The organism is Algoriphagus vanfongensis DSM 17529, from assembly GCF_000429465.1.
In the GTDB taxonomy this organism is placed as follows: domain Bacteria; phylum Bacteroidota; class Bacteroidia; order Cytophagales; family Cyclobacteriaceae; genus Algoriphagus; species Algoriphagus vanfongensis.
The window spans coordinates 57,672-107,723 of the sequence record NZ_AUBX01000001.1; the positions used below are offsets into that span (position 1 = coordinate 57,672).

Annotated in this window: 42 protein-coding genes (1 of these 42 cut by a window edge); 24 read left to right on the top strand and 18 right to left on the bottom strand. The window is 37.5% G+C overall.

Annotation, left to right across the window (positions count from 1 at the left end):
- Positions 1-3,246, top strand: partial view of an NACHT domain-containing protein gene (locus G460_RS22480; protein WP_051315835.1) — the 3' portion only. The gene continues 1,035 nt to the left of window position 1, outside the view; only the last 3,246 of its 4,281 coding nucleotides appear in the window; the start codon falls outside the window, past its left edge; the stop codon is at positions 3,244-3,246.
- Positions 3,247-3,718: 472 nt separating this feature from the next.
- Here G460_RS22480 and G460_RS0100275 read toward each other — a convergent pair whose 3' ends face one another.
- The 3 genes from G460_RS0100275 to G460_RS0100285 form a co-directional block, all read right to left on the bottom strand.
- Positions 3,719-4,594, bottom strand: a complete 876-nt coding sequence (locus tag G460_RS0100275) for an S-4TM family putative pore-forming effector (RefSeq protein ID WP_026953507.1) — start codon at positions 4,592-4,594, stop codon at positions 3,719-3,721.
- Positions 4,595-4,596: 2 nt separating this feature from the next.
- Complete coding sequence (locus tag G460_RS0100280) at positions 4,597-5,601, bottom strand: hypothetical protein (RefSeq protein ID WP_026953508.1); 1,005 nt, start codon at positions 5,599-5,601, stop codon at positions 4,597-4,599.
- A gap of 194 nt (positions 5,602-5,795) precedes the next feature.
- A complete protein-coding gene (locus G460_RS0100285; protein WP_026953509.1) occupies positions 5,796-6,614 on the bottom strand; it encodes a macro domain-containing protein in 819 nt (272 codons plus the stop codon).
- Between the two features lie 672 nt (positions 6,615-7,286).
- Between G460_RS0100285 and G460_RS0100290 the strand changes: the two genes are divergently transcribed.
- Positions 7,287-7,580, top strand: a complete 294-nt coding sequence (locus G460_RS0100290; protein ID WP_157366821.1) for a hypothetical protein — start codon at positions 7,287-7,289, stop codon at positions 7,578-7,580.
- A 108-nt stretch (positions 7,581-7,688) separates the two neighbouring features.
- Here G460_RS0100290 and hxpB read toward each other — a convergent pair whose 3' ends face one another.
- From hxpB to G460_RS0100310, 4 genes are all read right to left on the bottom strand, one after another.
- Positions 7,689-8,330 (bottom strand): hexitol phosphatase HxpB, encoded by a 642-nt coding sequence (gene hxpB, locus G460_RS0100295; RefSeq protein WP_035463639.1) that lies wholly within the window; start codon positions 8,328-8,330, stop codon positions 7,689-7,691.
- Positions 8,331-8,525: 195 nt separating this feature from the next.
- The gene (locus G460_RS23125; RefSeq protein WP_157366822.1) at positions 8,526-8,933 is read right to left on the bottom strand and encodes a hypothetical protein; all 408 of its coding nucleotides are present in this window, start codon (positions 8,931-8,933) and stop codon (positions 8,526-8,528) included.
- 183 nt (positions 8,934-9,116) lie between these two features.
- A complete protein-coding gene (locus tag G460_RS22485; RefSeq protein ID WP_051315837.1) occupies positions 9,117-9,644 on the bottom strand; it encodes a hypothetical protein in 528 nt (175 codons plus the stop codon).
- 16 nt (positions 9,645-9,660) lie between these two features.
- Positions 9,661-10,152 (bottom strand): hypothetical protein, encoded by a 492-nt coding sequence (locus tag G460_RS0100310; protein WP_026953512.1) that lies wholly within the window; start codon positions 10,150-10,152, stop codon positions 9,661-9,663.
- 191 nt (positions 10,153-10,343) lie between these two features.
- Here G460_RS0100310 and G460_RS0100315 point away from each other — a divergent pair, with 191 nt between their 5' ends.
- From G460_RS0100315 to G460_RS0100355, 9 genes are all read left to right on the top strand, one after another.
- Positions 10,344-10,673, top strand: a complete 330-nt coding sequence (locus tag G460_RS0100315) for a carboxymuconolactone decarboxylase family protein (protein ID WP_026953513.1) — start codon at positions 10,344-10,346, stop codon at positions 10,671-10,673.
- A gap of 598 nt (positions 10,674-11,271) precedes the next feature.
- Positions 11,272-11,826: an RNA polymerase sigma factor gene (locus G460_RS23495; RefSeq protein ID WP_026953514.1), complete on the top strand. Its 555-nt coding sequence runs from the start codon at positions 11,272-11,274 to the stop codon at positions 11,824-11,826.
- A gap of 62 nt (positions 11,827-11,888) precedes the next feature.
- Entirely contained in the window at positions 11,889-12,890 is a 1,002-nt protein-coding gene (locus G460_RS22490; RefSeq protein WP_051315838.1) for a FecR family protein, read from the top strand.
- A 126-nt stretch (positions 12,891-13,016) separates the two neighbouring features.
- Positions 13,017-16,448, top strand: coding sequence for a TonB-dependent receptor (locus G460_RS0100330; RefSeq protein WP_026953515.1), 3,432 nt, complete (start codon positions 13,017-13,019; stop codon positions 16,446-16,448).
- A gap of 11 nt (positions 16,449-16,459) precedes the next feature.
- Positions 16,460-17,947 carry a RagB/SusD family nutrient uptake outer membrane protein gene (locus tag G460_RS0100335; RefSeq protein ID WP_026953516.1) on the top strand — a complete coding sequence of 496 codons (1,488 nt, stop codon included), beginning with the start codon at positions 16,460-16,462 and terminating at the stop codon, positions 17,945-17,947.
- Between the two features lie 48 nt (positions 17,948-17,995).
- On the top strand, positions 17,996-19,477 hold the full coding sequence (locus G460_RS21070; RefSeq protein ID WP_035463643.1) for a sulfatase: 1,482 nt from the start codon (positions 17,996-17,998) through the stop codon (positions 19,475-19,477).
- Positions 19,478-19,889: 412 nt separating this feature from the next.
- Complete coding sequence (locus G460_RS0100345) at positions 19,890-20,492, top strand: hypothetical protein (protein ID WP_026953517.1); 603 nt, start codon at positions 19,890-19,892, stop codon at positions 20,490-20,492.
- 170 nt (positions 20,493-20,662) lie between these two features.
- Positions 20,663-21,394 carry a helix-turn-helix domain-containing protein gene (locus tag G460_RS0100350; protein WP_211226723.1) on the top strand — a complete coding sequence of 244 codons (732 nt, stop codon included), beginning with the start codon at positions 20,663-20,665 and terminating at the stop codon, positions 21,392-21,394.
- Positions 21,395-21,466: 72 nt separating this feature from the next.
- Positions 21,467-22,012, top strand: coding sequence for a dihydrofolate reductase family protein (locus G460_RS0100355; protein WP_026953519.1), 546 nt, complete (start codon positions 21,467-21,469; stop codon positions 22,010-22,012).
- 185 nt (positions 22,013-22,197) lie between these two features.
- On the opposite strand, the gene G460_RS21075 is transcribed toward G460_RS0100355, so the two are convergent.
- From G460_RS21075 to G460_RS0100395, 7 genes are all read right to left on the bottom strand, one after another.
- Positions 22,198-22,863 (bottom strand): DUF4386 domain-containing protein, encoded by a 666-nt coding sequence (locus G460_RS21075; protein WP_051315840.1) that lies wholly within the window; start codon positions 22,861-22,863, stop codon positions 22,198-22,200.
- Between the two features lie 152 nt (positions 22,864-23,015).
- A complete protein-coding gene (locus tag G460_RS21080) occupies positions 23,016-23,948 on the bottom strand; it encodes a polysaccharide deacetylase family protein (RefSeq protein WP_051315841.1) in 933 nt (310 codons plus the stop codon).
- A 9-nt stretch (positions 23,949-23,957) separates the two neighbouring features.
- The gene (locus tag G460_RS0100370) at positions 23,958-24,932 is read right to left on the bottom strand and encodes a TolB-like translocation protein (protein WP_051315842.1); all 975 of its coding nucleotides are present in this window, start codon (positions 24,930-24,932) and stop codon (positions 23,958-23,960) included.
- A 69-nt stretch (positions 24,933-25,001) separates the two neighbouring features.
- Entirely contained in the window at positions 25,002-26,264 is a 1,263-nt protein-coding gene (locus tag G460_RS0100375; RefSeq protein ID WP_026953521.1) for a DUF418 domain-containing protein, read from the bottom strand.
- A 140-nt stretch (positions 26,265-26,404) separates the two neighbouring features.
- Positions 26,405-27,178: a helix-turn-helix domain-containing protein gene (locus G460_RS0100380; RefSeq protein ID WP_026953522.1), complete on the bottom strand. Its 774-nt coding sequence runs from the start codon at positions 27,176-27,178 to the stop codon at positions 26,405-26,407.
- Positions 27,179-27,980: 802 nt separating this feature from the next.
- Complete coding sequence (locus tag G460_RS0100390; RefSeq protein WP_026953523.1) at positions 27,981-28,232, bottom strand: hypothetical protein; 252 nt, start codon at positions 28,230-28,232, stop codon at positions 27,981-27,983.
- A 340-nt stretch (positions 28,233-28,572) separates the two neighbouring features.
- Positions 28,573-29,979 carry a hypothetical protein gene (locus tag G460_RS0100395; protein ID WP_026953524.1) on the bottom strand — a complete coding sequence of 469 codons (1,407 nt, stop codon included), beginning with the start codon at positions 29,977-29,979 and terminating at the stop codon, positions 28,573-28,575.
- 647 nt (positions 29,980-30,626) lie between these two features.
- On the opposite strand from G460_RS0100395, the gene G460_RS0100405 reads away from it, so the two are divergent.
- The 8 genes from G460_RS0100405 (at position 30,627) to G460_RS21085 (ending at position 40,570) form a co-directional block, all read left to right on the top strand.
- Complete coding sequence (locus G460_RS0100405) at positions 30,627-30,956, top strand: carboxymuconolactone decarboxylase family protein (RefSeq protein ID WP_026953525.1); 330 nt, start codon at positions 30,627-30,629, stop codon at positions 30,954-30,956.
- 154 nt (positions 30,957-31,110) lie between these two features.
- Complete coding sequence (locus tag G460_RS23375) at positions 31,111-31,683, top strand: hypothetical protein (RefSeq protein ID WP_026953526.1); 573 nt, start codon at positions 31,111-31,113, stop codon at positions 31,681-31,683.
- A gap of 214 nt (positions 31,684-31,897) precedes the next feature.
- Positions 31,898-32,575, top strand: coding sequence for a response regulator transcription factor (locus G460_RS0100415; protein WP_026953527.1), 678 nt, complete (start codon positions 31,898-31,900; stop codon positions 32,573-32,575).
- The gene (locus tag G460_RS0100420; RefSeq protein ID WP_026953528.1) at positions 32,572-33,951 is read left to right on the top strand and encodes a sensor histidine kinase; all 1,380 of its coding nucleotides are present in this window, start codon (positions 32,572-32,574) and stop codon (positions 33,949-33,951) included. Before G460_RS0100415 ends, G460_RS0100420 begins: the two co-directional genes overlap by 4 nt.
- A gap of 66 nt (positions 33,952-34,017) precedes the next feature.
- Positions 34,018-35,331 carry a TolC family protein gene (locus G460_RS0100425; RefSeq protein ID WP_035463645.1) on the top strand — a complete coding sequence of 438 codons (1,314 nt, stop codon included), beginning with the start codon at positions 34,018-34,020 and terminating at the stop codon, positions 35,329-35,331.
- Between the two features lies 1 nt (position 35,332).
- Positions 35,333-36,439, top strand: coding sequence for an efflux RND transporter periplasmic adaptor subunit (locus G460_RS0100430; protein WP_026953530.1), 1,107 nt, complete (start codon positions 35,333-35,335; stop codon positions 36,437-36,439).
- Positions 36,440-36,443: 4 nt separating this feature from the next.
- Positions 36,444-39,545: an efflux RND transporter permease subunit gene (locus G460_RS0100435; RefSeq protein WP_026953531.1), complete on the top strand. Its 3,102-nt coding sequence runs from the start codon at positions 36,444-36,446 to the stop codon at positions 39,543-39,545.
- A gap of 146 nt (positions 39,546-39,691) precedes the next feature.
- Positions 39,692-40,570, top strand: coding sequence for a bile acid:sodium symporter family protein (locus G460_RS21085; protein WP_245578679.1), 879 nt, complete (start codon positions 39,692-39,694; stop codon positions 40,568-40,570).
- Here G460_RS21085 and G460_RS0100445 read toward each other — a convergent pair.
- Both G460_RS0100445 and G460_RS0100450 read right to left on the bottom strand, forming a co-directional pair.
- Complete coding sequence (locus tag G460_RS0100445; RefSeq protein WP_157366824.1) at positions 40,551-41,033, bottom strand: hypothetical protein; 483 nt, start codon at positions 41,031-41,033, stop codon at positions 40,551-40,553. The genes G460_RS21085 and G460_RS0100445 overlap by 20 nt on opposite strands.
- A 328-nt stretch (positions 41,034-41,361) precedes the next feature.
- Entirely contained in the window at positions 41,362-42,066 is a 705-nt protein-coding gene (locus G460_RS0100450) for an outer membrane beta-barrel protein (protein ID WP_026953533.1), read from the bottom strand.
- A gap of 408 nt (positions 42,067-42,474) precedes the next feature.
- Between G460_RS0100450 and G460_RS0100455 the strand changes: the two genes are divergently transcribed.
- Complete coding sequence (locus G460_RS0100455; RefSeq protein ID WP_026953534.1) at positions 42,475-42,957, top strand: hypothetical protein; 483 nt, start codon at positions 42,475-42,477, stop codon at positions 42,955-42,957.
- A 202-nt stretch (positions 42,958-43,159) separates the two neighbouring features.
- Here the strand turns inward: G460_RS0100455 and G460_RS0100460 are convergent, their stop codons facing one another.
- Complete coding sequence (locus tag G460_RS0100460; RefSeq protein ID WP_084421116.1) at positions 43,160-45,292, bottom strand: IPT/TIG domain-containing protein; 2,133 nt, start codon at positions 45,290-45,292, stop codon at positions 43,160-43,162.
- A 743-nt stretch (positions 45,293-46,035) separates the two neighbouring features.
- On the opposite strand from G460_RS0100460, the gene G460_RS0100465 reads away from it, so the two are divergent.
- From G460_RS0100465 to G460_RS21090, 4 genes are all read left to right on the top strand, one after another.
- Complete coding sequence (locus G460_RS0100465) at positions 46,036-48,414, top strand: GAF domain-containing sensor histidine kinase (protein ID WP_026953536.1); 2,379 nt, start codon at positions 46,036-46,038, stop codon at positions 48,412-48,414.
- Positions 48,401-48,823 (top strand): response regulator, encoded by a 423-nt coding sequence (locus tag G460_RS0100470; protein ID WP_026953537.1) that lies wholly within the window; start codon positions 48,401-48,403, stop codon positions 48,821-48,823. Before G460_RS0100465 ends, G460_RS0100470 begins: the two co-directional genes overlap by 14 nt.
- A 269-nt stretch (positions 48,824-49,092) precedes the next feature.
- A complete protein-coding gene (locus tag G460_RS0100475; protein WP_026953538.1) occupies positions 49,093-49,281 on the top strand; it encodes a hypothetical protein in 189 nt (62 codons plus the stop codon).
- A 260-nt stretch (positions 49,282-49,541) separates the two neighbouring features.
- On the top strand, positions 49,542-49,835 hold the full coding sequence (locus tag G460_RS21090) for a hypothetical protein (RefSeq protein ID WP_035463648.1): 294 nt from the start codon (positions 49,542-49,544) through the stop codon (positions 49,833-49,835).
- A gap of 29 nt (positions 49,836-49,864) precedes the next feature.
- Here the strand turns inward: G460_RS21090 and G460_RS23380 are convergent.
- A partial coding sequence (locus G460_RS23380) for a hypothetical protein (protein WP_026953539.1) occupies positions 49,865-50,052 on the bottom strand: 188 nt, incomplete at its 5' end.

The window sequence follows — 50,052 nt, forward strand, 5'->3', positions numbered from 1 at the left end:
TTCGACCTTGAGTATGATGCCGATCTGAGAAAATTTAATAATACAAAAGTTATCAAGCAGATTGAGGTTGGTAAGTTGTCTGAGAAGGAAGTAACAGATATTTTAAAACTGCTTAAAATTGAAGCGAAAAGTAAATTGTTGATCGAACTGCTTACCATACCTTATAATCTTGAACTTTTCACTAAGATTCCAAATTTGGAGCAACTGTTGCAGAAACAGTCCAGAATCTCATTAACTAAACTCTATTCCGAATTGTGGGGTCAAGTGATGACACCGAGGGAACTTTTACTCACTGAATGCCTAAATACAATTGTGAAAAGGATGTACGAACAGCATCCAAATCTGATAGAGTTGACATATCTTGAAGAATTCAAAGCTGAAATAAGTTATCTAGTTTCTCATGAAATTTTGGTACAGAACGGAAATAAACTTTCTTTTTTTCATCAATCATTTTATGAGTATTATCTGGCTCGATGGTTCGTAATCTCCGAGAAAAATCTAGTCGATTATATTTTTGAGGAAGGCCAGAACTTGTATATTAGGTCTTTGATCAAGACCGTTATCGAGTACCTTAGGGAGGCTGACCATCATAAATATATAGAGCTCTATAAAAACATAATCGGTCAAAATCAGATAAGGTATCATATCAAATACCTATTTGTACTGGAACTTGGACTTGTAGAAATTCCATCCCAAAAGGAGAAAGAGTTCGTATGCGATATGCTAGCGAATGAATATGGAAAATTGTTTCTTGACTTATTTAATTCAAAAGGTTGGATCGAATTTTTTATTTCGAATGATCTGCTCAACGGCAATCACGATGATATTTACAGAATTCTTCACCGTAACATAAATCATAACCCAAACCTACTTATAGAATATCTGAAGAATAGCAATTTTGAGGAAAAAGAGAAGTTAATCTCATATATTATACCGAGTGTCAAAAACTGGGAAGTAAACCTTTTACCCTTTTTTGATAACTACTTTTCATACGATGAAAACACAGGACTTTGGTATTTCGAGACCCTAAAAAAAATAGCACCTTTTGATCTGGGATATGTATTTGGAAAGCTAAAGCCAGTAATATTGGAAACAAAAAGTCGTACTGAACGTTTTCGGTTCGACTATCGCTTTGAAAGAATTATTGATAAACTGTATCAACAAAACCCTCAAAGTACCGCTGAATTTTTATTGTCGGTGCAATTAGAAATTCTGGAAGAAACAAAACACGCCTATTATTCTGAGTATTTAGGAATTACCTCCGAATTGCTAGGTTCCTATCAACTTGATAATGGCCTGTTTTATAAAGACAGCGAAGATGAAAAATCGATAGATTTTTACCTGCTTAAGTATTATAGCACGTCCGAAAGAAGTGAACTTAAAGAGGTTTTCCAAAAATATTCTACGACGAACTACGTTCTTTTGCTCACTCTTATAGCAAAATTGATGAGGGATAGGGCTAGTGAATTTGTTGAGGAAATCTTCCAACTACTATTGATCATCGAATCAAAGAATGGTTTGATGGGGTTAGATGATTTTTTTCAGCTAAACATTCGTAGAATGATTGCAAAAGCCATATCCTTTTTTGATCCAGCACAATATCAAAGGGTTAAAAATCTACTACTCAATATCTCCCATCCATATGAGATATGGAAATATGAAGAAAAAGGCAAGAAGAAATTTAGTCTGAACATCGGCCGAAAAAAATACTTGTTTTTAAAAGCACTTCCGGAAAAAGTTCTGGAAAATGATCGTGAGTTGAAGCAATTATATCTTGTGTTGGAAAGGCGTTTTGGACAAATTGATCATAATAAAGCTTTGGATAAGAACAAAGGTAGGTTTGGGGGTGTAGGTTCCCCATTATCGAATGCGAATTTTAACAAATTCAGTTTCGATGCCTGGCTGAAAAGTATGCGGAAGATTAATGAAAGTTTTATTTCTGAAGATTTTTTCAAGGGAGGTTTACTTGAGCATTCGAGATCTTTTGAAAGTGTGGTGGAAAGGCGCCCCGAACATTTCCGTGGTTTTATTCGGCAGTTGTTTAATGAGGAAGGTATATCTTATAGTTACATCTCTCATGGTATATCTGCATTGATCAAGGCAAAATATGATCCTGAGAAGGTCGCAGATCTTGTTAGGAGGGAAATAAAGCTACCCTTAAACAAAGAATTTACTTTGTATACCACCTGGCACATCAAATACCTAATCGATACGAAGCAGGTCACTGAGGATATCAAAGATTTTTTGATTTCCATCGCTAGATCGGAAGGGTATAGAGATGATGTGCTGAACCCTAATGATCCAAAATTAGATTTTATCAATACACCAAGAGGGTCAGCTATTTACAATTTATTTTACCTTTTCGATTATCCAAAGTACAAGGAGGATGTTCTTTCCACGATTGAATTCGTCATTGATCCAAAAAACAGCCCATCAACTACGATTTTGGCAGGGGTAATGTCTCAGCTTGCATACTTGAACCACTTTGATATCGAACGTTCTTTTGCCATTTTCCAGCAACTTATCGCCCTGAAGGATTCACATATTCTAAAATACTCCATCAATCCTGCACAGTATTTTAACAATAAGTTCCATGATAGGATGGGTTTTTACTTTACGGAAATGTTGTTGCACGAAGAATTATTTGATAAATGCTACTTCTTTGTAACTAGTTGGATTTTTGAGCATATTGATGATTATAAAATGTATGACCATTTTATGGAACTTGGCCAAAAAGCAATAAAATGTGCAATTGATGTCGCTGAAAGTCTTTTGATAAGAGATGGCGTTGTCGATAAGAGATCAATGCAAGTTTTGGAAAGATGTTTGTCACATACCGAATTCGATCTTTCTCACGAATTTTCAGGGCTAGTACTTAGGGTGTTTAAAATTGAAAACTTTGGAGAGCTTTACAGCTTCATAGAAAAATACATTGCTACCGAACAGTTTAGTAAAGACCCTAGATATCTGCTAGAGTTTTTGACGGAGTGTTCATCTCTTTATCCAAAACAATGTTTGGATTTATTGGAGAAAATGAATATCCCGGAGAAGGTTGATATCAGTCAGAAAGCCTATCTTGGGGATGAACCATTAGTTCTTGTATTAGCAATATATTCCAGACTGAGGCTTGAACCTTTTAAATACCGCGGCGAGCAAAAGACCGCATTAGACTGTTTCGATAAACTTCTTGGCATTCCTTCAATAAGATTTAAAGCACTTGAAGCTATGGAAAATGTATTGAATTAAATGGGAGTGTTAGCTAAACTCTGTCCTTCCCTTCCCGAGGGATACCCCTCGGGAAGGGAACTGAATTATTAATTTTTATTCTACGTCCATGCTCAGCCTCCCTTTAAATCTAATTGCTAATTGTTGGACTGTCAAAATACAATAACTAAACATAGTTTTTCAAAGTCCTCCCACGATAATTTTTCTAATGGAAGCTCTTGAATTGTCGTATCAATAGGTGGGTCAACTATAATCTGTGAAGGCGTATGTAGATAACTTAAATTCATTCTATCGTTCTGTTTGTTGTTTGGGGTTTTACACTGACCGCTAACGGTACGGGTATTGCCGAAGGCGGGGATTTTTAGCACAAAAGTTCAATAGAATTACCGATGTTGAACCTTCTACAAATGTCCAAACGAAGCCATTCAGCCCCGATTTGGCAATACCTTGTTAGCGGTTCGGGCATTTTTACTCCTATCTAACACATTGTTTTTTATAGAGGATTTGCGACATTACTCTTCGTAGAATTTTCCAATTTTGACCTTCTGCATTGATAATAGTTTTCAGGAATCAAACTACTATCTTTTCTACTGCAATAGAGTTTGTCTTGCACTTGTCTCAGTTGTGTCATTGAGGGAATTCCACCGGAGTTACGAAGTTTCCTTGCAGCTTTTCTAACTTCTTCTAATGATTTAACAGCTTTATTATTGTCTATTACCAACTTTATTAAAATTACTATTAGAGGCAAGGTGGGCGCAATAAAATTTATCAAATAACCTTGTAATGAAGCGTTTATTATTGTTGCTGCGGCAAAAGATAGTACCACAATAGACAAACAAACAATCAAACAATCATTTTTAAAATGATATCTTAACTTTCGATCATATTCTAAGTTTGTTTCTTGACATCGAAGTATTGCCTCTTGTTGATTTAAACCATCTAGTTCGATATGATACCAATTAGATAGTGGAGCTTTGGGGTTGTGAACGTACTTATTCTCAGCATCCTCAATAACCCAGTTTTCTGGTTTTTCTCCACTGTTTGTTTCATTCCATTCCAAATTATATACATTACAATCAAACAATTCTTGCACTTTAGCTCCATTAGTTTTAAATTTTGATAAATAGCCCGATAGAAAAAGTAAGTCAAATAAGGTGATTGATACGGAAACTAAAGCTATGTAGGGTGTTAAGTCCATGCTCGTGAAGCTTTTCTGTGTAAGCTTTACAACATTAAGTATCACAACAACAACAATTGTTATAGTAAGCTGCAACCTATAAATTTTCTTGGCATTTGCATAAATAACCCTCTGTGCCTTTAGGAACTTCATATTTTGAGGTAGTTCCTGATTTAATTTAATGTTGTTCATCACTATGCTGAAAAGTTTGGAAATTCGGGACCAAATATTTCCCCCCATTTTTCTATAGATTCCTTTTGTTTGCCATTAGTTTCAAATTCTCGAGCTGCTACCGAACGATGATAATCTAATTTTGCTCTTTCTTGTATCGAATTTCTTTCGTCCCATGTAAGTTTATTTAAATCTCCTTGAAATCCCTTTGGGTCATTTAAACTCTGATGAATTTGATGATACACATATGCGAATAAATTTGGTAGTTCCAAATCAATATATGTACTGCTGTTGACTGTAGTAGAATCATAGTACTGTAAAATCAGACACTCAAGAAAATATGAACCCATTGTAGCTGCAGTTCTTCGCTTTGTCCAGTATTTCATTATTCGAATCATATCTAATACAGAAATCTGTTGTTTTCCGTTTATAGTGGTTGTCCTGTTTTTATCAATTCTTGGATCAGTCGGTTTCCAATTACCACTTCCATCAGGAATTAGAAAAAACGTTTTTCCAAAGTTGTCGGGAGCTGTCTCGAAACAAGGTACAATATCATAAACCCACTCATATGAGTTGAGTTCTAAAGTCGCAGCTTCTTGATTTCTTTTAATGTCAGCTTTCTTGTAAGAGGGAACTTTTGCAAGGTACTCTTTGAACTTATTTATAACTTTTATTGAATTGAGTACGTCCGTTCCAGTATTGCAAAGGGCCATTTGCTTACTTGCTTCAGGTCGTACTCGAATCCTAAACCCTCCGTCAATAGGTTCCCTCCAATTACCTTGAGCATGTAACACAATCATTAGGTCAATATCATCCAATGGCCTTATTTTAGTCTTACGTGAAAATGATCCATAATCGATATTCGTATATTCAGGATAATAGTCAAGGAATTTTCCGTCATCAGGAAATTTTCCTATCTCGATAATTAAATTATTTTTACTACTTTTTGCTAAGCTATTGCGACCACTATCTAAACGAACGTTGTCTTTCATAAAAGTATTGAACGCATTGTTTACCGTTGATGCCATAAATTATTAATTCTTTTTATTTGGTTAGTTGCTGCTTTCATTGCCTTACCACTAACGTTTTGAATATGCGTAGTGCGGGCTTTCAAGGTACTTCATCATCAAACCGCTAACTTGTTTAATAAATGCTCTAATGTTCAAATATTCCAAATCACCACGAATTACATATATTTATTGTTAGCAATTGGCATTATTTATTAATTCGCTATATTTTTAATTATCAGTTTAATATGCTCAAATTCTGTTAACGAGAATGTGTCATTCTTAACGTATATTTCAATCCCATTATTAATTTTTCTTTTCTTTGACTCTTTAATATATGAAAGGCAAATAAATACCAAACTTTCTAGTGTTTGCTGATATGATTTCCCTATGCCTGTCCCTATCAATGGCATTGAAAGCACTCTATTGTCTAAACAATCTCTTGATTTTAGCCATAAATTATCAAAGGACTTCTCGACAAATGAATGCTCAGAGTAAGGTTTTACAATTTTTCCATCATCAACAATCTTGGTAATGGCTAACAAAAAAACGTTTCTATCTGAAGTATTGAAATTAGCAACTGAACCTATTGGGTATGAAATTGTATTTCCTGTTTTAGGTGTGGTTTTAGTTTTTCTAGTTTGTTGTAATGATTGAGTTATTTGAATATCCACACTTTCAACACTATTTTTTATTAAGAACTGCCCTAAGAGACTTCTCTCAGAAATAATATCTAAGTCTGTATTAAAATAGTTGCTTGATGAAAATACAATATCATTCTTACATTTTAGAATATCTCCTTTTCTTATTGATATTTTAGAATCAACTCCAGAAATCTTGGTCACAAAAGTTTTTCGTGGGAAATTCTTAATTAATGAAATTATCAACACAGCTGCAATAGCTATTACAAATGTTGTTTGATTTTGCACATATTTTGAATATCCTGAAAAGAAGTAGTCAAATATTTCTATAAATAGCCAAAATGCACCTAAGATTGCTAAAGAATCAACTATATATCTTCGTATTAAAATCATATATATAATCTACGATTTGACATTTTTGCTTATTACTAACTTCTTTATTTACTGCATTTTATGGCATTTATCTCCTGAAATTAGGTGGTTAAGTGCCACAACCCCCTATATATAATGGCGTGTATTTTTTAGTCAGGTATTCCATACTCATTTAAAAGAGAACATATTTGTTTAGTTCTTTCATCAAGATGTCAGCATAAATTGATGTTTTATGGTTCCCGGGTTTAAGCCAGCATGGTTTACCTCACCCCTCCCTCTCTTTCAGGAGAGAGCGATCGGCACTGCTCCACATGGAGGATAAGAATTGAGTTAGTTAGTCGTTCCCGAATCGCATGTCTTCGAATCTTCACTTCTTGATTAAGCTCTCGGGATTTTCGTATTCAATAACTATAAGACATATGCAAGAAAAGGAATTTTAGATACAAAAAAATACCCAGTACTGGGTATTTATTGTAGGAAAAGAGAAAAAATAAGGATCATAAGCCATTTTATAGGTCCTTGACTAAATCCGTCCTTGAAAAGGAGAAACCTTTTATTCTACAGCTACTCTTTTAGAATCATCACACTTGAGCATTTAACTTCAGTTCTGGTGATGCAAACACGTATTTTTTCTAAAAAAGAAAGCCTATTTTAGTAGACTTTCCACTTTTTATGTATCCTAAATTTTTCATTATGAAAACCCTTATTATCCCTACCCACATTGGAACAGAAATTCAGATACCTGATGACTATCCTATTCCTCCAGTGGGAGCTTTTTTTTGGATCAATTTCCATCGGTTCACCCCGCCGGATGAATGGGAGCCAGTAAGAAGAGTTTTGGAAGTCAACTCCCTCAGTGTATCGGTGATAGATAGAGACAGAATCTATCTGCAGGAAGGATCTATCAATCCTGATGTAGAGGATTCCCTTAAAATATTCCGTCGCTACTGGGAGAAAAATCCGGATACCCGACCGCCTGGGTTTTGATAGAAACTGCGTTCATTTAACACGAATCTTTCAGTCTCGTTTTTCACCTAATATCAAATGACCAAGAATATTATAGGGATTCCAAGTATCCCGCCAGTTGGAAAAGTGCTAGCAATAGCTAGAAATATGGTAATCAGCTATTTCAAAGGATAATTCTGTATCTCCATTGGTAAAAGCAACTACTGCCATCCCTGCATTCTTAGCAGCTAACATTCCCGAATACGAATCTTCAATGACCAAGCAGTTCGCTGGTGCTACATTGAGTTTCTTGGCTGTGGTAAGATATACTGCCGGGTGAGGCTTCCCCTTCTCTTCCGTTTCTGCAGAAGAAACTGTATCAAACAAATGAGTGATCTGCAATCTTTCCAATACAGTAGGAATAATGACCAGGGGAGAATTCGTAGCCAACCCAATTTTGAATTTTTGACTTCTCAGATCTTCCAGAAAATCTTTAACTCCTGGTATCAGACAGTCTTCGCATTCAATTAACTCAGAAACCCTGCGGATTACCTGTTGCTCTGTTTCTCTCAAGATTGTTCCTTTCCATGGAAATCTTTCAAACCAAAAGTGAGCGACCTCAGAAGTGGTCATGGATTCGGTAACTCTGGAATTTTCCAGTGTCACCTCCACCCCTAAAGCAGAAAAGACCTCCCTTTCTGCTTGCTTCCAGATCTTCTCCGTATCAATGATGACACCGTCCATATCGAATATGACAGCCTCTTTCCCTAGTAGGCTTGCTTGAATGCTCATAAAATCAAAAAAGTTATTTTTTCAAAATACTAAGGTATTCAGTCCAAGGCCCCACCTCATTGGAATACTGCTTGGCCATCACTCTGGAAATCTGAGCGATATGTCCGGATCTTGCTGAAAATATGGAAACCTAATCCGGCCTGCATATTCTTGAAGTTTTATTAAATCTGTCCTAACTATTGGGGAACGCTTAGTTTAATCATTTATAGATTCTATGGAAGTGATTTCGAATTTGCAACCCCAGGAATACCTGAGTTGTGGCCAGGTTATTAGATTACAGCAGTTTAATCTCTTTCCCGAAACAACCACACGACTTCCATTAGTGAAATTTTGGTTTGGATTACATGGAATCAATGTCGTTTCATTTGATTTAGAATACCCCTCTTTATCAAAATAATTTTGATCAATATCTATAAACCAATAATCTAAATTTTGTTCTAAATTTTGAATATGTACGATTTTCCCTTGTCTGTTTTCAAGGATTTCAATCACCGATTCTCCTTCACCACAGGCTATCCCGCATTGGGAATGGCTTTCCTCTTGCACACAGCCTGCAACAATCCATAAACAGCACAGGGGGAATAAATACAGTAAACTTTTCATAGCGGTATGATTTTGTTAAACATTTTGGATATACGCTACTTTGCCAGTAATAAGCTAAAACTAGTATTCGGAGCTGGAAACCATGTCGAAAACGATACATCGGTCTTCGGTCTTCCAGCCCAAATGTCAATGAATATTCGTTTACTTGTAGAAAATCGTATATACAGATATAACTAAATTCCTTTATTGATTTTTTAAGTAGTTCAATTGAATTCTTCCATATGCCATATCGGCCGGTAAGTGCCCGATTCTACAGGGGCGTTTTACTTCTCCTGAAAACTGTACCCGCACAGAGTCATATACACCTTTTTTCTTCAGACGTTCATACTCTTCCCCAATTTCGCTTTCATTGCATACAATAAATACCCTCCTACAGTTGCCACAGTTTGGAGTCAATTGAACTATCCAAAATCTGTTGTTGTATTCGTCATAATCAAAAAATTCATCCACTAATTCTGGATGCTTATAAAACAGCTCACCTGTCATCTGTTCTTTGATCGTGATTCCATACACATCCTCAAACTCCTGATTTGGTATTGAATAGACTCCTTCTGACTCACAACCACAATCGGGAATTGAGTCATCAGAACAAGCACCAGACAAAATCATAAACCCTATGATAATTACAAATTTTAATAATTCTTCCACATACCTTGCTATAAAAAACAATATGCGGTTACATTTTTCCCCATATATACCCAGAAATTTCATAATAAAATCAAAATAGTTAGTTCATCTCAAATTCGATAGATGTATCAATAGGAACTTCAAATTCCTCAATAGCTGCGAAATCAGTAAAAGACGAGAAATACTTCCCTTTATCCATAGGTTGATTTTCCTGTCGGTAGGACCAAAAAAAACCAAATATCATCTCCCGCTTTCCGTGGGGTGGCATTTTAGTTGGCGGAAGATTAATTGTCGCAAAATTGAGCTGGTTTTTCAGATCGTAAGGTTTCCCGATTGGACTCATAGTCTCCGATTCTATTTTATATACCAAAAGAAAATCTTCTCTTTCGTAAAACTGTGTAAAGAGCCGTACATAATCACTCCGTGAAAAATACAGGGTGTCCTCAGTATGATTGATAAGGTCTAAGCCTATCGAAAAGTCCTCGCCGGCATTTAAGGAATTGGTTCTTTCACCCAATTCGTTGAAAACAACCAATTTAAATTCCAGAAAAACCCGGATACCCGACCACCTGGGTTTTGATAGAAACAGCATTCCTTTAAGACTATATCGCCCTCCGAAGTGGTTTTTGGAACAAGTGACTTTTCTTGTTTTCGACAAACAAACGTTATTCTTAGGTTAGTTTCGATCAAATTAACTACTTTATGCTCAAGTCATTGAAAAGCAATAAAAAAGCGAACCAATCAGACAGTTTACAAAAAACAGAAGCTAACCTATCCCAAACCATGAAGGAATACCAAAGCCCAAAAGACCGAAAATACACGAAGGAATTGTTGGAATCAGCACCAAAGGAATCGGCAGCATTTATGAATCTCAAGCATACCGCAGAGAGAACAAATGGATTGATACCTGTGAAGTACCGGGAATTGATGTCTGTAGCGGTAGCGCTGACTACTCAATGTGCCTATTGCATGGAATCTCATATCCAAAACGCAAAAAATGCAGGTGCCACCAAAGAGGAAATCGCTGAAGCAGTCTTTATCGCTTCGGCTATCCGCGCGGGAGGTGCTGTAGGAAATGGACTACTCGCCATGAAAATCTTTGACGAGGTATAAACTATTTCGCATGTACTTGGAAAAGTGAAAACGACAGGAATCCTAAAGTAGTGACAGTTACGTCGGTGTAAGTGAATGGAATTTTAAACTCTACCCTATTAGACTTTCCAAGTTTTGAAGTGCCCATTTTTCCAAATCGCATTAAAAGATTTTGCATCGGTCTTCTGAACTGGCACTTCCCTACCTGCATAACCAATTCAGCATTTATACCATCGATCCAACTAGGATGCTCATCCGATCTCTGATCGTACGAGCATTGAAGGGGGCATGGTGGAAACATCATTGTTTGGACTCTGGATCTTAGGTATCAGGATATACTCTTCTTAGTTGAGAATTCGGCGTTAAAAGTCGAGTGCTTTGGAAGCTAAATAAGAACTGAAGACAAGGCTAAAACTAGAATAGATGCCTTGCATTTTCTAATATACAATAGGTCACAAGCAATCATCACCCAATACCAATAAAGTCACTCCATTGATATATCCAACACTGTTCTGAATATAGAATTCCAAAATTCATCAACGCCTCAGAATAGATTATTTGCAAATAATTTGTAGAATTGGACAATTATCCAAATAATTAACTTATCAAATCACTTTTTTTGAATGAGATTTCTTTCAATAGCGAACTAGTTCTTATTTCTGAAATATCAGAAGGAAATGAGGGTGCTTTTCGATTTCTGTTTGATAAGTATCATCAGAGAGTATATGCTTTTTGTCTCAAGTTTGTAAAGAACCAGCAACTTGCAGAAGATATTACGCAGGAAATTTTCATCAAGCTATGGCAAGAAAAATCAAAGCTGAAAAGAATTGAAAACTGTGAAGGGTTCCTTTTCTTAATGGTAAAAAGAAGATGCATAGACCATCTAAGAAAATGTAGGCGAGACACCCAACTACTCAATCAGCTGAAAGAGGAAATTAAGACATCCTACTCCCCTATTCAAGATCTGGAAAACTCCAGATATCTTGAGAAACTAAAAAGCAAATTAAGCCCTCAGCAATTATCTGTCTTTGAATTGAGTCGAGAGAAAGGAATGACTTATCAAATGATTTCGAAAGAATTGGATATTTCAAAAAATACTGTTCGTAATCATATGGTAGAAGCCTTAAAGCATATTCGAGAATTGCTGGGCAAATCTTTTTTTACTTTTTTTTGACTTTAACTAGTCCTGTTTCTGATTCGGGTGCGACATTCTAATGAATGTAATCACTTACACCCTTGAAAAACAGTAGCCGATTCTCTATCCTTCTGGATAAATATCTCAAAAACACAATCTCGGATGAAGAGCTGTCAGAATTCTTGGACTTGCTTGAATCTGAAGATACAGAAGAAAGATTCAAGGAAAATCTAGAATTACTTTGGGAGCAGAACATTCAGGAAGAGCCTTTATCAAATGAAAAAAGTCAGGCGTTATTTGATAAAATCAATCGAAAAAAAGCTGCACACCTCACGGTACACAAGACTGTCTCAGGTAACAATCTCTGGAAGTGGTCCGCTGCCGCAGGCATTATAATTTCTCTACTAGCATCCTTTATTTACTTTTCCAGTCTTCAGGAACCTCCAACAAGTACTAAACGCATCACAGTGTTTTCCGACACGGGTGAAATCAACCACTTTCTTCTTCCTGATAGCAGTGAAGTATGGTTGAATTCCGGCTCTACAATTAGTTATGATTCTGAATTCAGGGAGAGATCCGTCATTATTGTAGGCGAGGCTTTTTTTGATGTAAAAAGAGACACTTTGAGACCGTTTTTGGTGAAATCCGAAGAGATTTTTGTAAAAGTTCTCGGTACATCTTTCAATGTAAGATCCTATCAGGAAGATGCATCAATCAATGTAACAGTAGCAACTGGAAAAGTGGGAGTAGGAAAACTAAATCAGAGCACTAACACGATTATCCCCAATCAACAATTGACTTATAAAAAATCCGAAGGAGAGTTCTCTTTTTCAGAGGTGGATGCATCCTCACTAAGCTCCTGGAAAGATGGGTATCTAGTTTTTGAAAACACCACTTTCAAAGAAGCTGCAATTACTCTAGAAAAACACTTTGGAATCCAATTTCAATTTCAAAATCAAACCATTTCCTCTTGTCGATTTACCTCAAAGTTTGATAAAAATGAAAGTCTTGATCACGTACTGGAAGTGCTTTCAAAAGTCAATGGGATAAGCTGGAAGCAAGATAAAAATAAGATCCTTTTTATTGGATCAACATGTTTGTAACCTAAACAACCGCCTATGAAATAAGCATCAAAAAATTAAAAAAGCTGTTCCGGTTGCGCCCGAAACAGCCCGCCCAAAAGGGCAAGATCCATTCAATTAAGAATAAACCTAAACTAATTCAAAACTATGAAATTATATTTATTCAGGATACCCAGAATCCTGTTAAAAATGCTTCAGGGATTTGTCATTCCCATTGAAAAATCGACTAGGCTTTCCAGCTTTACTTTTTTGCTGGTTTTGCTGAGCTTCTTAAGTCTTGCATCCGTCCATGCGACATCCCAAGATCCCGGGTTGGAAGATGTGAAGATCACAGTAGGTCTATCTGGAGAATCTTTGATCAATGCCTTTAGAAAGATTGAAGTCAGTTCTCCCTATAAGTTTTCGTACAAATTAAGTCATGTGAGCCCCTATAAAAATATCTCTCTAAAAAGGGCTGAGCGATCAATCAAGCAAACATTGGATTTAATATTAGCAAACACGGATCTGCAATATGAAAAATTAGGAGAGAGCATTGTAATCACTCCCAAGCACCAAAAGAAAGAGACTGAAACAATTTCCGTAACACAAATAGAAGATCAAGCCATCAGAATTACTGGAAAAGTGACAACTGACACTGATCCGGAAGGAATGCCGGGAGTCAATGTTCGACTAGTGGGAACACAGATAGGAACTGTAACTGATTTGGATGGGATGTATGAAATTGAGGTACCAGATGAAAATGCTGAGCTGGAGTTTTCATTCATCGGTTATCAAACAGTAAGAGAAGCTATCAATAATCGAACGGTAATAAATGTAAATCTATCTGAAATCATAAGCGGCTTGGAAGAAGTGGTTGTGGTAGGATATGGTGTAACCAAAAAAAGTGACTTGACAGGTTCAGTGGTTTCTTTAACACAAGACGATTTCACTCAAGGTGCAAATACCAATGCATTACAACTATTAAACGGAAGAGCGCCTGGAGTCACGATCAGTCAACCTAGTTCAGCACCTGGAGCTTCTACGAAAATCCAGATTCGTGGAGCTGGATCCATTAATGGAGACAACAATGCTTTAGTAGTAGTAGATGGGCTACCTGGGGTCAACCCAACTGACATCAGTCCTGATGACATTGAATCAATTGAGATTCTAAAAGATGCTTCTTCAGCTGCTATTTATGGTACAAGAGCAGCAAATGGAGTGGTTTTGATCACTACAAAAAGCGGAAAAAAGAATGAACCTGTTTTAAAATACAACATGTATTTCGGGTCACAATCTGTAGCGAAGAGGATTGATGTATTGAATGGACAGGAATACATGGAGACTCTTAATGCTATTCGTACTGAAGGAGGAGGAGATCCTATCTACACCCAAGAACAAATCAATCAAGTGGGTATAGGTACTAATTGGCAAGACGTGATATTCAACCAGAGTGCACCGGTACAAAACCATCAAATCACCATGTCTGGAGGTTCAGACAAAAGTACCTATTATGCCGGCTTGAATTATTTCAATCAACAAGGATTAGTAAAAAACTCTGATTTTAATAAACTCAACCTTAGAACTAATATTGATTTTAAGCCTAAAGAATTCCTTCGATTTAAGTTCAATATGAATTATACGAGGTCTGTTCAAAATGAAATTTTGTTTTCCAATGCGGCAAATGAAAATGCTGGCCCTATTAATTCTGCAATCCAGTTTGACCCGACATTGCCATCTGGTCTAAATGCAAATGGACAATATTACCTTAATGATTTTATTGCTTTGGATAACCCAGAGGCTTTGATCAATGGTGTTTCTGAACAGACCCTTAGAAATAGATTTTATGGGACGTTTACCACAGAGATTGAACCAGTAAAAGGATTGGTTGGCTCGATCCGACTAGGTGGAACGACCAACAGCAGTATGAATTCATCCTATAGAGATCGATCTACATTGAACGGAAGAAGCAATGGCGGGATTGGCTCTAGAAGTAGTTCAGATTATGTACAATGGTTGGCGGAGTTCTTGATTCGTTACCAGAAGGATTTTAGTGAAAACAGTAAGCTGAATGCCTTTATTGGAACCACTTTTGAAGAATTCCAAACTGTAGGAGTAGGTGCTAATTCGCGAAATTTCTTATCAGATGTCACTGGACCAAACCTTTTACAAAGTGGAGACGGCGATGAAGGAGACAATGTTAGTTCTTCCAGAAATAGAAACAGACTCAATGGCTTTTTGGGCAGAGTGAATTATGATTTCAAAGACAGATATTTATTGACACTGTCTATGAGAGCAGATGGTACTTCAAGATTCTCAGATAACAATAAATATGCTTTTTTTCCTTCTGGAGCTTTTGCCTGGAGACTATCAGATGAATCCTTTTTTCAACCTGCCACAAAAGTATTTAGCACTGTAAAAATCCGATTGGGATATGGACAGTTAGGCAATCAAGGTGTCCCTAATTTCAGCACGATTCAGACTTTGGTAGCTGGCGGTAGTGCAGCATTTGGAGATGCTATTTATCAGGGTGTTGTTCCTGCTAGACTACCTAACCCAAATTTGAAATGGGAAACTACTGAGGAAATCAACTTTGGATTAGATTTCGGTATTGCCGGTGACAGAATCAATGGCTCTGTAGATTACTTTATCAGAAACACCAAAGATCAAATTTTCAGTAAGCCGATTCCTAGTGTGGTTGGATTCACAAATATCTTGGTCAATTTCGGTGAAGCTAGAAATAGTGGACTCGAGTTCTTGATCAACTCTGTCAATGTAAATCAAAGCCAATTCAGATGGTCATCTGCACTAAACTTCTCAATTCTCAAAAATGAAGTAACTCAATTACCAGATTTCATTCCCGAAATCGTCACAGGTGGAGTGGGCACCTTTATAAATAATTACTTATTGATTAGGGAAGGAATTCCGATGCGCTCTTTTTATGGGTATGAAACAGAAGGGATATTTCAAATCGGGGAAGATATCTCTAACTCAGCGCAACCTAACGCTGAACCAGGCCATATCAAATTCAAAGATCAAAACAATGATGGTGTCATAGACTTAAATGACAGGGTCATCTTGGGAGATCCTTTTCCTGATTTCACCTTAGGTTTCAATAACAGCTTTAGCTATAAAAACTTCTCACTTGACCTATTTCTACAATGGGTAAAAGGAATAGAAACCTTGGACGCTAACGTAACAGAATCACTCTACCCTACTAATGAATATAGAAATAGGATTTCAGAGTATTTATTAAATAGATGGACTCCTGAAAACCCATCCAATAAATATCCAAGTGGAGTAAATCCAACAGCTTACGGAGGAGATTACATCATTAATTCCCTTACCGTGACTGATGCTTCTTTCTTGCGAATGAAGACAATAACCCTAGGGTACAACTTCCCAATACAGAACAAAAGAGTACTACAGAGCGCCAATGTTTTTGCAGCGGTAGATAACCTCTTCACCATCACTGATTTTAAAGGATTTGATCCTGATGCAAATGCCAGCGCCACCAATGACTTGGATAATGTAGCCAAAGTGAACTATAACAGCTACCCCTTGAGTAGGACTTTCAGATTTGGTTTATCAGTCACCTTTTAATTGAGCAAAAAATGAAAATACTATCTAAATCAATAAAAATAGGGTTAATAGCTTTGACGTTGATGTCGGGTTTGAGTAGTTGTACAGATTTCTTAGAAGAAGCTGTCTATACTGAATACGACCCTAATGAATTTCTAAAGGACAAATCAGGAGTCGATGCTTTATTGACCGGAGCATATTCTAGATCAAGAATAATTTCTTACGATCACAGGAACTACACTTATTTACTAAATGAGTTTTGTACAGATGTTTCATTTGAAACCGGAGGAGGTTTGGAAGCTGTAGCTGCACCTTTCATCCAATTTACGTGGCCCGTGAATAATGGGATTTTGAATGGTCAATGGAACAAAATGTATAGTGCGATAGCAAGTGCAAATACAGTTTTAATTGTTGCAGCACAATTGGACGGTCTTTCTGAATCAGAATTGAATGCGATTAGAGGTGAAGCCAGATTTATAAGAGCATCCTCTTACTATTACCTCTACAATTTATTCGGACCAACACCAATTATTGAAATTCCTGAAGGAGCAACTCCAGACGAAATAGAATCAATTGGACAGGAGACACCTCGAGCCAGTAAAGAAGAGTTCTTCAATTATGTGATTGGGGATTTAGAATTTGCAGCCGAAAATTTACCCACTGAGGAGACATTGATTGGAAGAGCTACCAAGGGAGCAGCCTTAGGCTATCTGATGAAATTATATCTCAATGATAAGAACTGGGAAATGGCTTCTGCGACTGCTCAAAAAATAATGGACTTGGGGCATTATAGTCTATATGAAGATTATTCAGCATTATTCTCAGTCAATGGAGAACAAAACAATGAATTTATCTTCAGAGCACCTTGCCTTCCTCAGGCAGGATATCAGAATAATTACATGGCACATGCATTTCCCCCAGGTTACCCGATATTGGATACCTGGGCTAACTATGGAGCGCAATTCAGAACTTACACTGCATTCTATGAAACTTTTGAAGAGAATGATAAAAGAAGGGAACTGTTTGTCACTGACTACATAGACTTGACAGGTAAAGAAATCAAGCTTATTTATAAAGAGGACGGAAGTCCTGCTGATAATGTAAGAAGCTTCAAGTATTGGCCTGACCCCAACGGAATTGGAGAAAACCATGGAAACGATATTGTATATATCAGATACGCGGACGTCTTATTGACAAAGGCAGAAGCATTGAACGAAATCAACGGACCTAATTCTGAAAGTATTGAGCTGTTAAATCAAGTAAGGTCTAGAGCAGGTATAGATGAAGTCACATTAACAGACTATCCTACAAAAGAGAGTCTACGTGACTTCATTTTAGAGGAAAGAGGAAGAGAGTTTTATACAGAAGGATTGAGAAGAGAAGATCTGATCAGACATGGTAAATTCATTTCGAGTGCCCAATCAAGAGGACACAATGCTATGGATTATCAGGTATTATACCCAATCCCACTTCAACAATTGGACACCAATCCAAATCTAGCACAGAATCCAGGGTATTAATCAGAGAAGCCCGGTTGATTACCCGGGCTTTTTTTACTCAACTATTTCATGAATAAAGATAAAGTAAAAGCAAACCTGCACTGGATTCTGAAAAGACTAGTAGTATTTGTATTTGTAGGTCTCTCTTTAAAGGGAAATGCTCAGGATGGATCGAAAACAATTAAATCAAGTGAAGACCTCAACATTGTTTTAATCCATGTTGATGATCTAGGATGGACAGATTTAGGGGTATTTGGAAGTGACTTTTATGAAACTCCATATATTGATAAATTAGCAGAGCAAGGATTAAGATTTACCAACTCCTATGCAGCAGCAGCCATCTGCTCACCTACAAGGGCGGCTCTATTAACCGGTAAATATCCGGCAAGGACTGGAATTACTGACTGGATTAGGGCAAGGTTCCAAGGAGGGATTATTCCCGAGGATGGTCAAAACCCAAGTGGGTATGATGAAAATGAAGATAAGCCCTTACGAACGCCTCAAAATTATCTATACATGCCTTTAGAAGAAGTGACGATTGCGGAACTTCTAAAAGAAAGAGGATATAAGACAGCTCATATAGGCAAATGGCACCTTGGTCCCGACGACTATTTTCCGGAACATCAAGGTTTCGACATCAACATTGGAGGTTGTGATTTGGGACAACCACCGAGTTATTTTGACCCATATCTTCCATTTAATGGAAATCCCGAATATGTCATGCCTAATCTCGAACCAAGGAAAGAGGGAGAATATTTAACTGACCGGGAGGGAGATGAAGCAGTTGAATTTATTCGAAAGCATCAGAAGGAACCGTTCTTTATCCACTGGGCTACATACACTGTCCATACTCCGCTGATGGGAAAAGAAGTCCTGGTTGAAAAGTATAAAAATAAGACTCCTGGAAATCAAACCAATCCCACCTATGGGGCAATGGTCGAAAGTTTAGATGACAATATTGGAAAATTGATTGAAGCTCTAGATGAATTAGGAATAGCGGATAAAACTCTCGTGATTTTCACTTCCGATAATGGCGGATTAATCAATAATCCCGAAAATCCGGTAACAAATAATACTCCCCTCAGGTCCCAAAAAGGATATCCTTATGAAGGGGGAATTCGGGTTCCAACTATTATGCGATGGCCAGGGAAAATTCCAGCGGGGGTTGTGACTGAATCTCCGTTGATTACTATGGATATGTTACCGACCATTCTGAGTTTAGTTGACGGTTCTGTAGATGAATCGAAGTGGGATGGTATGGACTATTCCACATTTATACAAAAACCAACAGTTCCAATGGAACGAGACTTGTATTGGTATTTTCCTCATTATCGAGGAGAAGATGTGGTACCCTATGCTATTATCCGATCTGGTGATTTCAAGTACATCCGTTATTTTGATGAAAGGAATGGTGAATTGTATAATTTGAAAGAAGATCTTGGAGAAACCATTAATTTATATCTCCAAAATTCAAGTTTAGTTAAAGAATTAGATCAAAAGTTAGATAATTGGCTGGAAGAAACCAAAGCAAGATTGCCTCAACGTAAATAATTATTAAAGCCTCTCAAATGAGAGGCTTTCTTTGAATAAAACACGTAATACATAGAGGAAACAATATAGTAGAGCAAGCTGTACATTCTACATTTTCTCAATGTCCTCCCTATCCATCCTCGTCTTAATTGCTAAAATATAAATAAGAATGGATGAAGCAGAGATGCTCCTTAGTTCATCACTATGAAAAGAAAAAACTATTGTCATTTAACAGATGGTGTAGCCCTAAAAAGAAGTCAAGCCTATCAATGCTCGATTGACAGGCAAAAAGAATATTAAATGACTAATTCACAATTATTAAGTTAAAACTGAAAGCCTATTAACAATCCTTTAGTTAAAAAGAAATAAGCCCTATTTCCCGCTATAGAAAGCATTCCTAGGTTTGAGAAATTCAAACTTTAAAACACTCATTATGAAAGCTTTTCTAATCTCTCTATCTCTGCTATTCTTTGCTAATGTTCCTCTTGTAAGTCAGGGGCAAGACAAGCCAAAAAAAACCTACACACTGGGAGTAGGTACCTCCATAGATGCAATGAATCATTTGTATGGCATTAATATCTCCAATGAATTCAACTGGAGGCTTGGCAAAAGGACATCATTCAATGCCGGCATTTCCTACTACCAATCTCTGGGTAGCTATGAGGAATCGAAACTCGAACTAGGACAAAAAAATCAGGAACAATCATCAGGATTGTTTATTACTCCCTCCTTGAAATATGACCTGATCCAAAGACCATCTGGCTTTATCTTGTCAATTGCAGCCGGCCCATCTTTGCAGCTTGGAGGCGAGACTTTTCTTTTCAATCCTTACTATGACGGGACATTGCCAGAAACCCAGACATATGCCACCAATAAATATCAACGAATAGGTCTACACCTGGAATTGGAAGCGGAATGGAAATCAAAAAATCCAAACAGGAGAAACGCAGTGAGTCTTTCAGCATATGGAGCAAATAACGCCATGCCTTGGTATCTCCATGCTACGTATAAAATGAGGTTCAAATTAGGGAAGTAAGCTTTCTTCCAAAGAAACGATCGCAAGATGACCAAACAAAAGCATACTGTAGCTAATTTCACAGGTGCTTCAAAGGATAAAAATCAATAGGAAATAAAATTAAAATCAAGAGCTATAACTATCTTGATTATTAGATTTTGTTAAAAGTAGAATTGGTAAACTTATAGATAGTGTACAGAGAAATAACTCCAGATTGTAATTTACAGGATACAATTCATAATTATTGGGAATTGAAGGCTGGACCATTAGACTATGGGTGGGAACGCATTTTTCCAGATGGATGCCTTGGCTTAGTAATGAATTTAGGAAAAGAGTGCCTGACTGATAACGGCTCAGTAACAATGGAACACGGTAAAACCTATGCAGTTGGAGCTATGACATCTTTCAAAGAAAGCTTAATAGAAGAAAATACTCATCTTATTGGAGTTTGTTTTAAACCTGCTGCGTTTTCAACCTTTTTCTCTTATGTAGCATTAAGTGAAATTAAAAATAAAACTGTGCAGTTTGATCAGAATATATCTTTTAACAGAGACGAGTTTTTAAAAAACAACTTCAATTATTTAGACAAGTTTTTTAACTACAAAAAAGGCTATACCAATCATCAGCTATGCACTATAGCAGATATCATTTGGGCCTCCAAAGGCCAATCAACTATTGAAAACATATCAAAACAAAATGGAATTTCGACAAGGCAATTGGAAAGAATTTTTAAAAAATTCGTAGGATTGACACCAAAAGAATTCTCCGACATAATTCGATTTCAAAATGCATTTGACCAAATAACTTCCAAGACTAAGGATAAGTCTCTATTAGATATTGCTCTTGAATGTGGCTATTACGACCATTCGCATCTCACCAATGTCATAAAAAAACAAACAGGCTACTTACCTTCAGAAATTTAAAATGTCGTTTTTTTCCAAAGCAAATCATTCGTCTAACCCCTATTATTGCTGAGAATTTAATAAAATATCAAGATGAGAAGTATAAAACTATTTATCGCAACCAGTTTAGACGGCTATATCTCGCAACCAAATGACGACCTCAGTTTCTTGAAACTTGTTGAAAAAGAAGGTGAAGATTATGGCTACGATCAATTTACCAGAACAATTGACACGATTATAATTGGCCGTAAAACCTATGATTATGTAGAAAAAGAAATTGGTGCTTCACATTATGATAATGGAAATAGAGATGTCTATGTAATAACAAGAACAAAACGTGCTAGTAAAGGCCGAATAAAATTTTATACAGGTAGTTTGAAAGATCTAGTAAACAAGCTTAAAAATGAAAAGGGAAAAGATATTTATTGTGATGGCGGAGCTGAAGTGATCAACGAACTTCTTAAAAATGATCTTATTGATGAATTAACCATTTCTATTGTACCCATTCTCCTTGGCACTGGCACCAATTTGTTCAAAGAAGGTATACCAATGCGAGTATTGGAATTGGTCAGTGCAAAAACATATGAAACGGGTTTAGTTCAATTGTATTACAAAAGAAAGGAATCAAATAATCGGTAAGTCTACTATCTGAGTAGAAATTTTAGAAAGTCAACACGCCTAATTTTACCGCCTTTTTAAAATCAAAACAGATAAAAATTATGCTTCAACCTTCAAGTTAAATCTGACAACCTGAAAACAATTGGTTGCAAAGCAGACACTATTAAAATTAACCTAGATATAATTGTAATTACACTTACCTATGATCACCGAAATTTGAAACCTCTGAATATTAACCAAGTAGCCAAAACTAATTCAAAAACCGCAGTCGGTAGATTCATCAATATGTAGGTTGCTGAAATAACTTTTAATAGTTGAAACAGGATAAGCACACTAGCCAAACAGGAAAAGCCTGTTCCAACAATCCCAATCCAGATTAACCAGGCAGGCAATAGTTTGTTTCTTAATAAGGCGGTGAACAGTGCAAAATTCCCCGCCCCTAGCGCCAAGATCATCCACCCGTGATTGATCAAGTCACGGGTTTGCTTCAGTGTCTCACCCACCCCTAACCAAATCGCGCCTGAAGGCATATTAAAGGCAAGGTATTGTTGAGACCAGATCAATAACGTCCCCAGTAAAACAATTCCCAACAAATTCAATCCAATGGCTAAGAATCTAAACCCAAATGCAGCCAGTGCTAACTTAGGAGCCTTAGTTTTGATTTTGGGATAAAATAAAATCATGATGCCTGCGTAAAAGCAGCTCATTAAAAACTGGAAAAGAGCTGCCCAGACCGACTGGTTGGCGTTTTCTGCAATAAGGTAAATATACTCATTTGAGTCAACAGCAGGAGCCACGCTGAGCAATCCTGCTACAAATGAGCCAAAAATCATCCATCCGATGAGCCTGGAATCTTTGGTAGAATAAATCATGTAGGAAATTGTATTAATAGAATAAACAGCTGGATGCAAACCGACCCCTCAACTCCAATCAGTTCATTCCCAGCAACAACTCCTCAAAAGTAGTTCGGTTAAAAGGCGAAAAATTGTAAAAAATAGTCAATCTCTCCGGTCTTTATAAACCGTTATCTATTCTGTTGCAGTTGATCAAATAACTGCTGAATCTCTGTCAAATCAGGTTCTTGCTTCATCCAGTGGACCCGTTCGTTTTGAGTGGCCATCCAACGAAATAGCCAACTCACACCCCATTTTTGAAAGTAGTTATCCTCTTGTCTATAAACTTGATCAAGTAGAGACTCATCATAACTAACAATCTGATAGCCATCTATTCTCAGCGCCGAAACCAGATGATGGATGTAATCCGCATTGATGGAATTATCATGGCAAAGATAGATGTGACTAATAGGCCTACCATAGATTTCTACAGCCATCCTTTCGAAGAAACCCAACAACTCCATCGTTTTAATTACATAAAGCTGACCGATTTTCTTTGCTTTATCATGCTCTCCAATTTCCAAATAATAGCGATAAACTGCATCATACATCCAGTCTGAACTTTCAATAGTAAATGGTGCAATCTCATCCCCTCTATCTGATAAATAGGCTTTGATATGCACATGTTGTAAAGAGTCTTTTCCTAGATCATTGAAAGGAAAGCGAAAGGAATCAATAGACTTCTTATGAAGAATTGCTAAAGAATCAGATAGTTTCTCCCCCTTTTGGATATCATCAATAAAGCGGGCATACCCGACCTCCGAATAGCGTAAATGTGAAAAACTGTGGTTCCCCAAATTGGAATTCTGATGGGTAATCCAACGCTCCAACAGTTCTATATTTTTCTTTATACTTTCATTTTGGAACACCTTACTCTCATTGAAGAAAACGGTAAACGGAACGTCAAGGGAATCCAATCTGTCCAAAAAGATTGATCGAAACCCATCGTCGCGATATTTTTGAGTATTAGGTACATCATCGATTGTAATGGAAATCGTTTTTTGCTGTCCCTTGGCTCCGATGCACAGCAAACCAAAAACTGTCAATAAAACTAGCCTATACATACAAATTGTCTATTCCTTAAAACTTTCAATAATATGTGCGTTTACCCAATAAATGTCCTGCTTGCTTGTATAGAAGAAATACTTTCCGTCCCGGCTTACAAAGGGACATAGTTCATGTCCAGATGTATTGATCTTATCTCCCATATTTTTTGCTTGGCTCCAATTCCCATTTTGGTCCTGAAAACTGATATACAGGTCACCTTCACCTAATCCCCCGGGTCTAATGGAGCAAAATATCATATAGGATTCATCCGGAGAAATAAAGATATCTGCTTCATAGGCAGCGCTATTAATCTGCGGAGGCAGAATTTGGGCAAACAGATACCCTTCATTTACTCTTGTGGATTTATAGATGTTAAAGTCACGGGGCATTTTTTGATCCAGACTCCGATTGGAAGAAAAATAGATGGTTTCATTGGCTGTAAAGGACATGTAATATTCGTTAGCTAGAGAGTTCACGGCAGTATCCAGGGCAATCATTTCTGGATTCCAACCGTTAGATCCCCGCTGGATATACCAAATATCATAGTCTGGCTTTTTGCTTTCACTGTCTAACCCTCTATTGGATATAAAATAAAGCCGGGACTCATCCTGTGAAAGGAAAGGATCATTGCAGCTGTACCCCTTTCCTCCAACCAGCAAGCTAGGAGTAGTCCAATTTCCTAACGAATCCATGCTAGTCCACCACACCTCTGCAACACCGTGTACATCTACCCCAAAGTAAAATTCACTTGCTTCAGTATTAAATACTGAGCCGAATTCAGATCGGTCTTTACTAGAAATTGTACCGGGAGAAAAAATTTCAGGAGTTAGACCTGGAGCCTTTTGAGAGTAATATTTAAAGCTATCCTGAGCAAGTGTATAATTTCCGTTTGTAGCCAGGAATACCAACAGTCCCAAGCAAATTCCTACCCTGAGACAATCGGTGAACAGTGTCCTGTTCTTCATCCTAAAACTTCCCATGTCTTTTCCCCTAATATTCATCTAAATTTTTGGATATTGTAATTTTATATTTCGTTAAAACCCACCCAAAACCACTTTCCTGATAAAGATTCAAGCGTCCTCTTTCTTTAAAAAACCATAGGTGAGAATCCTCCATAGTATCTCCAATGGACCTTGCTTGTAATATCTCAGCCAGATCTGGGTCAGTAAGATTTGAAGAATCCAGATTCCAACTACAGGTACCAAGAGTTCGATCCGGGAAAATTGATTATGCCACCCCAATCCATATCCATAAAAAAGAAGCCCCAAGACAATACTTTGGAAGATGTAATTTGAAAGGGCTGTTCTGCCAACACCTGTTAACCAACCCAGTTTCCTTGACTTTAGGTATTTTTGATATATCCCGTTTAAAATCAAGACATACCCAATTCCTAACATCTCCTTTGGAAAGGAAAAGATCCATCCCTGCCAGAATTCCAGTATCGGTTCATGATCCAGAAAAGTCCAGTGATAAAAACGGTATGCATTTATTATCAAACCGAAAAGCAATACGCCTATAGCAATGAACCAATAGTAATCCCAGACCTTATAGTCTGAAAAAATACCAGATCGAAACAGTAATACACCTATCAACATGACCATCAAAGAGGAAAATAAAATGGAATCATAATAAAAAAGCCCATCAAAAACTTGCCCTTCTTTTAAGGAATGTTTTACTCCCTGCCAATAGGACTGCTTGGGAGCCTCTTCATCGGTATATTCAAACATCTTTTCAGAATACCGATTTTCCCAATTCGTTACTTTTCTTTGTTCTTCGGAAGACCTTTCTTTCTCGCTCTTCTCCACTGCCACTCTGTAGCTTTCAAATGATTGTTGGCGGCTGCTTACATTTTCATAGGATTTAAAAAGTGGGATAGCTGCTAAGATAAAGATGGAAATAACAATACTTCTGCCTTTCATGGAGCGAAATGGGAGTAGTAATAGGCCGCAAATGGCATAGTGAAACAGGATATCTCCATCCCAGATAAAATAGGCATGAATAACCCCAAAAATGAAAAGCCAAAATATCCGTCTTGCATATAGGTCCAAAACCCTTAACCCATCCACTTTTCTTTGTGCTCTATCCAAAAACAAATTAAAGCCCACTCCGAATAAAAGTGCGAACATGGTGTAAAACTTTCCTTGGGTCAGAAAATACACCCAGAATCGGACATGATGGTCCTGAGGAGTTGGATAGCCATATTTCCAGGAACTCCAGGGATTTGGATAGGCAAAAGATTCAATATTGATCAAAAGTATACCCAATACGGCTATTCCCCTGAGGAAATCCAAACTAGGGATGCGATCTTGAACTGAGGTGGATTGTAAATTCAACTTGGAAAAAGGATTTTAAGAATGTACCAAAGGGAAAGTGGACAATAAAATTAATTGATGGTGAGTATATAGATGCTAAGAGTAATCCTACAATAGTATCCTATAGCAGGGACTCAAAATTGTATAAAATGGACATAAGTTCAGACATTGCTCAATTTCCAAAAATCCTTGGGGCTCAATCCTGAAAAAGACTTAAACTCTCTAATAAAATGCGCCTGATCGTGGTACCCCAGCTCATGTGCCGCTTCGGTATAGGTATTCCAAATTCTACCGGATTTCACTACACTCTCAAACCTTACGATTCTGGAAAATAGTTTGGGGTTAGATCCAGTGTATGCTTTAAATCTTCGCTCAAACTGTTTCAGTGAAAGACAACATGTATCTGCCAACTCCGGAATTCTATCCTGTCCCTGATTAGACCGAATGATTCCTACTGCATAGTCCATACGTTGGTCTAACACCAAAGTATTGTTCAGGCGCCCGATAAAAAATTGGTTTAGGATCTGAATTTGTCGAGAAATAAAGGGTTCAGCGATTATTTTTTCAGTTAACCAATCTGCTTCATTCCACAGAAGGTCTTTTAATGAAATAAATTGCCCATTCAACTCAAGCGGGGAACACCCTACCAGATTTGGTAAAGCATGAGAATACAAGGAAACCCCTAGCAAATGGTTGAATCCAGAAACAGGGATTTGATCTGCTCTACCCGTATGTCCCTGTACAGCTGTAAAAAGCAATTGAGGATTTAAACCTGCATTTGAAAAAGCGAAAGTGATCTCAGTTAACGTATTGGCTACAGTGTAATATGTAGAAATCGGTGCTGAAACTTCAGCATCCCAACTTGCTATCCAATAATGGCTGATCAAATGCTTTAATGAATCTACAGGTGGCACTCTTTGATAAAATGCTGGCATAAATTCCTGAAACTATTGATTTGAAAGAACCAATAATTCAATTTCCAGACCAATTGTCCAACTTTACATCCAAGCAGATCTATTTAGAAGAAAATCTCAAATGAAGTCGAATCATTTAATAATTCACCAATAGAAATCAAAAAGATGTACAACATTCAAAAAATGCTGATTAAACCATCTCACACTATCATTAAAAAGTTTTGGATACAATACGAAAATTAAAATAATCCATTCTGGCACAATGTGGATTTAAAAAAACTAATCAAGTCATAATACCCGGTAAGAATGAATCAACTCGAGGTCAGCTGATTCGTCAAAAATAATCACCGTACAAAACCGGTCATTTTTGTTCGGTTCGATACTTAACCTCAAAATCATTCCTAAACTTTCGAAAAAGGGACTATATAGTGCAAAGATAATCCCCTGCTCGAATCCCACAAAGTAAGTCCCAGGTATGGAAACTCTCTATCATGGTAATAATTGGACCAATCATTTAAAAACAAAATCTTATCCATTTCAATCTTTTTTGCCCTTGAAATCATGTTAATGAATAGGTGTTTAGTTTAAAAAAAATATGACGCTGTACTAGGATTATACAACGAAGAAGAAACAATCAAAATTAAATTAGATTAAATCCATGAATATTCTGAATATATATTAACTGGAATCCTAACTAGAAATAGTGAGTAACAATACATATTAGATTATTAGGAATTGATTGACCACATATTCCGCACTTTAAACAAAAGAAACTAAAAAAATCAGACGTCAACCTTATTTTCAATAATCATTGAACTGGAATTTACTTTTGAATTTCAAATTTAGGATTAATCCAGTTTTTACCGGCAGAGTCTAATATAACTGATTTGGATACATCCAAAATGAATATAATGTCTAATTCATCACCTTCTTCAGGCTTAAACTGAAAATCACTATAACTACTTATCCCAATTAGACTCAAATCAGTAACCTCACTTCCACCCCCTAGTTTGAAATTCCCTAAACTTAGATCATACCCAGAAATACTTTCAGGTTCTATGGTTGACGAACCCAAGTAAATTTTTTCTGGAGTTGTTAAATCAAAATTAAGTTGAGTTTGGTCAAGGTATACAGTTCGAACTTGATTTAACTACTTTCTATGAGCACGAGCTAAAGCAAACGAAAAGGAAATATGGTCAAAAGTAGCCTCTTCGGAAACTGTAAAAAAATAATGGATTGTAGCATCTTCTTTACTCTTTTTATTGAAGTCGAGAAACGCTCCTTCCCCACAACTTGTAAGAACTGCTATTAGTAAGAAGAATATTGAATGCCTGAATTTCACTTCTAAATAGGGAATATAAGTCACCACTAATAAATTTACGAATGCCCTAAAGATTTACTTAAAATCACTAATATCATTGTTGCCCCCTCTTAAATATCAAATTCAATGGCAATTTGTATCCCATTTCAAGCATAAAGCCATTGAGAGAGCCAGATGATTCAAAATCCACAGGATCTCCATTCACTTGACCAGTCAAATCAACTGTACCAACTTTTGGACTACCGAAATTTTGGGATACTTTAAAGTTGATCAAACTTGTATTGAAAATGGGCAATTCAGCATATACCCCTAGATTGTAAAAAACCTTACCATTCAAACCTGAAGATTGGGCTACATAGGTAAAATTAAAATCTGAACCTCCAAACCCGCCTTTTTTAGTAAAGTCCTCACCGTTGCCTGTGATAATATAGGTAGAGAATGATGGTCCTATTCTCAGACGATTTTTATCACCTATCAAAAAGTCATATTTCAAAGTCAAAGGAACTGCGTGAAGACTAAAAGAATTAAGTACAACACGAGTATTATGTTCCGGAATAGGAATTGAATTTGCAAAATTAAAGGTGGCGAAGCCGGATTCGATGCTCAAAGAATTTAATCGGTATCCAAGCCCAACTAAATTCCCACTAGTGATATGCGAAAATTCGAGATTGGCTTCTCTTTCGGATTTCGGTCTAAATCGCAGGAAGCCGCTTACAATTAAATAGGCTCCGCTACTCCATGTGCGATCTCTCTTGATCTCTTTGCTCTCCTTCACTTTGTTCTTGTATTCCTGTCGTTTGCTTTTCGACCAATTGTCAAAATTAATTCCGTAGCCTATAAACAAACTGGTATAGGAGCCACTACGTGAAATTTCTGTTGAATATCCAGATTGCCCTCTAGAATAAGAGAGGGGATTCAGTTTCTGAAGGCCTTGCTGATGTCGTAACCCGACCAAGAAATAATTCCTTCTATTTGTGTAATATTTATACCCAGCTTCTAATCTAAGATTAGGTATAATCTTGGCTTTAGTCTCACCGTAATAGTGACCCGGAGAAGTAGAATCTACAGGAATTATGTCGTAATAGTTATTTACAGTAATACCTAATGAGGGCTGTAGATAAAAACCATAACTTTCCTTTTCCCAATTATATCGAAGCCCGACACTATAATTCCCAAGGCTTTCCGCAAATAATTGTCTTTCAAAACTTGACTCCAAATCTGGATAATCTGGATAATTAATCGTCTTTTGACTGTTTCTTGCATATTCTGCCTGAAAAGACAATTGCAAATTTGACTTTATCCGAGTTAAAAAATTTATTCCAAAGTTATAATTCCAAGGAGTTCTAACTTCTATACCAGGCTGCTCAGGGGTAAAGGTCATCTGATTATAGTTCATCTGAGGTCCCCCGAAAAATTCTAAACTGAATTTGTTCTGGGCCAAACCTAGATGACTCTGAAAAGCTAAAGCAAGGAAAACGAAACAAACCAATAACTTCCTCATAGTTGAATAATTGAAATGAAAAATATGACAAAAGAACTACACTAATATAGAATGTAGAGCCAAATAATTCTAAGCTACTGAAATCAATTAAGAACTTTTAAGTTTCATAGTTAGTCTCTCATTGTTAACACTTTAGTATGAGTTTCAACCAGAAAACCTAATGTTGTAAAAAGGGGTAACATTTGATTTTTTACGACGAAATAAGCCTCTAAATACACCCCCAAACCAAGATGCGTCTTCATTTGAAAACTCTTTAAAAAACGACAAAATGTTCATTCTAAGGAGAACTAAGAATTTTGCTTAACATACCTATAATTGGAATGCAAAACGCTAGGACCCCACCCATATTATGAAACAAATCAGATTTTTTTGACATGCTCAAAGCAAACTATTATCAGTAAGGCAAGAATCAGTTTAATCATAAAAATTCTTCTTTAACTACTTGAATTACCAGACCAATTTACCTCTCTTACAATATTCGACTTCGTCTAAATAATTTCAGTTACCTATTGAATTTCAATAAATTAAATTTCAATTAAACTCTAAGGAAAGGAATTAGCTCCATTCTGCTAAAGCCAATAAATTGCTAAAAAAAAGCGAACCAATCAGACAGTTAACGAAAAATAGAAACTAACCTATTCCAAACCATGAACGAATACCAAAGCCCGAAAGACCGAAAATACACGGAGGAATTGCTGGAATCTGCACCAAAGGAATCGGCAGCATTTATGAATCTCAAGCATACCGCAGAGAGAACAGATGGATTGATACCTGTGAAGTACAGGGAATTGATGTCTGTAGCGGTAGCGCTGACTACTCAATGTGCCTATTGCATGGAATCTCATATCCAAAACGCAAAAAATGCAGGTGCCACCAAAGAGGAAATCGCTGAAGCAGTCTTTATCGCTTCGGCTATCCGCGCGGGAGGTGCTGTAGGAAATGGACTACTCGCCATGAAAATCTTTGACGAGGTATAAACTATTTCGCATGTACTTGGAAAAGTGAAAAGGTCAGGTTCCTTCTAACCTTTTCAATGATTTTTTCACAGTAATTTTAGGTGTTAAAAAAACACCAAGCAGAAGAGTAGTACTATCCCTACTCCGGGATAAGCGAAAACCAAAATTACACACCATGAAGGAAGGACTGATTAAAGACGCATACGAAGCGCTGATCAAGGAATTGCAGACCATTTTGACGATTGCTTACATATTTTCAGTGGCAATTGGTATGCTCTTCACCTATCATAAGTATAAAGAGTTTAACATCAACATTTTCGACTATGCGGATATCCTGGATTTCTTGATTGCTCCATTCTCAGACTTTGCTATTCTATGGTTTATCATTGGTTCCACCGCACTTATCATCCTTTTGATCATTGGAGATATGTTTTTCAAAAATAGATTCCCAACTGCTTATTCCCGGTTCAATTTAGGGATTGACAAAAAGTCCTGGTTTAGCCAATATAGAATCATTTCCTTCTTTTTCCTGTTCATTTTGTATTTGATATTGTCCGCCCAATCATATGGATCCTATTACAAGAAACAGGTACTAGAAAGTAAACCTATAGAAATCACATTTGCCGATAATGAAACTAAAAATGGTCTGCTCATTGGTAAAACAAAAGACATCATTTTTCTTCTGGACGGAGAGGAGCTTTATGCTATCCCCATTTCCTCTTTTCTGAAAGAGTTTCAGTTACCATAGAAACTGTTTGAGTCATATGACTAGTTTAACTCGATTATGGGAACTACCGTGGATCTACCAACTTAGCATTAGAATCCACAACGATTTGATTTTCATATCTAGACAATTCAGCCTTATCATGTAAGTCAATATGAATAGAGTCGTCTTGTATACCGGTGAAATTTGTATATGATAAAACTTTCCCAAAATTAAAACGTGGATTACCTTCATAACTATGGAAATCCTACTGATCGAAGACGACCCAATTCTTAGCACTAATATTTCCGAAGCGCTGAAAGCTGAAGGGTTCCAAGTTTCTTCCTATTACGATGGGCTGCTTGCAGAAAAGAACATGAGGCAGAACTCGTATGATTGTATAATCTTGGATATAAGTCTTCCAGGAAAGAATGGATTTGAGGTTCTACAGGACTTCAGAACGCATAACACAGGCACTCCTGTGATCATTTTAACCGCTTTTAGTGAGTTGGAAGACAAAATAAAAGGCTACAACTCCGGTGCGGATGATTATTTGAGCAAGCCATTTTTCATGCGGGAACTGATCCTTCGCGTGAATTCACTTCTAAAAAGAGCTGGAACCAAGGCTGAATTAAATCAACAAACGGTCATCGATGATCTGACCATTGATCTGGGAAAAAACAAGGTAACCAAGCGTGGAATTGACATAGAACTTACTCCGAGAGAGTTTCAAATTCTAAAAAAATTAGCGCATGCCCCTGGTGAAATTGTCCCAAAACGAGAGCTGATCCAAGAGATCTGGGGCACATCCATGGATGCCAACACCAATACAATTGAAGTCTACATCAATTTTCTCCGCAAAAAAATCGATAAGCCTTTTGAAACCCAAAGTATCAAAACCAAAGTGGGTTATGGCTATTACCTAGATGTGACATGAGAATCAGGAACCGCATATTGATCTATTTTGTAACTGCGGTTACGCTATTGGCCGCCGTTTCTTTGACAGTGGTTTTCATCTTGTTTTCTGAATATCGAGAGGAAGAATTCCAGCAAAGGCAAAAGGCCAAAATCATCCTAACAATCAACCTGATCTCCCAATACAAAGAAAAAAGTGAGAACCTCTCCAAGTCCATGGATGAACTGACCATCAATGATTTCTTTGATGAAAAACTGATGATTTTTGACGGAGAAAAATCACTGATTTTCTCCAGTATAGATGATCTCTCTATTGAAGACCCTGAATCAATTCTTAATGCGCTCTCACCGGAATCCATCTGGATAGAGACGAAAGAGGGGGATTATGATGTCATCGGGACTTATTACGACAAAGACGGCAAAAGCTTCTATGCCATTTCCAAAGCCTATGATGAATATGGGCTCACGAAATTGGACTTCCTAAAAAACACACTTGCCCTCATCTTCGTCGGGATTCTCCTTACCATAGTTTTGATATCCTTCTTTTTATCCAATAAACTGGCAAAACCTATAGATCAACTTTCCGAAGACATCAATCATTTTAACTTCAATGCCAACCAAAACCAGTTGTTGGTACACACAGACTCAGGCTCATTGGAAATAGACCAACTCTACGAACGGTTCAACCAATTGCTTCGCAGAACAAATGAATCGATGGCTTTCCAAAAACATGCAGTGCAGCACATTTCCCATGAACTCAAAACCCCAATCTCAGTTTTGGTATCGGAGCTGGAACGACTGAAAGTGCAGGTGCAGAATGATCAATTGGCCGATCAGCTGTCCCAGCTAGCATACAAAGCCAAGTTTTTAGGGGAAATCATCCAAAGCCTACTACAAATTTCAAAGATTGAAGCTGGTCAGCAACTTGATATTAGCCCCATACGCGTAGATGAATTACTGTTTGATCTGATAGCTGATCTCCAAACGATTAGACCTGAATTTTCATTTGATTTCCAATTAGTTTATGAAGGAGAAGAAATGCAGGAGAATCAACTGGAAGTAATGAGTAATGCTGTTTTACTGAAGCAAGCCTTTCAAAACCTATTATCCAACTGCATCGCTTATAGTGATAGTAAATCTGCTACCATCTCAGTCAACAGTACATCTGACAAAGATCTTAAGGTATCAATTTCCAATTCCGGATCTCCAGTCTTAGACGATGAAAAACCTCTTCTATTTGAGCACTTTTTTAGAGGTAAAAACAGTCATGGAAAGCTAGGTTTTGGTCTAGGGCTGGTACTGACAAAAAAAATTATTCAATTAGCCGGTGGGACTATCCAGTATGAGAGTAGCATGGACAATAAAAACACCTTTTCCATTCAACTACCTTTAAGGTAAACTTTATCCATTTTAAGGTCTTTTTAAGCTCATCCAAGTCACTTTTGTCCATCAATTCATTACGACATGGACATCACAAAGTGCCTATTTGCAGGTCTATTATTACTTTATTTCTCCCTCTCAACCACACAGGCCCAAGACACCATCCGACTGAGTAGACAGGAAAGCGAAGTCAGGTTTTTATCCAAAAATCTGTTGCTTTTAGCTGAAAAGTTGAAAATACCTCAGGCAGAAGCGCTGACATTGCAGGCCAAACTTTGGCCTAATCCTACACTGGAAATTGATGAAATCAACATCGGGACCACAGCCAATGGACTGAATGGCACTGGCTATTTTGGCGAAGGACTTCCCCCAATTGCAGGGAATTTCGGCAAAAACCAACAAATCTCAGCTTCCATCGAACAATTGGTGCTTACAGCGGGCAAGCGCAAAAAACTCATAGCCTTGGAAGAGGTCAACGAATCAATGGCCGAAGCATATTTTCAAGAATTACTTCGGAGCTTGAAACTGGAATTTCGAAACAGTCTTAGCGACCTGCAATACCTGCAGTATTCCAAAAATCTCCACCTGGCTCAGCTGAAATCTATCGAACAGCTTTCCACTGCTTACCTGAAACAAGTGCAGCAAGGAAATGTATCTCAAGGGGAATACATCAGGCTAAAAGCTGCTGAGCTGGAAATTGCAAAATCCATCAATGATCTTGATGATGAAATCATCAGCAAACAGAAAGACCTCAAACTCCTCTTAAATCTACCGCCAAATGCTGTCCTGGAATTGACTGAGGAAAATTTTGAATTGGATATCAGTCGGTTTAAACAGCTTAGCCTAGGTGAACTTTCAGAGAAAGCTTTAGAATCACGACCGGATTATAAACTTGAAGTCTTAGGGCAGGAATATGCCCAGAAAAACTACCTCTACGAAAAGGCGCAACGAGTTCCAGATATCACATTCAAAGCTGGCTACGACAGAGGAGGCAACTTTCTCTACAACTTTTTTGGTCTTGGTCTTTCGATGGATTTACCAGTTTTCAATCGAAATCAGGGAGCGATTAAACATGCTGAATATGCTTTGAAAACTTCAGAAATCCTTTCTCAATACAAAGCAGAAGAAATTGGAAATGAACTGATCCTATCCTGGCAGGAGCTTCAAAACAGCATCGCACTATATCAGAAAATTGACCCAGACTATGAACATACACTGGACAAACTATTGGAAAACTATGTCAGCAATTTCAAAAAGCGAGATATCGATATGCTAGCCTTCTTAGACTTTATGGAGGCATATCTGGAAAATAAAACAATCATTCTGGAAAATAAACTGGACATCCAGAAAAAGACAGAAGAATTCAACTACACACTGGGAACTGACTTATTCAACTAAAATGAAAGAATACTTCTACAAAACGCTATTGGCCACGATGTCTTTTAGCGTCCTTACCATCGCATGCACCAGCACCACTGAGCAAGAAAAAAATAAACCAAAAAACTTCTGCCTCACTGATGATTTTAAAGGCAAAGTGGGCTTCTATGAGGTAGCTGAACAATCTGTCATCGAGAAATATCATCTCACAGGATCCATTGAGCCTAATCCGGATCGTGTTCTAAGCTTCATGTCTTTAGTGAGCGGAATCATTACCAATACCTATTTCTCCATCGGCGATGAAGTAAAAAAAGGACAGGTACTTGCTGAGTTGAAGAGTACAGAGCTTACCTCCATGCAATCCGAGCAGAAAGCTCTGAACTCCCAATTGAAAGTAGTCAACAAAAGACTTGAATCCGCACAGTCTATGTATGAAAGTGGGATTTCTTCGGAAAAGGATTTATTGGAAGCTCAGAGTGAACTTGACATTTTAAAAACCGAACTGGAGCGGGTAACAACTAATCTTAACCTCTTTTCACCTAGTGAAGAGGAGGGAATTTTTCAGATCAAATCACCAGTCACTGGTATCATCACCGAAAAGAGGATCTCTGGAGGCACCCAAATATCTTCGGATGATTCCCCCCTTTTCACCATTGCAAACCTAGATGAAATCTGGGTGATGGCCAATGTCTATGCTTCAAATGTGGATCATATTTCCAAAGGAATGGAAGCAGAAATCAAAACCCTATCCTACCAAGATATGACCTTAAAAGGTACCGTATCAGTGATTTCCCAAGTACTTGACTCAGAGTCCAAAGTACTCAAAGCCAGAATCGTCCTAAAAAATCCAGATCTCAAACTAAAGCCTGGTATGCTGGTGGATGTTTACGTAGCAAAAGATGCTTCTGGATCTGCAATTGGTGTTCCTATCGAAAACCTGATTTTCGATTCAAATCAGTATTTCGCATTGGTCTATCGAAATGATTGCAGCATAGAAATCAGAAAAATAGATATCCAAAGTAAGAATGAGGGCATGGTTTATCTCAATAGCGGCTTGATTGCAGGGGAAAAGATCCTGTCCACAAACGCATTATTGATCTATGAGCAAGTGAAAAATTTCCAAAACTAAGAACATGCAAAAATTAGTACAGGGAATCGTTGGATTTGCCCTTAGAAACTCAACAATCGTATTTTTTATGACAGCCCTGCTATTTGTAGCAGGTGTGATCAGTTACCTTAATACGCCGATTGAAGCCTTTCCGGATGTAACCAATACGCGAGCACGAATCATTACGCAATGGCCGGGAAGAAGTGCAGAAGAAGTAGAAAAATTCATCACTCTTCCTCTGATGAAGGAGATGAACACCATTCCCAAAAAGTCCGAGGTCCGCTCTATCTCGCTTTTTGGATTATCTGTTGTCACTGTCATTTTCGAAGATGAAATCGATGACTTTTATGCCCAACAATACACTTCAAACAGGCTTCAAAGCGCCAATCTCCCCGAAGGAGCTGATGCAGAAATAGAGCCTCCCTATGGAGCAACTGGTGAAATTTTCCGGTACGTACTCAAAAGTAAAAAGCCAATTGGTGAACTGTCCGCGATCCACGATTGGGTGATAGAGAGAGAACTGGTCGCTGTTCCCGGTGTGGCAGATGTGGTCAGTTTTGGAGGAGAAGAGAAAACTTACGAGATCAAAATCAACCCAACAGAACTCGCCAACTATGATCTTTCTCCACTGGAAGTATATGAGGCCGTAGCCAAGAGCAATATCAACGTAGGTGGAGACATCATTGAGAGTGGAAGCCAGGCCTATGTCGTTCGTGGAGTAGGATTATTGGAAAGTATCGAGGACATCGAAAACATTCTCATCGAGGTAAAAGGAACTAATCCAATTTTGGTGAAGCATGTGGCGGAAGTTCAGGTATCTGCCAAGCCAAGATTGGGAATTGCCAGCCTGCAAAACGAAGAAGATTTAGTAGAAGGGATCGTCATAATGCTTCGAGGGGAAAATCCCAGTGAGGTTATTGAGAGACTCAAGGATAAAATCGATGAACTCAACAATCGTATTTTACCGGCTGACGTGAAAATCGAACCCTTCATTGACCGCACCAAATTAGTTGATATTACTGTCAGCACCGTCACCAAAAACCTGATCGAGGGAATAGTACTGGTCTCCATCATTGTCTTTATTTTTTTATACAACTGGAGATTGACACTTATTGTGGCTTCTGTAATTCCTCTTTCATTCCTGTTTGCCATTACTGCTTTGAGGATGCTGGACATGCCTGCCAATTTGATATCTATGGGCTCTCTTGATTTTGGATTGCTATTAGAAGGAGCACTTGTAATAGCAGAGCGGACATTTGTAGGCCTAGAGAAGCGAGCACATGAGTTAGGTTTTGAACGATTCAACAAAATTTCCAAATCAGGGATTATCAAAAGAAGTGCAGGAAGCGTGGCGTCATACATTCTTTTTGCCTTGCTCATCCTTATCGTGGCACTGCTACCTATTTTCTCTTTCCAGAAAGTCGAAGGAAAAATGTTTAGTCCTCTTGCCTTTACTCTAGGTTTTGCCTTACTGGGATCTTTGATCCTTAGCCTGACCTATGTACCTGCGATGTGCAAGGTTTTGCTGACCAAAAACATCAAGGAAAAGGACAATTTGATTACCCGTTCCTTTAGAGATGGACTGTTCAAACTTTACCTCTTGAGTACCAAATATAGAAAAGCGACTATAGCTATTTTCCTAGGGTTGATTGCTATCAGTATGATCGGGTTCATGAATATCGGTACAGAGTTTCTTCCTAAACTTAATGAGGGTGCGGTCTATGTACGTGCTACATTACCTAACAGTGTGAATCTGGAAGAATCCAACCGTCTGAGTAAGGAAATGAAAGCCTCACTACGGGAATTTGATGAGGTCAAATTTGTGCTTGCCCAGGTGGGAAGACCAAATGACGGCACGGATCCCACTGGGTTCTTTAACATAGAATTCCATATAGAACTCCATCCTGAAAATGAATGGAGTAGAGACATCAAAAAAGATGAGCTGATCGATCAAATGCGTAACTCTCTCCAAACTTATCCAGGGATAGTGTTTGGATTTAGCCAACCAATACAAGACAATGTGGAAGAGTATGTGGCCGGAGTAAAAAGCTCACTGGTAATCAAAATTTTCGGAGAGGACCTTTTCGAACTGGAAGAATATGCAGATCAGGTGGCGGCAAGTATCAAAGACGTGGAAGGAATTCAGGATCTAAATGTCTATAGAAACATAGGCCTTCCTGAGCTTAGAATCCAACTCCACGATCATAAAATGGCCCGCTATGCGGTAGACATGAGTGAAGCCCAGGCAGTAATCGAAATGGCAATTGGTGGACGAGCCGCCACTACTTTCTTTGAAAATGAACGAATGTTCGATGTCCGTATTCGTTTCATGAAAAACTACCGGGATGATGAGGAGAAGATTGGCGAAATCCTGATCCCAACTAAAGATGGTAAGAAAGTACCACTTCGGGAGATTGCTACCATCGACTTTCATACCAGTCCTACTTTCATCTATCGCGAAGGTAGTAGCAGATACATAGCTGTAGGATTTAGCATAGAAGGTCGTGATCTGGGAAGTACCATCGCTGAAGCCAAAGCTAAAGTAAATGAGCATGTGATTATACCAGAAAACACCAAGGTAACGTGGGCTGGAGAATTTGAAAGTAAGGAAAGGGCCACTAAGCAATTAATGTACATTATCCCAGTGTCACTGTTGCTGATCACATTCCTTCTTTGGTTGAATTTTGAAGGAAACCTCAAAGACACGCTAATTTCTCTGATCGTAATCCCCTTTGCATTTATCGGAGGCTTCTTCTCACTTTGGATCACCGGTACAACTTTCGGTATTTCAGCCGGTATAGGATTTATCATCCTTTTTGGTGTGGCGACCATTGATGGCATCGTATTGATCGGGAATATCAAGCAAAATATGGCCGACCGAATCCCGCTACACAAGGCAATTTCCAATGGTGTTTACAACAGGATTAGACCTGTCCTAATGATCGCTTTGATGGGCTCTATGGGCTTGTTACCTGCAGCACTTTCAACAGGAATGGGGTCAGAAATCCAAAAACCACTTGCAATCATGATCGTGGGTGGATTAATATTCTGCATGATCCTATCTCTCACTGTACTCCCTCAAATCGTACACTATGCCTATCGAAAAACATATAATGGAAATCAATGAACAAAAAAAATAGCATAACGAATTTCAGACCAGACCCATTTCTAATGGGAATAGTGCTAGCAATTATGGCAGGCTATCTCTTCCCTTTCGAACAGTCTGTATTAAAGAAACTTCCGTTAGACCGTATGCTAGCCTGAGGAATCTCCATGATCTTTTTCTTTTACGGACTAAAACTCAGTCCGCAAAAACTAAAAGCAAGCATCCAAAACTGGAAGCTACATAGCTTAATTCAATTAAGCACTTTCATTCTATTTCCATTGCTATCATTGGCATTCTTTCCATTGATACAAAATCAACAGCAAGAGCTCATGTGGATGGGTATATTCTTCTTTGCAGCTTTGCCTTCAACCGTCTCATCGTCAGTTGTAATGGTATCAATAGCCAAGGGAAATATTCCTGCCGCAATTTTCAATGCAAGTATCTCCGGACTAATTGGTGTTTTCATCACTCCTCTTTTGCTGAATTTAGCTTTCAACAACAAGTTAGGGAGATTCGATCTTTCAGGATTATATATTCAATTGGCATTTGAAATTATTTCGCCAGTTATCCTAGGAATGGTACTGCAACGTTGGCTAGGAAAGTATGCATTACGATTCAGTAAGCAATTGGCACTATTTGATAAAAGTATTATCACGCTGATCATCTACAATTCTTTTTCTCACTCTTTTGCTACAAATCTATTCGAAGATATGTCTTGGAAGGATATACTTTTGATTATTGTTGTTGTTTTGATCTTATTCTATATCGTCTTTTCACTTATTGAAACAATGTCTAGGTGGTTCAAATTCAACAGGGAAGATCAAATAACGGCTCAGTTTTGTGGAACAAAAAAATCCTTGGTTCATGGGACCGTATTTTTTAATATAATGTTCCAGGGAAGCACAAGTGGGGGAATTATGTTAATTCCTTTGATGGTTTTCCACACCCTTCAAATCATTGTAATTAGTTATAAATCAACACAACTATCAAACGAAAAATATGTAAAGTCAAAAAAATCCCGAATAATTATATATCCATTTCGTTAAATCCCCTAATTCTGGTAAGCAGAAAAAATAGACCATACGAAACCTTCCTATTTCTACTAATGAATTTATAATATACCACCTCGGCGCCATTCGTGAGATGTAGTGGAAAATGGGTTCTATCTAACAACACATTGGGCAATGATTTATACTGCTCAAAAACTTGATCATTCTCCAAGACTACAACGCGGTCAAATTGATAGAGTTTGTTGTGCTCTTCACTATCCTCATTTACCATAGGATAGAGTAAATTTCTCAAAGGTTCTTCCCAATTTGAAGGAAGAGGCCTCTTCCCCTTTATCCAATGCTCAATACTTTTTCCGGTAATCCCTAATTCCTGTCCCAATACAGAAATTCGAATTAAGTGCTTTTTAGAAAACAAAAATTGTCGTAAAAGAGAATCAGCAATCATATCAACAGTAATCAATCTAGTAGTACTAAGGGCAATAATAACTAGTTCTATCAAAAATCTTGTGATTCCCTTTTGAGTATCCTGTATCGGAAGAAAAAAGAATGAATACTACTCAAGCTGTATTTATAGCTTTGCAAACCGTGGTAGAGAGCTTTATGATATTCCCCGTTAAGAGATGGTAGTATAGGGTGACATAGTCACGAGCGCATTTTCCTCCATCCAATTCCCTGCCTCATCAAAGGTTAATATAGCTGATACGACATTTAAATATCTGTGCTAATATTCAGCATATTCCTAATTTTCAGCAGAAAACTACTTAAAGGTGTGTTTACAAGAAAGTCTACCTAAAACGAAAATTCAAATAACTTAGAGCTATTTGGTATTAAAATTTATACCCTAGTGAAAAACCTATTGCAGAGTTTTTTAGCTTCTCTCCAGTATCAAAGTCTCCGTATTCATATTGAAGATTTGCAAGTCCGAAATCAGAATTGACTTGTAAGCTGTATTGTTGTTTAAATTCATACCCTAACAGAAAACCTACACCATAGTCCCAAGGTTTGCCATAATTATACACACCCATATCTCCCACAGATCCATCAGAAGTAAAACTCACATCTCCCTCTTGTTGCGCAAGCATCATATCATCGTAGAGCAAATCTGATTCACTTTGCCACTTCCCACCTAATCCATAACCTAGATAAGGCCCTACTCCTACCAAAAGCCTCCCATTTTCACTAAGTTGAGGTTTAAAAACTAGCTGTACAGGTATCACCAAATAAGACAAATTAACATTCAGTTCACTGTCATCCCCTGTAACTACTGGCCATACTTCTGTTCCTTTGAATCCCTTGCCTTGGTACATTAGAGAGGGTTGGATATAAACTTGATGGGAAACAGGTACATCCATAGTTACACCAAGTTGAATACGGGCAACTGGATCAGTATTCCTTGATGATCCATCAGCCTGTAAAAATTCAGAATTGGTCATATTCATTCCTGCTCTCACTCCCCATTGGATTTGAGCCAAACTCAAATGGGAGAAAAACAAAGCCACTATCGTGATAGAGGTAAATAAGTAACTTTTCATAATTGGGACACATTTAGTATAGTCATGAGACAAGATCAGAGGTTGAAGGACAAGGTGTGTCGTCACCCCTCGACGCAAATATGTAAAACAAAATCTCCCCAAGTGGGACCATCATGAAATTTTGCTACCATTTGGTGATATAAATAATTGAATTTGAGGACTAATTCACAATTATTAAGTTAAAACTGAAAGCCTATTAACAATCCTTTAGTTAAAAAGAACTAAGCCCTATTTCCCGCTATAGAAAGCATTCCTAGGTTTGAGAAATTCAAACTTTAAAACACTCATTATGAAAGCTTTTCTAATCTCTCTATCTCTGCTATTCTTTCTTACTGTTCCTCTTGTAAGTCAAGGGCAAGACAACCCAAAAAAACCTACACACTGGGAGTAGGTAGCTCCATAGATGCAATGAATCATTTGTATGGCATTAATATCTCAAATGAATTCAATTGGAGGCTAGGCAAAAGGACATCTTTCAATGCCGGCATTTCCTATTACCAATCTCTGGGTAGCTATGAGGAATCGAAGCTCGAACTAGGACAAAAAAATCAGGAACAATCATCAGGATTGTTTATTACTCCCTCCTTGAAATATGACCTGATCCAAAGACCATCTGGCTTTATCTTGTCAATTGCAGCCGGCCCATCTTTGCAGCTTGGAGGCGAGACTTTTCTTTTCAATCCTTACTATGACGGGACATTGCCAGAAACCCAGGCATATGCCACCAATAAATATCAACGAATAGGTCTACACTTGGAATTGGAAGCGGAATGGAAATCAAAAAATCCAAACATGAGAAACGCAGTGAGTCTTTCAGCATATGGAGCAAATAACGCCATGCCTTGGTATCTCCATGCTACGTATAAAATGAGATTCAAATTGGGGAAGTAAGCTTTCTTCCAAAGAAACGATTCGCAAGTTGACCAAACAAAAGCATACTCTAGCCAATTTATCTACTGCCTCAAAGGAGCAGTCAAGAAGTTGCTCTATTCATCATAAACTAAAGGATTTACTCTATAATTCAACGTATTCCATTAAAAAAAGGGCTGTCGTACTCGGAAAGACAGCCCTCTGATAATCTCTTGATTTTCAATCAAAATTTAACTCGATAGATCCCTCCAGCACCAGGAGACAATTCCTCACCTGTGCTTGGATGAATCGGAGATTGTAGCAAGATGTAAACATCCCCATGTTTGTCTACCGCAAAGCTCTTGTAAGCACTCTCCTGTGATCTGATATAATAGGTATTCCCGTTAAATTGAAAAGTTTGCTTGATTGAAAACTCTCCCATTTTTTGAAAATTACCGTTTCCATTGCTTTGCATTCCAAGATTATAGTGAAGCTTGGGATAGCTTGTGGCTCCAACATTAGCACCATCTTTAGCAGTTGCAGCCAGTACATAGAAATTAGAATTGCGATAATCCATTCCAATCAGCCTGGTGTAGGTATCAAACTGGATGGGTTTGAGCTGGTCCGTCCAGCTGATAAAGTCACTGATGGTCTCACCATCCCCATCGATATATTTCGAATCATGTATTGTTCTTTTGGTTACATAGCGGTATTTGTTCCCTCCCATTCCCAATAAGAAAGTAAAATTCCCCGCATCTTCATGAAGGATTTTTCTGTCGGTGAAATTCAGATCATAGCTAACTAGAGTATAGCCTGGGCCTGGAGAAATGAATTCTGGTAAATAAATCCTATTGTTATCGCCAACAAACATTCCATAGGGATCTGCACCATTACTTATTTTATGGTCACCAAGCATTTCTGGAGTATTGGTAGAAAGATTCAATCTAAAACCATTTTTCACCTCGCTGATCATAAAGGTTGGGTTTTTCAATCCATACAAGACATCTCCCTTAGGGTACAAGGCCATCGGAAGGGTCAAAAAATTATACATGTTCAAATCATTTTTATAAATATCACTTTCTTGACCTGCAAGCTTGGTAACTGCATTTGTAGAAAGATCTATCTTTAAAAGTGCACTTGCAGTGACTGCATAGAGGACATTTTTATCCGGATCAATTTGAATATTCCAAATAGCACCATAGTCGTTGCCATTGCTCAATACTTCTTCAAAGACCAGATTACCACTGACTACCTCAAAAATCTGATCCACTGGAAGCCCTTGCGAGGGTGGTGTTTCCACTATCTTCAATTCAGGACCTTCAACAGGTGCTTTCCCTTTTCGAGCCACATTTATTTTCGAGGTCTTAGCTCCTTCTGGAACTTTTACAGTAAGTGAAGTCAACGTAGCGGAAAGAATTTCCATGAGTTGATCTCCAATTTTCACCTCCAACAAGTCCTTATTTAAATCAAAATGATTGCCCGTAAGAACTAGCTCCTCTCCGACTCTTGCCGATTCTTTGCTGATGGCACTAATGATAGGCTCGTAATAGTATATGTCACTTTCAGCAGTTGAGCCCAAGACAGTCAATAATAATTTACCATGCTCCCCGCCTTCCGGCATGCTGATTTTGATCTCAGTTGCTGTGGATGAAAGAACTTCTATACCCAAGTCATTTAATTTCACTGAATTCTCAGTCTTAAGACCGCTGAAGCCTGTTCCCTTGAGTACTACTTCTGTACCAGCTCTACCATAATTAGGAGAAATACTTGCTATAGACAGCGTAGAAGTAGGATTATTGATCTGCGATCTAGACTTAGTATTCTTCTTATAATCAGCTACATTGAATGTACCCTTTGAGGTGAAATTGTTCCCATCTGTTCCTTTGAAAACCAAATTCCAACTCACAGTTATATTAGCTCCATCGACTTTAATTTCAAGTGATCCTGCAACAGCAAAAAATGTATTTGATCCGCTGGAATACTTGACAAAACTTGGAATACTGGCACTTGTTTTTTTGTTTTCTGACCCACTGGATTCTTTTGCCTCCAATCTAAGTCCATCAGAAGAATACCCCATCACAGCAGGAAAAACCTGAGTAAGATTAACTGTCCCTTGTTTTACTTCATCAATAAAGAAGACCAGTTTTTCACTATTGGGGAGCTGGGAACTGACTTCCAATGACCCTGTGTCATCTCCTTCATCCTGAAAAAAAATCGGAAGAATTGAATTTGAATTAATATTCAAGTTCTTGCTGTTGATTTCACCCTTCAAATCGGTTTCGAAATCCTCAATCGGCTGTTGAGAACCTGGGTCATCCCCACATGAACTTAAAAATAACAGCGTCAAAATAAAGCTCACTAAAAGATGTCGTTTCATAGTACTATATTTTTTGAGTTAACCTATAAGGACAGGACCTAATAGATTCCAAAAATATTCATCCACTATTCTCTAAAACATACGACATTTGCCCTACTTTTATCGACATTGGTAGCGTTTGAAATTCATAAAATCATTTACGCCTTTTTTAAGAAGTAGAAGTAAAAATCACATAGGACTAAACAGTCTTTTACCATATTGCCTTATTGAAAAAAATTTAAAAGTTCCACTTTTATAATTAGATCAATTGGACGGTAAACAAACAAATAGAAAACCCTTTCATTTCATAGGTATTTCTTCCAAACAACCCGAAGTCAGATGCCACCTTCACCTAGAAATCGACAATAAAAGAAATATTAATAAATTCAAGAATATGCAAGGTTAAAGCTTATAAATTGACTTTTTGGGAGTAAAAAAAAATAAACAGAAATCGCAAAATACATTTTAATCATCATGTAATACATATTATTGCACTTCACCTTTTCACATCATATAAGTGGCGCCACGTATATTTATATTATCGATTTTATTCTATTTTATTTGAATTAAATTAGCAAAAATCAAGAAGGAGATACGCGAGATAGAATTGAAATTTATTTGTATCAAAAATTTCAATTTCCATTAAACACAAATAGGGCAATTCGAAAATTAGATATAGCTCACAAGCTAAAATAGGGACTATTAGCTCCTATAAAAGCAGAAATATCCTCCAATTCAGTTGCCACTAAAACATAAATTAGGCCATGTCAAATGCCCAACTAAACCAGGAGTTGATTGAAAAATACAACCTGCTGGACACTCCTAACGAAGTTAAATTTGATCAGATTACACAGCAAATTGCAGAAAAGACGGGATGTAGGGCATCAGCTATTGCGATTGTCACCTCTAAAAGGGTGTGGTTCAAATCAAGGTATGGACTATTGTCAGATGAAGAAAGCATCCATCAGTCTTTGGCTCGAGAACTTGTATTTAGCCAACGACCCCATCTTATTGTAGAAAATTTCAGTAGAGACGATAGATATCGTTTACATTATTACCATACTATCCTGTCCTATGAATTTTTTGCAGCTGTTCCTATCCTGCTCGAAAATCATACACGAATTGGAGCGATATGTGTGTTTGATTTCTCTCCAAAAAAAATCACACCCGACAAGATCTATCTATTAGAGCAGTATGCAAATCTGGCCTCAACCTTTTTCCAAACTGGAAAAAATATTTTACGATCGCTTCATACCTCTCCTCAAACCAAAGAATCAAACATCATTAAAATGACTTCCAATGTAGGGGATTTCGGAGGGTTTCATGTAGACACAAAAGAAAACAAACTTGATTGGAATATTCTTAACAATAGAATCTTCAATCTTAAGCCTGATTGGGTTCCTCAGTTTAATGATATAGTCAATCCCGATTTTACCAAGCATTTGAGAGCAAATGACGGAGTGTATAATATTTTTAAAGACATTCAGGTGCTTATTAGTAATCAGGATATCAGTCAATACTCACATTTATACACTTTGAATTTTGGCCTACCCATGATCATGCATATCAATATGATCTATCACAGAAATGGAAATGATATCTACGTAGTATTTAAAAATGAAAGCCGATTTTTAGATCTTGCCAAAAAGGATAGTATAAAGAAAACTTTCTTACAGGAAATTGAGTCGATTTCAAAAGTTGGTGGATGGGAATTTGAGGTTTCAACCAAGAGAGTGCAGTTTTCAGTTAACGCTATTCGAATTTTAAATATTCCCGCTGCCCAAAGCCCAATAGATTCTCTACCCTTAAAGGCCAGAATTCCAAATTTCAGTGTACTTAAAAACAGAATCTGGACAACGATTCAAAGCGCAGAAGAATATGTGGGAGATCATAGCTATTATAATGGGCCCATAAATGCAGGAAAAACACTAAGAATTAAGTGTAAGCCGATATTTGAAAACAACCATTTACAACGAATTGTCGGCACTATTCAAGATGTTACCGAAGACAAAGCTAAACTTGATCTACTTTCAATAGTTAAAACTTCCACCGAAAAGCAGGTTGATTTTTATAAAACCTTGGTGAACAACAATAATATCTTAATATTTCAATTAAATAATAAGGGGGAATTACTCTATTCAAATGAACCTTTTAAAATTTACTTTGGTGAGAGTAAAGAAGTCTCCACTTTATTTAGGAATGATAAAGAAGAAAAGCACCCAAATGACAACCTGTCTAAAATCAGGGAAGTAATTTCACAGTGCTTGCAAAGCCCTGGAAAATCTTTTCCTTTAACGATAGAACTCCCCCATACCTCGGGCAAAAATTCTATAACTACTTGGGATTGCTGTACAATAGGCAATACATTCAGTGAGGTTCCTGATATTCTTTTGATAGGGATGGATATCACTCAGATTGAGGAAAACAAGGTCAATCTCTTAAAATTAGTTGACAAAGTCACTTTGCAAAACGAACGGTCACTCGAATTCGCCAATATTATCAATCATCACGTCAGATCACAAGTAGCTAACTTTCAGGGACTTTTGCAATTGATGGAATTAATGAATTCACCCACAGAAAAAATGGAGTATTTTTCTCATCTGAAGACAACTGCCAAAAACCTTCTCGAAATAACTGATATAGTCTCATCTGTACTTTACTATCAAAATAAGACCCAACTTGCCTTAGAAGATGTGAATATCGAAAAACTGTGCGATACGATTATCTCTAACTTTTGGAGAGACCTTATATCATTACCCATTGCTATCGATTTACAAATCCCTACTGGCTTTTCTGTAAGGACGGTGGAAAAATATCTTTATGAGATTTTAGAAGAACTTATAAGAAATGCAATAAAATTCAAAAAACACAATGCCAAGCTTACTATTTCAATAGAAGCAAAAAAGAAAGAAAAATCGAGCATATTAATAGTTCGTGATAACGGCCGAGGTATTAACATGGAGCTATACAAGGATAGACTATTCAAACTCTATGACACCTTAACATATTCTCAACAACACAGAGGCATTGGTCTCTACATGGTGCGTGTAAAAGTCAGTGCGCTTGGAGGCACTATTTCTGCGGAATCAAAACTCAATGAAGGAACTACCTTTTTTATAGAATTACCCGATGCAAACGATTAGATTGATGATTGTGGATGATGATAAATTGTGTCTTTTAATAGCTAGCAAATTACTACAAGCTCATCCACTCACAAAGAATTATACCATAGAATTATTTGAAGATCCACAAGAGGGCTTAGACTTCGTCAAAACCTTTCTCCATAGCTCAAGTGAAAATTCTTTGATTGAAACCCTATTTATCCTTTTAGATATTAGCATGCCAGTTATAGATGGCTGGGTATTTTTAGAAGAACTCGATAAAATTGATCCTCACGAGAAAATTAAAGTGTTTATGCACAGTTCATCCGTAGGGGAATCCGATCTGAACAAGGCAGCCAGCTTTAGACGCGTTGTCTATTATTTCAACAAACCTCTCTCTTCCCAGAAATTGGTTCATTTACATTCTCTGATAAGTGATTTAACCAAGTAAAAACATCTACAAAAGCCAAAATCGAATTTCTAAGAAAAATGCAGAATTATTCTCATTTCCTTCATTTAGAAAAAACTGGAGAAATTGATTGACTAATACATCCAGACTCCTTCACTGCCCCTCAGAAAAAGGAATCTTAGGGAAGTGGAGTGCTACCGTCTTTTAATATGATCAGAGGAAAAATTGGTTACTTTTTAATCCTAAGAATCACCATTCTTTGATTCTGGTTAATATACGGCGGTCCATCTGCCCACCATTCAACAAAAATCATGGAGGGACTCTACCTTCAACTGATATCAGAAGGTCAAGAAACCTGTCATGAATATGTGATTTCTTTAATCAGAGAAATCAACTTTAATTCAACTGATGCCTACCGCTGTGCTTTGGGACAAATCCATGAGATACTATTCTCTATTGAATGCCATCTTGAAAGCGACAAAGCCTATGGCTTTGGCTAAATCAACACCCTGATCAATCAAGAGCTATTCAACTTTAGATAATCCAGGTAAACACAGCGATTTTAGCTGGCCTAGTAAAAAAATCCAAAAACTCCTTAAGCAGCCAACACGCACGGCAGGTTCCGAGCTTTCTGTTTTCATTGAATTAAATAGCAGTAATTTGTGTCAATTTATGACCCAAATACTGCTATCATTTAAGTTTCCACGGCTATGGAAATTCAGGATGAAACGCCATCTTTGCACCTACTAAGTTTTTATCAATGAAGCGGCTGAGAGTATTGTGTAGTCAAAAAATCACTGGATTAAACCATAAGACTGAAATCACCCAAATTGGTGGAGTCAATGGTTCTGGGGAAAAATGGAAGGTATCCGAAAAAGAAGCCATAGCCGGAATACAGACTGGGCTCTTTGAATTCTATATAGTCGAAAATTTCAAGGATGTCCCAGTCAGCATCAAGGAAGAAATCGTCGAAGGCCAAGCTAAAAAACAACTTGTAGCAACTGGACTAGGATTCCTTCACAACCTATTGGAGGACTTGCCTGATTGTCCTTAGCAAAATAGGAACTAGCGTTTATTGTGGAGTTATTGGTATTTCCAATTTGTCATTACATCCGCGACGTCCTTTCCGACCTCTATCTCTAACCGAGATAAGAGTTGGTCGTTATTTAATCTCTCCTCTTTACTAAGGTCAGTATTGACTAAAAAATTGAGCATCTTTTCTAAAATCTCTATGCTATTTGCCTCCATTATGTGCCTTGCTGCCCTGTAAA

Bases quoted from the DNA above. Each gene is read 5' to 3' on its own strand.
- G460_RS0100275 (WP_026953507.1), bottom strand. From the start codon at position 4,594: ATGAACAACATTAAATTAAATCAGGAACTACCTCAAAATATGAAGTTC.
- G460_RS0100280 (WP_026953508.1), bottom strand. From the start codon at position 5,601: ATGGCATCAACGGTAAACAATGCGTTCAATACTTTTATGAAAGACAAC.
- G460_RS0100285 (WP_026953509.1), bottom strand. From the start codon at position 6,614: ATGATTTTAATACGAAGATATATAGTTGATTCTTTAGCAATCTTAGGT.
- G460_RS0100290 (WP_157366821.1), top strand. From the start codon at position 7,287: ATGAAAACCCTTATTATCCCTACCCACATTGGAACAGAAATTCAGATA.
- hxpB (WP_035463639.1), bottom strand. From the start codon at position 8,330: ATGAGCATTCAAGCAAGCCTACTAGGGAAAGAGGCTGTCATATTCGAT.
- G460_RS23125 (WP_157366822.1), bottom strand. From the start codon at position 8,933: ATGAAAAGTTTACTGTATTTATTCCCCCTGTGCTGTTTATGGATTGTT.
- G460_RS22485 (WP_051315837.1), bottom strand. From the start codon at position 9,644: ATGAAATTTCTGGGTATATATGGGGAAAAATGTAACCGCATATTGTTT.
- G460_RS0100310 (WP_026953512.1), bottom strand. From the start codon at position 10,152: ATGCTGTTTCTATCAAAACCCAGGTGGTCGGGTATCCGGGTTTTTCTG.
- G460_RS0100315 (WP_026953513.1), top strand. From the start codon at position 10,344: ATGAAGGAATACCAAAGCCCAAAAGACCGAAAATACACGAAGGAATTG.
- G460_RS0100330 (WP_026953515.1), top strand. From the start codon at position 13,017: ATGAAATTATATTTATTCAGGATACCCAGAATCCTGTTAAAAATGCTT.
- G460_RS0100335 (WP_026953516.1), top strand. From the start codon at position 16,460: ATGAAAATACTATCTAAATCAATAAAAATAGGGTTAATAGCTTTGACG.
- G460_RS21070 (WP_035463643.1), top strand. From the start codon at position 17,996: ATGAATAAAGATAAAGTAAAAGCAAACCTGCACTGGATTCTGAAAAGA.
- G460_RS0100345 (WP_026953517.1), top strand. From the start codon at position 19,890: ATGAAAGCTTTTCTAATCTCTCTATCTCTGCTATTCTTTGCTAATGTT.
- G460_RS0100355 (WP_026953519.1), top strand. From the start codon at position 21,467: ATGAGAAGTATAAAACTATTTATCGCAACCAGTTTAGACGGCTATATC.
- G460_RS21075 (WP_051315840.1), bottom strand. From the start codon at position 22,863: ATGATTTATTCTACCAAAGATTCCAGGCTCATCGGATGGATGATTTTT.
- G460_RS21080 (WP_051315841.1), bottom strand. From the start codon at position 23,948: ATGTATAGGCTAGTTTTATTGACAGTTTTTGGTTTGCTGTGCATCGGA.
- G460_RS0100370 (WP_051315842.1), bottom strand. From the start codon at position 24,932: ATGAATATTAGGGGAAAAGACATGGGAAGTTTTAGGATGAAGAACAGG.
- G460_RS0100380 (WP_026953522.1), bottom strand. From the start codon at position 27,178: ATGCCAGCATTTTATCAAAGAGTGCCACCTGTAGATTCATTAAAGCAT.
- G460_RS0100395 (WP_026953524.1), bottom strand. From the start codon at position 29,979: ATGAGGAAGTTATTGGTTTGTTTCGTTTTCCTTGCTTTAGCTTTTCAG.
- G460_RS0100405 (WP_026953525.1), top strand. From the start codon at position 30,627: ATGAACGAATACCAAAGCCCGAAAGACCGAAAATACACGGAGGAATTG.
- G460_RS23375 (WP_026953526.1), top strand. From the start codon at position 31,111: ATGAAGGAAGGACTGATTAAAGACGCATACGAAGCGCTGATCAAGGAA.
- G460_RS0100415 (WP_026953527.1), top strand. From the start codon at position 31,898: ATGGAAATCCTACTGATCGAAGACGACCCAATTCTTAGCACTAATATT.
- G460_RS0100420 (WP_026953528.1), top strand. From the start codon at position 32,572: ATGAGAATCAGGAACCGCATATTGATCTATTTTGTAACTGCGGTTACG.
- G460_RS0100425 (WP_035463645.1), top strand. From the start codon at position 34,018: ATGGACATCACAAAGTGCCTATTTGCAGGTCTATTATTACTTTATTTC.
- G460_RS0100430 (WP_026953530.1), top strand. From the start codon at position 35,333: ATGAAAGAATACTTCTACAAAACGCTATTGGCCACGATGTCTTTTAGC.
- G460_RS0100435 (WP_026953531.1), top strand. From the start codon at position 36,444: ATGCAAAAATTAGTACAGGGAATCGTTGGATTTGCCCTTAGAAACTCA.
- G460_RS21085 (WP_245578679.1), top strand. From the start codon at position 39,692: ATGATCTTTTTCTTTTACGGACTAAAACTCAGTCCGCAAAAACTAAAA.
- G460_RS0100450 (WP_026953533.1), bottom strand. From the start codon at position 42,066: ATGAAAAGTTACTTATTTACCTCTATCACGATAGTGGCTTTGTTTTTC.
- G460_RS0100455 (WP_026953534.1), top strand. From the start codon at position 42,475: ATGAATCATTTGTATGGCATTAATATCTCAAATGAATTCAATTGGAGG.
- G460_RS0100460 (WP_084421116.1), bottom strand. From the start codon at position 45,292: ATGAAACGACATCTTTTAGTGAGCTTTATTTTGACGCTGTTATTTTTA.
- G460_RS0100465 (WP_026953536.1), top strand. From the start codon at position 46,036: ATGTCAAATGCCCAACTAAACCAGGAGTTGATTGAAAAATACAACCTG.
- G460_RS0100470 (WP_026953537.1), top strand. From the start codon at position 48,401: ATGCAAACGATTAGATTGATGATTGTGGATGATGATAAATTGTGTCTT.
- G460_RS0100475 (WP_026953538.1), top strand. From the start codon at position 49,093: ATGGAGGGACTCTACCTTCAACTGATATCAGAAGGTCAAGAAACCTGT.
- G460_RS21090 (WP_035463648.1), top strand. From the start codon at position 49,542: ATGAAGCGGCTGAGAGTATTGTGTAGTCAAAAAATCACTGGATTAAAC.